General features: G+C 68.9%; 51 protein-coding genes and 4 pseudogenes (1 of these 55 cut by a window edge). 27 read left to right on the top strand and 28 right to left on the bottom strand.

Annotation, left to right across the window (positions count from 1 at the left end):
- Positions 1–195: pseudogene (locus tag ABT115_RS17740) on the top strand (IS110 family transposase) (its annotated part extends 153 nt beyond the left edge of the window); the annotation flags it as partial.
- A gap of 75 nt (positions 196–270) precedes the next feature.
- Here the strand turns inward: ABT115_RS17740 and ABT115_RS17735 are convergent.
- The 11 genes from ABT115_RS17735 to ABT115_RS17685 form a co-directional block, all read right to left on the bottom strand.
- Positions 271–1,491 carry an acyl-CoA dehydrogenase family protein gene (locus ABT115_RS17735; RefSeq protein ID WP_351790227.1) on the bottom strand — a complete coding sequence of 407 codons (1,221 nt, stop codon included), beginning with the start codon at positions 1,489–1,491 and terminating at the stop codon, positions 271–273.
- 71 nt (positions 1,492–1,562) lie between these two features.
- A complete protein-coding gene (locus ABT115_RS17730) occupies positions 1,563–2,765 on the bottom strand; it encodes an aminotransferase class I/II-fold pyridoxal phosphate-dependent enzyme (protein ID WP_351790225.1) in 1,203 nt (400 codons plus the stop codon).
- Positions 2,766–2,838: 73 nt separating this feature from the next.
- Complete coding sequence (locus ABT115_RS17725; protein ID WP_351790222.1) at positions 2,839–4,638, bottom strand: 2-oxo acid dehydrogenase subunit E2; 1,800 nt, start codon at positions 4,636–4,638, stop codon at positions 2,839–2,841.
- A 154-nt stretch (positions 4,639–4,792) separates the two neighbouring features.
- Positions 4,793–5,968, bottom strand: coding sequence for an FAD-dependent monooxygenase (locus ABT115_RS17720; RefSeq protein WP_351790219.1), 1,176 nt, complete (start codon positions 5,966–5,968; stop codon positions 4,793–4,795).
- The gene (locus tag ABT115_RS17715; RefSeq protein WP_351790216.1) at positions 5,965–13,206 is read right to left on the bottom strand and encodes a non-ribosomal peptide synthetase; all 7,242 of its coding nucleotides are present in this window, start codon (positions 13,204–13,206) and stop codon (positions 5,965–5,967) included. The genes ABT115_RS17720 and ABT115_RS17715 overlap by 4 nt, the downstream gene beginning before the upstream one ends.
- A 54-nt stretch (positions 13,207–13,260) precedes the next feature.
- Positions 13,261–14,361 (bottom strand): SIS domain-containing protein, encoded by a 1,101-nt coding sequence (locus tag ABT115_RS17710; RefSeq protein WP_351790213.1) that lies wholly within the window; start codon positions 14,359–14,361, stop codon positions 13,261–13,263.
- Positions 14,362–14,431: 70 nt separating this feature from the next.
- A complete protein-coding gene (locus ABT115_RS17705) occupies positions 14,432–15,178 on the bottom strand; it encodes an SDR family NAD(P)-dependent oxidoreductase (protein WP_351790210.1) in 747 nt (248 codons plus the stop codon).
- 243 nt (positions 15,179–15,421) lie between these two features.
- Positions 15,422–16,474, bottom strand: a complete 1,053-nt coding sequence (locus ABT115_RS17700; RefSeq protein ID WP_351790208.1) for a methyltransferase — start codon at positions 16,472–16,474, stop codon at positions 15,422–15,424.
- Positions 16,475–17,413: 939 nt separating this feature from the next.
- Complete coding sequence (locus ABT115_RS17695; protein ID WP_351790205.1) at positions 17,414–18,139, bottom strand: dienelactone hydrolase family protein; 726 nt, start codon at positions 18,137–18,139, stop codon at positions 17,414–17,416.
- A gap of 378 nt (positions 18,140–18,517) precedes the next feature.
- Positions 18,518–19,186 carry an ATP-dependent Clp protease proteolytic subunit gene (locus ABT115_RS17690; protein WP_502969112.1) on the bottom strand — a complete coding sequence of 223 codons (669 nt, stop codon included), beginning with the start codon at positions 19,184–19,186 and terminating at the stop codon, positions 18,518–18,520.
- Positions 19,187–19,238: 52 nt separating this feature from the next.
- Positions 19,239–19,832 (bottom strand): ATP-dependent Clp protease proteolytic subunit, encoded by a 594-nt coding sequence (locus ABT115_RS17685; protein WP_351790355.1) that lies wholly within the window; start codon positions 19,830–19,832, stop codon positions 19,239–19,241.
- Positions 19,833–20,340: 508 nt separating this feature from the next.
- On the opposite strand from ABT115_RS17685, the gene ABT115_RS17680 reads away from it, so the two are divergent.
- Entirely contained in the window at positions 20,341–21,609 is a 1,269-nt protein-coding gene (locus ABT115_RS17680) for a cytochrome P450 family protein (protein ID WP_351790203.1), read from the top strand.
- A gap of 666 nt (positions 21,610–22,275) precedes the next feature.
- Here the strand turns inward: ABT115_RS17680 and ABT115_RS30910 are convergent.
- A pseudogene (locus ABT115_RS30910) lies at positions 22,276–22,368 on the bottom strand (HipA family kinase); the annotation flags it as partial.
- 162 nt (positions 22,369–22,530) lie between these two features.
- Here ABT115_RS30910 and ABT115_RS17675 point away from each other — a divergent pair.
- Positions 22,531–22,974 carry a hypothetical protein gene (locus ABT115_RS17675; protein WP_351790200.1) on the top strand — a complete coding sequence of 148 codons (444 nt, stop codon included), beginning with the start codon at positions 22,531–22,533 and terminating at the stop codon, positions 22,972–22,974.
- Between the two features lie 473 nt (positions 22,975–23,447).
- Here the strand turns inward: ABT115_RS17675 and ABT115_RS17670 are convergent, their stop codons facing one another.
- Complete coding sequence (locus ABT115_RS17670) at positions 23,448–24,320, bottom strand: undecaprenyl-diphosphate phosphatase (protein WP_351790197.1); 873 nt, start codon at positions 24,318–24,320, stop codon at positions 23,448–23,450.
- Positions 24,321–24,532: 212 nt separating this feature from the next.
- The gene (locus ABT115_RS17665) at positions 24,533–25,246 is read right to left on the bottom strand and encodes a TVP38/TMEM64 family protein (protein ID WP_351790195.1); all 714 of its coding nucleotides are present in this window, start codon (positions 25,244–25,246) and stop codon (positions 24,533–24,535) included.
- Positions 25,247–25,439: 193 nt separating this feature from the next.
- Here ABT115_RS17665 and ABT115_RS17660 point away from each other — a divergent pair, with 193 nt between their 5' ends.
- The 4 genes from ABT115_RS17660 to ABT115_RS17645 all read left to right on the top strand — a co-directional run bounded on the left by ABT115_RS17660 (position 25,440) and on the right by ABT115_RS17645 (position 28,053).
- Positions 25,440–25,595 (top strand): hypothetical protein, encoded by a 156-nt coding sequence (locus tag ABT115_RS17660; protein ID WP_351790192.1) that lies wholly within the window; start codon positions 25,440–25,442, stop codon positions 25,593–25,595.
- A 92-nt stretch (positions 25,596–25,687) separates the two neighbouring features.
- Positions 25,688–26,857 (top strand): elongation factor Tu, encoded by a 1,170-nt coding sequence (gene tuf / locus ABT115_RS17655; protein WP_351790190.1) that lies wholly within the window; start codon positions 25,688–25,690, stop codon positions 26,855–26,857.
- A 121-nt stretch (positions 26,858–26,978) separates the two neighbouring features.
- A complete protein-coding gene (locus ABT115_RS17650; protein ID WP_351790187.1) occupies positions 26,979–27,185 on the top strand; it encodes a hypothetical protein in 207 nt (68 codons plus the stop codon).
- A gap of 22 nt (positions 27,186–27,207) precedes the next feature.
- Positions 27,208–28,053, top strand: coding sequence for a spermidine synthase (locus tag ABT115_RS17645; RefSeq protein ID WP_351790185.1), 846 nt, complete (start codon positions 27,208–27,210; stop codon positions 28,051–28,053).
- A gap of 41 nt (positions 28,054–28,094) precedes the next feature.
- Here the strand turns inward: ABT115_RS17645 and ABT115_RS30905 are convergent.
- Both ABT115_RS30905 and ABT115_RS17640 read right to left on the bottom strand, forming a co-directional pair.
- Positions 28,095–28,258 (bottom strand): annotated as a pseudogene (locus ABT115_RS30905) (MFS transporter); the annotation flags it as partial.
- A gap of 62 nt (positions 28,259–28,320) precedes the next feature.
- The gene (locus ABT115_RS17640) at positions 28,321–29,346 is read right to left on the bottom strand and encodes a DUF8017 domain-containing protein (protein ID WP_351790182.1); all 1,026 of its coding nucleotides are present in this window, start codon (positions 29,344–29,346) and stop codon (positions 28,321–28,323) included.
- Positions 29,347–29,498: 152 nt separating this feature from the next.
- Here ABT115_RS17640 and ABT115_RS17635 point away from each other — a divergent pair, with 152 nt between their 5' ends.
- Entirely contained in the window at positions 29,499–29,936 is a 438-nt protein-coding gene (locus ABT115_RS17635) for a DUF4442 domain-containing protein (protein WP_351790352.1), read from the top strand.
- 156 nt (positions 29,937–30,092) lie between these two features.
- Positions 30,093–30,752 (top strand): DedA family protein, encoded by a 660-nt coding sequence (locus tag ABT115_RS17630; RefSeq protein WP_351790179.1) that lies wholly within the window; start codon positions 30,093–30,095, stop codon positions 30,750–30,752.
- 124 nt (positions 30,753–30,876) lie between these two features.
- Here ABT115_RS17630 and ABT115_RS17625 read toward each other — a convergent pair whose 3' ends face one another.
- Positions 30,877–31,407: a gamma carbonic anhydrase family protein gene (locus ABT115_RS17625; protein WP_351790176.1), complete on the bottom strand. Its 531-nt coding sequence runs from the start codon at positions 31,405–31,407 to the stop codon at positions 30,877–30,879.
- A gap of 182 nt (positions 31,408–31,589) precedes the next feature.
- Here ABT115_RS17625 and ABT115_RS17620 point away from each other — a divergent pair, with 182 nt between their 5' ends.
- On the top strand, positions 31,590–32,345 hold the full coding sequence (locus ABT115_RS17620) for an acyltransferase (RefSeq protein ID WP_351790173.1): 756 nt from the start codon (positions 31,590–31,592) through the stop codon (positions 32,343–32,345).
- 131 nt (positions 32,346–32,476) lie between these two features.
- Here the strand turns inward: ABT115_RS17620 and ABT115_RS17615 are convergent, their stop codons facing one another.
- Positions 32,477–33,430, bottom strand: coding sequence for an AAC(3) family N-acetyltransferase (locus ABT115_RS17615; protein ID WP_351790170.1), 954 nt, complete (start codon positions 33,428–33,430; stop codon positions 32,477–32,479).
- 247 nt (positions 33,431–33,677) lie between these two features.
- On the opposite strand from ABT115_RS17615, the gene ABT115_RS17610 reads away from it, so the two are divergent.
- The 11 genes from ABT115_RS17610 (at position 33,678) to ABT115_RS17560 (ending at position 39,338) form a co-directional block, all read left to right on the top strand.
- Positions 33,678–34,304, top strand: a complete 627-nt coding sequence (locus tag ABT115_RS17610; protein ID WP_351790167.1) for a YigZ family protein — start codon at positions 33,678–33,680, stop codon at positions 34,302–34,304.
- A gap of 145 nt (positions 34,305–34,449) precedes the next feature.
- Positions 34,450–34,605 (top strand): DUF6131 family protein, encoded by a 156-nt coding sequence (locus tag ABT115_RS17605; RefSeq protein WP_351790165.1) that lies wholly within the window; start codon positions 34,450–34,452, stop codon positions 34,603–34,605.
- A 645-nt stretch (positions 34,606–35,250) separates the two neighbouring features.
- Positions 35,251–35,646 carry a gas vesicle protein GvpO gene (locus tag ABT115_RS17600; RefSeq protein WP_351790162.1) on the top strand — a complete coding sequence of 132 codons (396 nt, stop codon included), beginning with the start codon at positions 35,251–35,253 and terminating at the stop codon, positions 35,644–35,646.
- Positions 35,647–35,731: 85 nt separating this feature from the next.
- Entirely contained in the window at positions 35,732–36,166 is a 435-nt protein-coding gene (gene gvpJ / locus ABT115_RS17595; protein WP_351790159.1) for a gas vesicle protein GvpJ, read from the top strand.
- Between the two features lie 3 nt (positions 36,167–36,169).
- Positions 36,170–36,883, top strand: a complete 714-nt coding sequence (locus tag ABT115_RS17590) for a GvpL/GvpF family gas vesicle protein (RefSeq protein ID WP_351790156.1) — start codon at positions 36,170–36,172, stop codon at positions 36,881–36,883.
- Between the two features lie 9 nt (positions 36,884–36,892).
- On the top strand, positions 36,893–37,144 hold the full coding sequence (locus ABT115_RS17585; protein ID WP_351790154.1) for a gas vesicle protein GvpG: 252 nt from the start codon (positions 36,893–36,895) through the stop codon (positions 37,142–37,144).
- A gap of 104 nt (positions 37,145–37,248) precedes the next feature.
- Complete coding sequence (locus ABT115_RS17580; RefSeq protein ID WP_351790349.1) at positions 37,249–37,662, top strand: gas vesicle protein; 414 nt, start codon at positions 37,249–37,251, stop codon at positions 37,660–37,662.
- Positions 37,659–38,474: a GvpL/GvpF family gas vesicle protein gene (locus tag ABT115_RS17575; RefSeq protein WP_351790152.1), complete on the top strand. Its 816-nt coding sequence runs from the start codon at positions 37,659–37,661 to the stop codon at positions 38,472–38,474. Before ABT115_RS17580 ends, ABT115_RS17575 begins: the two co-directional genes overlap by 4 nt.
- The gene (locus tag ABT115_RS17570) at positions 38,471–38,716 is read left to right on the top strand and encodes a gas vesicle protein (RefSeq protein WP_351790149.1); all 246 of its coding nucleotides are present in this window, start codon (positions 38,471–38,473) and stop codon (positions 38,714–38,716) included. Before ABT115_RS17575 ends, ABT115_RS17570 begins: the two co-directional genes overlap by 4 nt.
- Positions 38,706–39,116 carry a gas vesicle protein K gene (locus tag ABT115_RS17565; protein ID WP_351790146.1) on the top strand — a complete coding sequence of 137 codons (411 nt, stop codon included), beginning with the start codon at positions 38,706–38,708 and terminating at the stop codon, positions 39,114–39,116. The genes ABT115_RS17570 and ABT115_RS17565 overlap by 11 nt, the downstream gene beginning before the upstream one ends.
- A 48-nt stretch (positions 39,117–39,164) precedes the next feature.
- Complete coding sequence (locus tag ABT115_RS17560) at positions 39,165–39,338, top strand: CsbD family protein (protein WP_351790143.1); 174 nt, start codon at positions 39,165–39,167, stop codon at positions 39,336–39,338.
- 90 nt (positions 39,339–39,428) lie between these two features.
- Here the strand turns inward: ABT115_RS17560 and ABT115_RS17555 are convergent, their stop codons facing one another.
- From ABT115_RS17555 to ABT115_RS17540, 4 genes are all read right to left on the bottom strand, one after another.
- Positions 39,429–40,367 carry an SRPBCC family protein gene (locus ABT115_RS17555; protein ID WP_351790140.1) on the bottom strand — a complete coding sequence of 313 codons (939 nt, stop codon included), beginning with the start codon at positions 40,365–40,367 and terminating at the stop codon, positions 39,429–39,431.
- 30 nt (positions 40,368–40,397) lie between these two features.
- The gene (locus ABT115_RS17550; protein ID WP_351790138.1) at positions 40,398–41,288 is read right to left on the bottom strand and encodes a histone protein; all 891 of its coding nucleotides are present in this window, start codon (positions 41,286–41,288) and stop codon (positions 40,398–40,400) included.
- Positions 41,289–41,390: 102 nt separating this feature from the next.
- Entirely contained in the window at positions 41,391–41,687 is a 297-nt protein-coding gene (locus ABT115_RS17545; RefSeq protein WP_351790135.1) for a DUF5133 domain-containing protein, read from the bottom strand.
- A gap of 309 nt (positions 41,688–41,996) precedes the next feature.
- On the bottom strand, positions 41,997–42,170 hold the full coding sequence (locus ABT115_RS17540; protein WP_351790132.1) for a CsbD family protein: 174 nt from the start codon (positions 42,168–42,170) through the stop codon (positions 41,997–41,999).
- Between the two features lie 266 nt (positions 42,171–42,436).
- Between ABT115_RS17540 and ABT115_RS17535 the strand changes: the two genes are divergently transcribed.
- Both ABT115_RS17535 and ABT115_RS17530 read left to right on the top strand, forming a co-directional pair.
- Positions 42,437–43,603 carry an exonuclease SbcCD subunit D gene (locus tag ABT115_RS17535; protein WP_351790130.1) on the top strand — a complete coding sequence of 389 codons (1,167 nt, stop codon included), beginning with the start codon at positions 42,437–42,439 and terminating at the stop codon, positions 43,601–43,603.
- Positions 43,600–46,812, top strand: coding sequence for an AAA family ATPase (locus ABT115_RS17530; RefSeq protein ID WP_351790127.1), 3,213 nt, complete (start codon positions 43,600–43,602; stop codon positions 46,810–46,812). The genes ABT115_RS17535 and ABT115_RS17530 overlap by 4 nt, the downstream gene beginning before the upstream one ends.
- 99 nt (positions 46,813–46,911) lie before the next feature.
- Here the strand turns inward: ABT115_RS17530 and ABT115_RS17525 are convergent, their stop codons facing one another.
- Both ABT115_RS17525 and ABT115_RS17520 read right to left on the bottom strand, forming a co-directional pair.
- On the bottom strand, positions 46,912–48,597 hold the full coding sequence (locus ABT115_RS17525; RefSeq protein ID WP_351790124.1) for a DUF885 domain-containing protein: 1,686 nt from the start codon (positions 48,595–48,597) through the stop codon (positions 46,912–46,914).
- 48 nt (positions 48,598–48,645) lie between these two features.
- Positions 48,646–49,143, bottom strand: a complete 498-nt coding sequence (locus ABT115_RS17520) for an Lrp/AsnC family transcriptional regulator (RefSeq protein ID WP_351790122.1) — start codon at positions 49,141–49,143, stop codon at positions 48,646–48,648.
- Positions 49,144–49,202: 59 nt separating this feature from the next.
- Between ABT115_RS17520 and ABT115_RS17515 the strand changes: the two genes are divergently transcribed.
- A complete protein-coding gene (locus ABT115_RS17515) occupies positions 49,203–50,519 on the top strand; it encodes a trans-sulfuration enzyme family protein (RefSeq protein ID WP_351790119.1) in 1,317 nt (438 codons plus the stop codon).
- Here ABT115_RS17515 and ABT115_RS17510 read toward each other — a convergent pair.
- On the bottom strand, positions 50,455–51,873 hold the full coding sequence (locus ABT115_RS17510; RefSeq protein ID WP_351790116.1) for a GNAT family N-acetyltransferase: 1,419 nt from the start codon (positions 51,871–51,873) through the stop codon (positions 50,455–50,457). The genes ABT115_RS17515 and ABT115_RS17510 overlap by 65 nt on opposite strands.
- 381 nt (positions 51,874–52,254) lie before the next feature.
- On the opposite strand from ABT115_RS17510, the gene ABT115_RS17505 reads away from it, so the two are divergent.
- Positions 52,255–53,022 carry a GntR family transcriptional regulator gene (locus tag ABT115_RS17505; protein WP_351790114.1) on the top strand — a complete coding sequence of 256 codons (768 nt, stop codon included), beginning with the start codon at positions 52,255–52,257 and terminating at the stop codon, positions 53,020–53,022.
- Between the two features lie 48 nt (positions 53,023–53,070).
- On the opposite strand, the gene ABT115_RS17500 is transcribed toward ABT115_RS17505, so the two are convergent.
- Together ABT115_RS17500 and ABT115_RS17495 are read right to left on the bottom strand one after the other, a co-directional pair.
- Entirely contained in the window at positions 53,071–54,228 is a 1,158-nt protein-coding gene (locus ABT115_RS17500; protein ID WP_351790111.1) for an ROK family transcriptional regulator, read from the bottom strand.
- 27 nt (positions 54,229–54,255) lie between these two features.
- Positions 54,256–54,741, bottom strand: a complete 486-nt coding sequence (locus ABT115_RS17495) for a GNAT family N-acetyltransferase (protein WP_351790346.1) — start codon at positions 54,739–54,741, stop codon at positions 54,256–54,258.
- A 90-nt stretch (positions 54,742–54,831) separates the two neighbouring features.
- Here ABT115_RS17495 and ABT115_RS17490 point away from each other — a divergent pair, with 90 nt between their 5' ends.
- Both ABT115_RS17490 and ABT115_RS17485 read left to right on the top strand, forming a co-directional pair.
- On the top strand, positions 54,832–56,103 hold the full coding sequence (locus ABT115_RS17490) for an MFS transporter (protein ID WP_351790108.1): 1,272 nt from the start codon (positions 54,832–54,834) through the stop codon (positions 56,101–56,103).
- A gap of 20 nt (positions 56,104–56,123) precedes the next feature.
- Positions 56,124–56,334 (top strand): annotated as a pseudogene (locus ABT115_RS17485) (hypothetical protein); the annotation flags it as partial.
- 94 nt (positions 56,335–56,428) lie between these two features.
- On the opposite strand, the gene ABT115_RS17480 reads toward ABT115_RS17485, so the two are convergent.
- Positions 56,429–56,623: zinc ribbon domain-containing protein (locus tag ABT115_RS17480; protein ID WP_351790105.1), on the bottom strand; the 195-nt coding region annotated here is incomplete at its 5' end.

Raw genomic sequence — 56,623 nt, 5'->3', positions numbered from 1 at the left:
GGAGAGCCTGTGACCTGGGCGATCGACCTCAACGCCGGCGGGGCCGCGCTGATGATCGCCCTTTTGACCGACAACGGGCAGCAGGTCCTCTACATCCCCGGCCGCACCGTCCACCACGCCTCCGGCTCCTACCGAGGTGACGGGAAGAGCGACGCGAAGGACGCATTCATCATCGCGGACCAGGCCCGCTTCGCGCTGCCAGCCTTGGCTGAGGTGGCTACAACCAGTCACGAGTCAGGCGTTGACAACCACATTGGGAATCAGCAACCGCTACGGAAGCCTTCCTCGGGCGCCGGTACGAGCCACCGCGCGGCCGTCAGTAGGCGCGGGCGAGAACTCAGGCGGGAGGCCGAGCTCGCGGGCGATCAGCATCCGCTGGACCTCGCTGGTGCCCTCGCCGATCTCCAGGATCTTCGAGTCGCGCCACATGCGGGCCACCGGGTACTCGTTCATGAAGCCGTAGCCGCCGTGGATCTGGGTCGCCTCGCGGGCGTTGTCCACCGCCACCGTGGAGGAGTACAGCTTCGCGATCGCCGCCTCCTTCTTGAACGACTCGCCGAGGACCAGACGGGAAGCCGCGTCCCGCCACCCGATCCGGGCCATGTGCGCCTTCATCTCCATGTCGGCGATCTTGAACTGGACGGCCTGGTACGTGCTGATCGGCGAGCCGAAGGCGTGACGTTCCTTCGCGTACTTCACCGACTCGTCCACACAGCCCTGCGCGAGGCCCGTCGCGAGCGCCGCGATCGCGACCCGGCCCTCGTCCAGGATCCGCAGGAACTGCGCGTACCCCCGGCCCTCCTCGCCGAGCAGGTTCCCCACCGGGACGCGGACGTCGTCGAAGGAGAGCTCACGGGTGTCCGAGGCGTTCCAGCCGACCTTCGAGTACGGGGCGGCGACCGTGAAGCCCGGGGTGCCGGCCGGCACGATGATCGAGGAGATCAGCGGACGCCCGTCCGGCTTGCGGCCGGTGACCGCCGTGACCGTCACCAGACCCGTGATGTCCGTACCGGAGTTGGTGATGAAGCACTTCGAACCGTTGATGACCCAGTGGTCGCCGTCGCGGACGGCCGTGGTCCGGGTGCCGCCGGCGTCGCTGCCCGCGCCCGGCTCGGTCAGACCGAAGGCGCCGAGCATCTCGCCCGCGCACAGCTTCGGCAGCCACGCGCGCTTCTGCTCCTCCGTACCGAAGCGGTAGACCGGCATGGCGCCCAGCGAGACGCCCGCCTCCAGGGTGATCGCCACGGAGGAGTCGACCCGGGCCAGCTCCTCGAGGGCGATCCCGAGCGCCAGGTAGTCGCCGCCCATGCCGCCGTACTCCTCGGGGAACGGCAGCCCGAACAGGCCCATGCGGCCCATCTCGCGGACGATCTCGTACGGGAACTCGTGCCGCTCGTAGAAGTCGCCGATCTTCGGCGCGACCACGTCGTGCGCGAACGCCTCGACAGTACGGCGGAGATCCTCGTGCTCGGGGGTGAGGCGATGGTCCATGGTCTTCGGCGGTCCTTAAGTGAGAGGGTCCGTACACAAGGAGAGCCGGCGGGGTCAGTCCGCCCGGCGGGTCAGTCCTGCCACGTCCCGGTCAGTCGCGAGGTGGCTTCGCGCATCACGTCCGCGGGCTTGCAGAAGGAGAACCGCACGAGGCGGTCGGTGTGCGGGTTCCGCGGGTTGTGGCGGAAGGCGGAACAGGGAATGGCTGTCACCCCCGCGCGCGCGGGAAGGTCCCGGCAGAACCGCGTCCCGTCCGGATAGCCGGCTCCTCGTACGTCCGCCTGGAGGAAGTACCCGCCTTCGCCGCGATACGTGCGCAGCCCGGCCCGTTCGAGACCGGTGCGCAGCAGGTCCCTGTGGCGTTGCAGCGTGCCGCGCAGCTCCGCCGTCCACGCCTCCTCGTCGCCGAGCATGCGCGCCACGGCGCGCTGGAACGGCGTGCCGGAGGCGAAGGTGAGGAACTGCTTGACGGAGAGGACGGCTTCCACCAGCCTGTCCGGCCCGCAGGCCCAGCCGACCTTCCAGCCGGTGATGTTGAACGTCTTGCCTGCGGACGAGACCACCAGGGTGCGCTCCCGCATGCCGGGGACCGAGGCGAGCGAGTGGTGCCCTGCCCCGTCGTACACGAGGTGCTCGTAGACCTCGTCCGTGACGGCGGTCAGCTCGTGGTCCAGGCACACCCGGGCCAGGGCGGCCAGTTCCGCGGCGGTGAAGACCTTGCCCGTGGGGTTGTGGGGTGAGTTGAGCAGCAGCAGCCGGGTGCGCGGGGTGACCGCCGCCCGCAGTGCGGCCTCGTCCAGGCAGAACCGGTCGCCCTCCGTCGTCAGCGGGACGGCGACGAGCCGGGCGCCCGCCAGCGAGGCGGCGGCTTCGTAGGCGTCGTAGCAGGGGTCGAGGGTGAGGACCTCGTCCCCGGGGTTGCACAGTGCCAGCAGGGCCGCTGTGACGGCCTCGGTCGCTCCGGCGGTGACGACGACCTCGTGGTCGGCGTCGTAGCGGATTCCGGAGCGGCGCGACCGGCTGTCCGCGATCGCCCGCCGCAACTCGGGCAGGCCCGCCGCGGGCGGGTACTGGTTGTGCCCTTCGGCGATGGCCGCCATGGCGTCGTCCAGGAGCGCGCGGGGGGCGGTCAGTCCGGGTGCCCCCTGGCCCAGGTCGATCGCGCCGTACCGCTCGGCGAGCTCGCGGGTCTCGGTGAAGACGGACGGGCGGAAGTTCTGGATGCGATCGGCCCTGCGCTGGCGCGTGGGCGGCGAGGGCGTTGCCGAGGGCACTGTGGTGGTGTCCTTTCCTCGGTGCGGGGAGTCAGGAGTCGTGGACGGGGAGGGTGAGTGCGGGGGTGCCCGCTCACAGCCGCAGCAGGAGGGTGTCGGGGTCCTCCACGAGTGCGCCCAGTGCGGTGAGGAAGGCCGCGGCCTCTGCGCCGTCACACACCCGGTGGTCGAACACGCAGGTGAGCTTCGCGGTGGGCCGTACGACGAGCCGGTCGCCGTCCACGACGTGGGGGCGGGGACGGATGGACCCGACGCCGAGGATCGCCGCCTCGGGGTGGTTGACGACCGGCACGCCCTCGTCCAAGCCGAGTGCGCCGAAGTTGGAGACCGTGAAGGTGGAGCCGGTCAGCTCGCGGGGGGTGAGTGTGCCCGCGCGCGCCCCGTCCGCCAGCCGCGCCGCCTCCTGGGCGAGCCGCACGGTCGACAGGTCCTGGGCGTCGCGCACCATGGGCACGACCAGGCCGCGCGGGGTGGCCGCGCCGATGCCCAGGTGCACTGCGTCGTACGTACGGACCTCGGGGCCGTCCTGGACGTACGTGGCGTTGAGCCGGGGGTGTTCGCGCAGAGTGAGCGTCAGGAGCCGCAGCAGGAGGGCGAAGGGGGTGGCGGCGTGGTCGGCGTCCTGCGCGCGCAGCCTGTCGCGCAGGACGAGCAGGCGGGAGAAGTCGACGACGAGGGAGCAGTGGGCGTCCGGGATCTCCCGGCGCGCACGCTCCATGTGTGCCGCGGTGCGTGCGCGGATGCCGCGCACGGGGATCGAGCGTGTCCCGGAGTCGCTCCCGCCGTCCCTGGCGGTCCCCGTGGTGTGGGAAGCCGCCGCCGCGTGGACGTCCGCGCGGGTGATGGTGCCCTCCGGACCCGAGCCGGCGCCCAGCGCGGCCAGGTCAACCCCGAGCCTGCGGGCGAGATGCCGTACGGGCGGTTTGGCGCGGGGGCGCCCGGTGTCGGTCGGCGCGCGGCGGGGAGCGGGGCGTCTGCGGACCGCGCGCCGTCCGGTGTCCGTCCCTGCCCGTGTGCCGTATCCGACGAGCACGGGTCCCGAATCACCGCCGGTACGGTCGGTGGTGTCAGCGTGTGGGTCCGCGGCGACTCCAGGGCCCCTGCCGGTGCCCGCGGTCGCCCCGCTGTCGATGAGGGTCGGTCCGCCGCCCGCCCTGGCCCGGGCGGCGGCCTGTTCGGTCACCGCCCGGCAGGCGAGGACGTCGTTCCCGTCGACCCGTACCCCGGGCATGCCGTACCCGATGGCCTTGTGCGCGAGGGAAGGGGCCCGTGTCTGCTCTGAGAGGGGCACGGAGATCGCCCACTGGTTGTTCTGGATGTAGAAGACACACGGTGCCGCCGTCACGGCGGCGAAGTTCAGCGCCTCGTGCACGTCTCCCTCACTCGTCGCGCCGTCCCCGATGAAGGCGACGGTCAGGGAGTCCTCCCCGAGCCTGGGCGCCGCCATGGCCGCGCCGACGGCGTGCAGGGCGTGCGTACCAATGGGAATGGACATCGCCGCGCAGGCGTGCTCGGGAAAGCCCCAGCCGCCGTGCCAGGTACCGCGCCACACCGCGCCGACCGCCGAGGCGGGAATCCCGCGCATCAGGAACAGGCCGAGCTCGCGGTACTGCGGGAAGAGCCAGTCGTCGCGGCGCAGGGCGGCGGCGCAGCCGACCTGCGCCGCTTCCTGTCCCCTGCACGAGGGGTACAGGGCCAGCTGTCCCTGCCGCTGGAGGTTGACGAACTCCCCGTCCACGGCGCGGGTGACGACCATCCACTCGTACAGTTCGGTCAGTTCCTCCGAGGGCAGCGTGACGTCGAACTGCGGGTGGTCGACCGGCATGCCCTCGGGGGTGATGAGAGCGACCGGCCGCGGATCGAGGTCAGCCACCGGCCACAACCTTCTGGCACGACAGGACGAGGGCGGGCAGGGTACGGGACAGGTCCATGGGGTGCTCCTGTGAGGATGACGGAAGCGGGCGCACCCGCGGGTGTGCACGTGCGTGCCCACCCGCGAGTCGGCCGTCAGCGGTCCTGGGGTGTGGTCAGCCCCGCGGGGGCCAGGTGAGGACCTCTTCGTTCTGAGCGGTGAGCTTCGACAGCGGCACGAACCGGAAGTAGAGGTCGCGCGCCAGGGCGGGAAAGAAGCCCTCCAGTTGCTCGGTCTCGCTCAACGCACGGGCCGCGGCGACCAGTCCCTCCGTCCGCGGCCGGCGCTCGTCCTCGTAGCCGCGCAGCGCCGCGACCGGGTCCGCCGTCGCGCGCAGGTGCTGGGCGAGGACGACGGCGTCCTCGATGGCCAGCGCCGCCCCCTGGCCCAGACTCACGAGCATCGGGTGGGCGGCGTCGCCGAGCAGGGTCATGCGCCCGGTGCCCCACCGCTGGAGGAACGGGCGGTCCTGGGCGGTGATGCGGACGATCGATTCCTCGGGGGTGGTACGGATCGCCTCCCGCACCTCGTCGGCCCAGCCCGCGAAGAGGCCCTCGAGCCCTGCCTTGCCGCGCCGCAGGTGTCCGGAGGCACCCGGGGGCACGTTCTTCGTCGCCCACCAGTAGGCGCGGCCGCGGCCGATGTCGGCGAGGCCGAAACGCTGTCCACGCCCCCAGTAGTGCGCTGCGTAGCCCTTGCTCATCCGCGGGTGCGTGAAAGGCACCGTGGCCAGCCAGCACGCGTAGTTGCCGGGCCGCGGTTCGTCGGCGTCCGCCACCTGCCGGCGGATCGCCGAGTTGAAGCCGTCCGCCCCGATCAGGAAGTCGCCCGAGGCGGTCCTGCCGTCCTCGAAGGTGACCTCGACCCCGTCCTCACCGTTGACGAACCCGGCCGCCGTGGCACCGAACTCGATGACGCCCTCGTCCCCGAGCGCGTCCAGCAGCGTCTGCTGGAGGTCGGCCCGGTGCACGGCGTAGTTCGAGGCCCCCAGCCGGTCCGAGACCTCACTGAACGGAAGAGCCCTGATCGGACGGCCGCGCCGGGTGAGGAACTTGAGCTCGTCGAAGACCTCGCCGCGCTTGTCGAGCCCCGGGGCGATGTCGATGTCGAGGGTGCGCAGCGCCAGGACAGCGTTGCACATCAACGACACCGCCGTGGTGCTCGGTCGCAGCTCGGGGGCCCGCTCGAACACCTGCACCTCGACGCCTGCGCGGCGCAGTGTCGCGGCCGCTGCGAGGCCGCCGATGCCCGCTCCGATGACCAGAGCCTTGCGCGGGGGGTTCTGCGTCATTTCCTACTCCTCTTCGACGGCCGCCTCCGGGCCGGTTGGACGGTCGTCATCACCTGAGCCACCTTCTCGGCGACGACGTTCACGTGCGGTTCCTCCAGGAGCACCAGGTGGTCACCGGGGACGTCGACCACCTGGAGCCCTCCCGTGGTCAAGTCGCCCCAGCCGTTGGTGGGGTCCGTGTGCAGGCTCTGCGCGGCCCCGTGCATCGGCTGGAGGATCTCCGGCAGTTCCGAGGTCGCGCGGAGCAGGACCACGTTCCCGTCGACCGGTTCGGGCCGGTAGGTGAGGATCGCCTGCCAGTGCGCCCTGAACATCTCGAACAGGCGGCGCACGGTGGTGCGTGAGCTGCCCGCCGGCAGGACACCCGCCTGTGTGGCGTGTCCGACGATGAAGTCGAACTTCGCCTCCTCCTCCAGGCCGTCCGGCAGCGAGACCACCGGTGCGGTGCCGCCGCGCTCCATCCACAGCAGCTCCCAGAAGAACCACTCCAGCAGCGAGTGGTCGGCGATGTCGGGCCGCTCCCCCTGCTTGACGGCGATCGGGTCGATCAGCACGGTACCGTGCAGGGCGTCCGGGTTGCTGTGCCGCAGCTGTCGTGCCATCTCGAAGGCGATGAAGCCGCCGAAGGACCATCCTCCGATCACGTAGGGCCCTTCGGGGCGCACGCGCCGCACGGCTTCCAGGTAGCCCGCCGCCATCTCGGGGATCGAGCTGAGGGGCTCGGTGCCCGGCACGGTGCCCGAGGCCTGGAGCGCGTAGACGGGCTGGTCCTGCGGCAGGTGACGGGCGAGGCGTACGTAGCACAGCACATGGCCGCCCAGCGGGTGGACCAGGAACAGCGGCGGCTTGTCGCCCTCGGTGCGGATCGGTACGACGGGGTCGAACCGGGCCGCGGAGCCGCTGCCCTTCAGGTGCTGTGCCAGACCGGCGACGGTCGGGGCGGCGACGAAAGCGGAGAGCGGGACGTTGACGCCATAGCGCTTCTCGATCGTCATCACCAGCCGCATCGCGGTCAGTGAGGTGCCTCCGATGTCGAAGAAGTTGTCCCGCACGCCCACCGTGGGCAGTTCCAGCAGTTCCGCCAGGATGCCCACCAGTGCCCTTTCGTGCTCGTCGGCGGGCGGGGTGGCGTCCGACGACGGCACGGCCAGCGGCATGCGGCGCAGCAGCGCGTCGTCCCGCTTGCCGCTGGGTGTCAGGGGCAGGCTCGGCAGCCACTCCAGGTGCGCGGGCATCATGTAGTCCGGCAGCACCGCGCGCAGCCGGCCGCGCACCTCGTCCAGGTCCACGGCGTCGGGGTCGCCGACGAGGAACGCCGCGAGGAACGCGTCTCCGCTCTCCCGGCGCCGGGACACCACCGCCACCTCGCGGATGCCGGACGCGGCCTGCTCCTCGGCGAGCTTGGCGAGCGCGAGTTCCGCCTCGGCCAGCTCGACCCGGAAGCCGCGCACCTTCACCTGGGAGTCGACGCGGCCGAGCCAGACGAGGTTGCCGTCGGGCATGACCCTGGCGAGGTCACCCGTGCGGTACAGACGGGCGCCCGGCTCACCGGACGGGTCCGGTACGAACCGCTGCTCGGTCAGGTCGGGGCGGTTGCGGTAGCCGTGGGCCAGGCACACCCCTCCGACGTAGATCTCGCCCTTCGCGCCTGGCGGCACCGGCCGCATCAGGCCGTCGAGCAGGTGCAGCTCGATGCCGTCCACGGGTACGCCGACGGGCGGCAGGTCGGGGAAGAGGGCCGGGTCACCGGTCATCGTGTGATGGGTGAGCAGGTGGGTCTCGGTGGGTCCGTACTGGTTCTCCAGGACCGTGTCCGGCCGCGCCGCACAGAACTGGCGGATCTCGTCGGTGATCCTCAGCTGCTCTCCGGAGGAGATGATCACCCTCAGGGCGGCGGGGCGGATGCCCAGCGCCTGGGACGTCTCGGCGAGCTGCTGGAGTGCGACGTAGGGCATGAAGACCCGCTCCACCTCCTCGCGGTCCAGGAGCCGCAGCAGGGCCGGCATGTCCTTGCGCTCGTCCTCGGCGAGCAGCTGCAGGGTGCCGCCGCCGCACAGCGTGGAGTAGATCTCCTGGAACGCCACGTCGAAGCTGAGCGGTGCGAACTGGAGGGTCTTGCCTCCGGCCGCTCCGCTGGCCGAGGGGATCTGCCACTCCTGGTAGTTGGCGAGCACGCGGTGCGGGAGTTCGACTCCCTTCGGCTCGCCGCTGGATCCGGAGGTGAAGAGCAGGTAGGCGACGGTCTCGCCCGTGATCTCCGGCAGTTCCGGCGCGCCCCCGGGCGCCGGCTCCGCGGCGAGCAGGTCGGCGACGTACAACAGCCGCGAGGAATCCTCGAAGAGGTGCGCGTGCGCCTCGTGCGTGAGGATCCGTACGGGATCGGCCTGCGCGACCATCGCTGCGAGCCTGGCCGGCGGATAGCTCACGTCGAGCGGGACACAGGTGGCGCCCGCCTTACCGACGCCCAGGACGGTGGCCAGTGTCTCGGGAGAGCGGTCCATGGCGATGCCGACGGTCGATCCGGGCCGTGCTCCGGCGCCGATCAGGCCTTGGGCGATGCGATTCGCCGCCTCGTATAGCCGGGCGTACGTCCACTGCCGTGTTCCGCAGGAGACCGCGATCGCGTCCGGGGTGGCCGCGACGTGCTCGTCGATGCGCTGTACGACGTTCTTAGGAGGCTCCCCGGGGGTGCGGGCCCCAGCGCCGGTCCGCAGTACCGCCTCGGTCGGCGGAACGCGCAGGAAGGCGAAATCGGCCGGCTCCTCGGGGTGGTCGGTCATCTGCCGGAGGATGGCCAGGTACGTCCGGCCGATGCTCTCCACCTGCGACGCGGAGAAGGTGCGCCCGTCACAGTCCATGCGCAGCCAGAGGCGTTCGTCCACCGGGTCGGTGATCGCGTTGACCAGGATCTTGAAGTTCGTCTCCTCCCACGTCCTGAAGTCGGTCAGCTCCATGTCGGTGCCCTCGAAGAGCGAGCTGAGGACGTGCGGGTTCACGTAGTTGAAGGCCGTCTCGAAGATGACGTCGCCACCGCGGTCCTCCTGGATGGCGCTGAGCGGATAGTGACGGTGGGGGTGGCTGTCCTGCTCCTGCTGGTAGACCTCACGTGCCGAGTCGATCCAGCTGCGCGGCCGGGTGTCGAGGCGCAGCGGCAGCGTCTCGAGGAAGAGCCCGGTGATCCTCTCGGCGTCGGCCTCCTCCGGCCGCCCGCCGGTGACGAGACCGGTGGTGATGTCCTGTGTGTCGGAGAACAGCCGCAGGGTCAGGCAGTGGGCGGCGAGCAGCAGGGACTTGACGGGCAGGCCGTGGGTGCGCGCCAGGTGGCGCAGCTCTGTGCCGAGGCCGTCCGGCAGTTCCACCTGGTGGTGGATAACGCCCTCGCCGCCGGCGGGCTCGTGGGGCCTCAGTCCGTCGATCTGGGCCAGTTCGACGCCGGTGAGCAGCCGTTGCCAGTACCGCCTGGTCTCGTCGGAGGCGAGGGCCCGCCGTTCCTCGCGTACGTAGAGGGCGGGGGACGGCAGGGGTCCGGACAGGACGGCTTCGACCGGACGGCCGGCGTGGTGGAGGTAGTCCTGCAGCAGTTCGCGCACGAGGGTGGCGACGCTCCAGCCGTCCAGTATCGCGTGGTGGAAGCTGAACACCAGCTCCAGGGTGTCGTCGTTCAGGACGTGCGCGCGGAAGAGGTAGAGCGGCGGCCTGTCCAGCCGGTACGCGTGGTACCTCCGCTCCTCGATGTGCCGGGCGATCTCGGCCTGTGCCTCCTGGTCACCGAAGCTGCGCAGATCCGCGATCTCCAGCCCGCCGACGGCCTCCCGGTGCACGAGTTGCAGGGGCTCGGAGAATCCGCCGAGGTCGAACGCGGAGCGCATCACGGGGTGGCGTCGCACCAGGTCGTCGAAGGCGCTGCGTAGCGCCTTCTCGTTCCAGGCCGTCCTGAGGGAGTAGCGGAAGACGTCGTGGTAGACGGCCGTCCTCTCGTGCTCCCGGCTGTGGTAGAGCAGGCCGAGGTGCAGCCGGGTCGCCGGGTAGGCGTCCGCCAGGTCCGCCATGCGGGCGCGGTCGACGCCGGACACCAGCGCGAACGGCTCCAGCGGTGCGTCCCGCACGTCCGGTGACGACGTGGTCGCGCGGGCTGTGAGCGCCGCCACGGTGGGGTTGTGGACCATGTCGGCGAGTGTGAAGTGGACGCCTGCGCGGCGTGCCTCGGCCTGGATGCGGAGCATCATGATCGAGTCGCCGCCCAGGGAGTAGTAGTCCTGGTCGACGCCGATCTCCTCGGTGCCCAGCACCGCCGCCCAGGCCGCCGCGATCTTCGCCTCGATTTCGTTGGCGGGTGCCGCGGCTCCGGCATCCGCCTCGACGGTGGGGGTGGGCAGCCTGCCGCGGTCGGCCTTCCCGTTCGCCGTGAGGGGTATCGAGTCGATCCTCACGAAGAACGCGGGAACCATGAACTCCGGCAGGGTCTCCAGCAGTCGGGGCCGGAGATCAGTGAGCTGCACTCCCTCGTCCGCCACGTAGTAGCCCACCAGGTGGGTGCCTCGGGAGGGTGTGGTCCGGTCCACCACGATCGCGTCCCGGACCCCGGCCAGGGCCGTCAGGTGGTTGCGGACCTCTCCGAGCTCCACCCGGTTTCCGCGAATCTTGACCTGGTCGTCGAGCCTGCCCAGGTACTCGAGGGTGCCGTCCGCGAGCCATCGCGCGCGGTCCCCGGTGCGGTACATCCGCTCGCCCGGAGTGAACGGGTCGTCGACGAACGCCGCGGCGTCCAGATCGGGCCGACCCAGGTAGCCGCGTGCCACGCCGACGCCCGAGATACACAACTCACCGGGCACGCCCGTGGGCTGGAGGTCGCCGTGAGCACCGACCACGTAGAGCCGGATGTTGTCGATGGGCCGTCCGATCGGTACGCGTCGCGGTTCGTCGGCCGGGTCCGCCGGACAGTCGTAGTACGTGACGTCGACGGTCCCCTCGGTCGGACCATAGAGATTGACGAGCTGTGGCGCCGCGGTTCCGGCCGCCGCGAAGACCTGGTTAAACCGGTGCACGTGTGCGGGTGTCAGCGCCTCACCGCTGCAGAAGACCAGCCGCAGGGAGGTGATCCCGTCGAGCAGCGCCGGGGCCTCTTCGAGCAGATCGAGGAAGGGACCAAGCATCGAGGGCACGAAGTGGGCCACGCTCACCCGGTGCTCCCGCATCGTCGTGAGGATGGCGTGGGGATCGCGTTCGCCCCGGGGCGGGAGGAGTGCGAGTCCGGCACCGGTGATCGACCACCAGAACAGCTCCCACACCGAGACGTCGAAGGTCGCCGGTGTCTTCTGCAGCAGGACGTCGCCGGAGCCGACCGGATAGCCGCGCTGCATCCACTCCAGCCGGTTCACCACGGACCGATGCTCGACCTGCACACCCTTGGGCTGCCCCGTGGACCCCGAGGTGTAGATGACGTACGCGAGATTCTGCGGGCCGCCGGCGGGCACGAGCGGCTCGGGCGCGGCACTCGGGGCCGCTTCCAGGCGGCGTACGGGTACGGTGTCGCCCACCACGGTCTCGGACACGGTGGTGCCCAGCAGTATGGACTTGGCCCCGCTGTCGGTCAGCAGGAACCTGACCCGTTCCGCGGGATGGCTCGGGTCGACCGGTACGTACGCGGCGCCCGCCTTGAGTGCCCCCAGCACCGCGACGACGAGTTGCGGGCCGCGCTTGACCATCACGGCCACCCGGTCGCCGGTGGCCACGCCGTCGCCCCGCAGCTGGTGTGCGACGTGGTTCGCCCAGGCGTCCAGCTGGGCGAAGGTGAGCGAATCGGCAGGATCCTCCGCCATGACGGCCACCGCGTGCGGCGTCCTGGCCGCCTGCTGCTCGAAGAGAGCGTGGACCGTGGAGTCCCGCGTGTAGTCGGTCACCGGACCGCTGCCCACTGCGACCAGGGCGGCGCGCTCCGCGGCGCCGACCATGGATATCTCCGCCAGGGGACGGTCCGGCCGGTCGAGCGCGCCCTTGAGGATCGCCTCCAGGTGGGCGGCCACCGACTCGATGGGAAGGTCCGCGTCGAAGACGTCGACGGCGTAGTCCATGTCGACGAGGACGTCACTGACATCGTCTAGCTCGTTCACGACGACCGCCAGCACGTCGTCGTCATGGGCCCGGGCCTGCACGACGGTCTCGTACGTCACGCCCTGTACGACGGCCGGGCTCGGCCAGCGCAGGTAGGCGATGGTCGTGTCGAACAGCCGCTTGCGGCCGCCGTCCTGGAGCGGAACCGCGCGCAACAGATCGCCCAGGGAGAACCGCTCGTGGGGCTTGAGCGCCCGGGTGGCGGACTGCACCTCCGCGACCAGTTCGCTCATCGAGAGGTCCTGGCGCGGGTTCACCCGCAGGGGCAGCGTGTTGGCGAAGTGCCCGACGGTCCGCTTCTGCCCGTCAGTGGGCCGGTTCAGCAGCGGTACGCCCAGAACGACCTCGTCGCTGCCGTGGATGCGGGAGAGATAGACGGAGAAGGCGCTCGCGACGAACGCGAAGACCGAATGGCCGCGTTCACGTATGCGCTCGATGAGAGAGCGCTCGATCTGGAAGCTGTGGCGGGCGCTCCCGCGGGACCCGGCCGGTGCGGTGCGGCGGAAGAAGGCCGGTGCGACGCCCTTCAACCGCTCCTGGAAGAACGCGCGGTCCTCCTCGTGGCCGACTGAGTCCCGGTAGTGGCGCTCGTCCTCGGCGAAGTCCAGGTAGGACGGCACGGGCCGGTCGTCGAACCTCCCGGTCCGCCGCACCTGGTCGTACTCGGCGCGTACCTGGGACATGAACAGATTCAGCCCCCAGGCGTCCGCGACGATGTGATGCACCTTGACGTAGGCGTGGACGGTGTCCTCGCCCTCTTTGAGCACGGCGATCGCGAACAGCCGACGACGTTCCACCTCGAACGCGACGTCGAACGCGTCCTTGATCCACGCCCCACAGGCCTCATGCGGCGCGTCGGTTCCGGACAGGTCGATCGTCGGAATGTCGAACGCCTCGTGCTCGACCCACTGGCTCGGAGTCCCGTCCTCGGGGTCGATCCGGAGCTGGAACGCGTCATTGCGGTCCACCGCTCGGCGTAAGCACTCCTTGAGCAGATCGACGTCGACCTCGCCGGTGAATCGGTCCACGATGAAACAGTTGAACTGCGGGAGGTCGGGGAAGAGAGAATTCGCCGCCCAGATGTCCTGCTGATAGGCCGTGAGAGTGCTACGCCCCCGGAAAACCACGATCGCTCCATTGTCCTCGACTGTTGCTTTCGATCCCTGGGCTGTGCGTATACGTCAGCCGGCGTTCTCCGCCTCAATCGTGGTGCCGTGGTACCAGGGGTTCCCCGCCGCCTCCGAGATGAGGTTCCGGGATGCCGTCTCCCGCGCCTTTCCGAGGTCCAGGGTCAGGTACTGGACGAATTCCAGAGCGGTGAAGTACTGGCGCATGAACGTCGGCTGGTCCAGCTCGACCTCGGTCACCGTGACGTTCGCGTTCTGAGGGATCGGCGCGGTCAGCAACGACACCAGGTTCTCGCGCTTGGCGCGGGTGTAGTCGTCCTCCTCCGGGTCGGAGAAGATGAGGATGCTGTGACGACGCACGGGATCCGACAGCGTGGCCACCTCGCTGTGGCAGAACTCGTGGAAGTAGTTCCGCGTCGCGGGCACCATGGCGATCTCGTTGAAATGCATCTTGGCGAGCTTCAACAGGCTCTCGTGCCACTTGGGCGAGCCGAGCATGATGATGTTGGAGTCCTCGCTCCGGACAGCGGCGTCGGCCGCCAACTCCCGCAGAGCAGGCGTGAAGTCGGTCTCCAGGTCCTGGGCCAGGGCGCGGACCTCCGGACCGTGGTCCTTGTCCAGGAGCCCGAGCTTCAGAAACATGTCGACAAGGATCGAGAAGTACTGGCCGACGTGGAACAGCGGGTACTCACGGTCCGGCTTGCTCAGGGTCCAGCGCGCGATGGACACACCGTGCTCCTCCCCCAACTCGCCGAGTCGGCCACCCGAGGTGAGCAGCAGAACCCGGTCGTGCATCGGGCTCAGCGCGTGAAAGGCCCGGACGGGCTCGTTGGAGTGGCCGCTGTACGAACTCAGGATGAAGAGCGTCCGGTCGTCCTCGATCACCGAGCGCGGTATCAGGTACTCGAAGTCGTAGTCGTTGAAGACATGTACCTCGAGGTCGCTCTTGATCGAGTTGAAGAAGACCTTGATCACGTCCGACACGATGGCCGAGCAGCCCATGCCACTGAAGACGATGCGGGTGAAATGACCGCCCCACATCTTCTTCGCGAGCTCCTCCGATATCCCGGAGATGTCGTACTCGTCCGACTTCGTGAAACCGGAGCGGTACTCCTGCTCCAGGAACTCCTGATAGCGTTCAAGGCGCGGTCGCATGAGCTTCTCCTTCTCTGTGGTTTATTGCGTCAGCGATTGATTCACGAACTTCGGGCGGCGGCCGAGGCCTTTACCACATGAACTGGCCACCGTCGACAATGAGCTTCTGGCCCGTCACATAGGTGGCTCCCGCGCCCACGAGGAATTCCAGGGCGTCTGCCATCTCTTCCGTGGAGCCGATCCTCCGCTGCGGGATCTCATCCAGGAGCGCGTTCATGTACTCCGGCTCGGCGACGCGGTATCGAGTCCGCATCTCCTCGGTGTCGATCATTCCCGGAATGAGGCAGTTCACCCGGATGGTGGGGGCCAGCTCCATGGCCAGGCACTTCGTCAGATGGAGCAGCCCCGCCTTGCTCGAACAGTAGTTGGCACCGTTCAGCCGGGGGCGGATCGCTGTGGTCGCACCGATGTTGACAATGGAACCACCGCCGACCTCCAACATGTGCGGCGCAAATGCCCGGGTCATGTAGAAGGGTCCCGAAAGATTGGTGTCCAGCACCTGGCGCCAGTCGGTGTCGGATATCTCGAGCACCGGCCGGTCTATGTTCAGTCCGGCGTTGTTGACCAGCACGTGGGGCGTTCCGTGGCCGGTACGCACCTGGTCGGCCAGCCGCGCCACGTCATCGGGATCCGACACATCGGACCGGATGACCGAGAGATCCTTCTTCATCTCCTGCGCAGCCTGGTTCGCCGATTCCTCGTCACTGCGGAAAGTTGCGACAACCCGATATCCCATCCGAGTGAGCCTGCGACTGAATTCGAGCCCGATCCCCTTGGTTCCACCGGTGACTACAGCCAGTTTGTCAGGCGATTTCATTCAAGCTCCGCATAGTGGGTTGTTCGTTCTTTCCCTTGCCGTGGCGACATCGCTGCGGCCGGGGAGGCGCACCCCGGCGCCGCACGACCGCCGGCCGCCAGAACGCTGCCGCGGCTCGCGCCGGTGGGGTTGTGGCAGGGCGCACGGATGGCGCCGGACAGAGGCCTGCGACGAATCGGCCGCACGGCCTGGCGGCACGCCCCCACCGAACACGGCGACACATGCCCTGAGCTGTGGGACGACTCAGCCGACGTCGGGCTTACGGGCGCGCAGGATGACATCGAACCGCCCGGGGTACTGCCGGTCCATCGGCTCGAACCCCGCCTCGGTGTACCACTGCTCGAAGTCCCGCGGCGTGTAGATGCGGCCCTCGGGCGACGCGATCGTGTGCACGTACGCCGACATGAAAGCGGCGTGCTCGGGACCGGTCTCGTCGTCGTCCTGGGCACACGCGACGATCACCAGGTGTCCTCCCGGCTTCAGCGCCCGGTAGGTCTTCGCGAAAAGGTCGCGGACCTGCTCCGGCGACCAGATCTCAAGGAATCGAGAGAATACGACGCAGTCGTGGGAAGTGGGGAACTCCTCCTGCCAGATGTCGGCTCCGACAGCGTGCACGCGGTCGGCGAGACCCGCCTCGGCGATCTGCTCTTCCGCCATCTTCGCCACGTTGGGAAGTTCGAGGATGCTCGCCTGGAGGTTCGGCCACCGCCGCGCGAAGGCGATGGCGTTCGTTCCGGTGCCGCCGCCGACGTCCAGTACGTGCTGGTAAGAGGAGAAGTCCACGGAATTGACGAAGTCTTCGACCACCGAGCGGCTCTGATGCTCCATCATGGCGGTGAAGACCTTTTCGAGGTTCTTGTCCTCGCCGAGCAGCTCGTAGAGCGTGGTCGCCGACGAGCCGGCGAGCAGCTCACGGTCCAGCCCCAGGTTGCTGTTCTCCACCAGCGACTCGTAGAGCCAGGCCATCGGGCGGTACAGCATCTCGTGGGTGTAGCGGATGATGACCGGCATGAATTCGTCCGGATCGCCCGCGAGGATGTCGGTCGCGGCGGTGTTGTGGTATCCGCCGTCCTCCTTGCGCACGAGCTCGAAGGTGCTGCACCCCAGGAGCAGCACGTGACCCGCACGTTGCTCCAATTCCAGTGCCTGGGTTATCTCTTCGCGCGTGATGCCTGGCCGCTCCTTGAGCAGAGCGAACAACTTCAGCCGCAGCGCGGCGTGCAGGAAGGGGAACCGAAAGCTGGTGTAAACCAGCTTCCACAGTTCGTCCAGGGCGGTCGCTGACGGTTGGGTCATGATGATCTCCTTCACGGTGCTACGAGCCTCGGGCGGGCAGCCCTCGGCTGTGTCGTGTCGTGGCGAAATCAAGCAACGTCCGGTGGTACCGATGGGCAGCATTGAGACAGACAGTGGAAGCGAGATCCCCGCGGCGTGCCGCACCCCGCCCCGGGGGCGTGGCACCAAGTAGGCAGGGCTAGATCGTCACCTTCACCTGCATCGTCGAAAAGTTCCTCCCCGTTGACGCGTCCTGTCCGAATGGCGAATCCGTTCAGGCCGCGATGCACTACGAGGCAACACCAAACCCGAGAGCCACACAAGACCGTTCACGTCCCTGACCCGCCCGTTGCTGGCGTGAATCGATCGTTTCAGCTTCTACATGCCTTCATTTTTGGCCGAAGGAGCCCCAATCCTGGCCTCAGCCTCAGCGATCAAGGGACTGAAAATCGCCCCTTGGAGAGAGCGACAGGGAGCTGGCCCATCTTTCCCAAGCCGGACAGATCGCCGGAATCGCGGGGCCCCATTCGTCGATTACCTTCGAGGAGCCGCTCGGAATACGCGCGCGAGACGCACGAAGGTTGAAGAAGACTAAAAAGTATATGGCCGAAGAGGGGATGTCCTGTATTTCTTGATGCCGCCCGCCGCCGCATCCAGGCGCGGGAGCCGACAACAGGTGTGCCGACGAGCCGGCGGAAGAGGTCCTCTCCGCTGGGCGCCCCGACTGGCGTCCGGAGGCCGGCGAGTGGCCTCCGCGGCCGCTGACCACCCCGGGGGAGCAGGCCCCGGCAGAGTACGGCACATGGGCGTGGTGCGCCTGGTCGCGGCAGCTCGTCCACGTCCTACCGTCGGCCGCGCACCGCGAGCTCCGTCAGGGCCCGACAGCGTCGCCCTCGTCGACCCGGCCGCGGAACAGGACGCCGGCTGGTTCGCAGCCCCCGACCGGCACTCCTGGAAGGATCACTTCATTACGGGCAGACACTCGTCGAGCAGACCGACGACATCACTCCAGGCACGTCGCGCGTGCACAGGGTGGTGGCCCACTCCGGGGCGCACGCGCTGGTTCACCGGGGGGTGGTGGAAGGCGTGCAAGGCACCGCCGTAGACCACGAGACGCCAGTCGACTCCCGCGGCCAGTATTTCGGCGGCGAAAGCGTCCCGCTGCGCGGGCGGCATGATCGGATCCTCCGATCCGACCCCTGCCCACACAGGACAGCGGATGCGCGCTGCCTCACCCGGTCGGCCCGTGGTCAGGCCGTTGACGGTCCCGATCGCACGCAGGTCGACACCGTCGCGCCCGAGCTCCAGCCCGATGGCGCCCCCGGTGCCGTAGCCGATGACGGCGATCCGGTCGGGATCGGCCCGCGGTTCGGCACGCAACACGTCGAGCGCCGCGTGACCGATCTCCCGCATCCGGTCGGGATCTGCGAGCAGGGGCATGACTCGGGCCATCATCTCCTCGGGGTCGGTGAACCACCGTCCGCCGTGGATGTCGAAGGCGAACGCCACGTACCCCATTTCGGCGAGGGCGTCGGCCCTGCTGCGCTGGAAGTCGTTCAGTCCGGTCCCCTCGGGCCCGATCAGGACTGCGGGCCGCCGGTCCGTGCCGGCCGGGAGCGCCAGGTGCCCGACCATCGTCAGACTGTCGGCCGGGTAGGCGACCGAGCGTGTGGTAACCGTGGTCATGGGATCGCACTGTAGCGACCTCCGGGCCAGGACGATCGGAACGACAGAGCCGACCGGACCACCCGTTACCTCGCTGACGTGCGACGATGGCCGACGGGTCGCCGATCTTGGTTCCGGCAGATCACCAGCATGGCCTAAGGGCGGCTGTCGGCCTCGGCAACGGTCGACATCACGACGTGCCGCGTCCTCCGCCGACAGCCTCGACGACTGCGGGACATCGGAGAGGCGCGTCCAGCACGATGGCCGTCGTCGGCAAGATCGTGACGATCACCGACGACGGCCATCCAGGGACGGGCCCGGCATGCGCCGCTTCACTCGTACACAGAGGAAGCGAGGAGGAGGGGAAAGAACTCGCTCAGGCCGCCGCGACCTGCTGCGTCAACGCACACCCGCGATGGAGCGAGGAGTGACCACCTGGTCGACAAGTCCGAACTCCAGCGCCTGATCGGCGGTGAGGACTTGGGCCCGGTCGACGTCCTTGTTGATCTGTGCGACGTCACGGCCGGTGTGCTTGGCGAGGAGTTGTTCGATCAGCTCCCGCTGGCGCTGGACCTCACGGCCCTGGATCTCCAGGTCGGACACCTGGCCCTGGGTGCCGTCGCTGTGCGGCTGCTGGAGGAGGATCCGAGCGCTCGGCAGAGCCAGACGCTTCCCCGGGGTACCCGCCGCCAGGATCACGGCCGCCACCGAACTGGCCTGCCCGAGACATACCGTCTGGATATCGGGCCGCACGAATTGCATGGTGTCGTAGACGGCAGTGAGTGGAGTGAGGTCACCGCCGGGCGAATTGATGTAGAGGGAGATGTCCCGTTCGGGGTCCTGCGACTCGAGGCACAGGAGCTGGGCCATGATGTCGTTCGCCACGACGTCGTCGACCGCGGTGCCGAGGAAGATGACGCGCTCCTCGAAGAGTTTCGCGTAGGGATCGTATTCCCTGGTGCCCTGCGACGTACGTTCCACGAAACGCGGTACGACGTAACGGCTTTCCGGACGTAAGTGACCGGACCCGAACGGCGGCGAGGCTGATGTGGGCGGAGAAATGCTCACTGGGTGTGGTCCTCCCGAGGTGGATGGATGTGCTGGTCCGTAGGGCGGAGGACTAGCCGACAGCGCCGAGGCCCGGGTGATCCACCGTCATGACCTCGTCAATCAGGCCGTATTCCTTGGCCTCCTGGGCGGTGAACCAGCGGTCCCGGTCGGAGTCACGGGTGATCGTCTCGGCGTCCTGGCCGGAGTGCTGCGCGATGAGCTCAGCCATTTCCCGCTTGGTGCGGACCAGCTGGTCCACGTAGATCTTGATGTCCGAGGCCGAGCCGGCGAAACCGGCCGAGGGCTGGTGCATGAGGATCTTGGTGTGCGGCAGTGCGAACCGCTTTCCCTTCGCGCCGGCGGTGAGAAGGAACTGGCCCATGGAAGCACAGAATCCCATCGCGATGGTCACGACGTCGTTCTTGATGTACTGCATGGTGTCGTAGACCGCCATGCCGGCGGTGACCGAGCCGCCCGGTGAGTGGATGTACAAGTAGATGTCACGGATCGGATCCGTGGCGAGCATCAGCATCTGCGCGGTGATGCGGTTGGCGATGTCGTCGTCGACTTCCTTGCCGAGGAAGATGATGCGGTCCTCGAGAAGACGGTTGTACACCGCATCCACGCTGACCCCATCACCGGCACCGCCGCGGGCATAGGGCATCATCTGGCCTGCTTCGAGAGGAAACTGCCGAGAGCTCATGCGATTCCACTCCTCTGTCGTTGCGTGTCCGCTAAAGGGCCTGGGCTGAGTCCACTCGGCTGCTGTCCGCCCAATGGGAGACGGAAGCAGCAACCCGCTCGCCCCCTCGCGCTTATCGAAGCTAACACGCACTCCGCCGCCATCCAGGGGGAGTTGAGAGGCGTTCGCTCAGAGCGGAGGGTGTGACTGATTTCAACTGGCCTGAAATCAGCCAGAGTTCATCACCTCGGGCTCCCCGACGGCGATGGAACCGAGATGGTGGCCACTGAAAAGGGTGCATGGGGAAACAATCGACGCTTGAATCCGGCCAGGCGCAAAACGGTTGCTTGTCCCCCTGCGGACAGCGCGGACGACCGGCCAGGAGAGTGGCCGGTTGTGCGGGTGTTGGGCCGGGATTAGAGTGACCGGCCGTGCTCGGAGTGGTCGGCGGGGGCCGGTTAACCCGGGCCTGAGGGAAAGGAATTCCGTCGTGACCAAGACCGAGAAATCCGCCGCCGATCCCGCGATATCCGACAGAACCGGCTGTCCCGTCAGCCCCGAAGGCATCGAGGTACTCGCCTCGCTCAGCCCCGACTTCGTCGCCGACCCGTACACCGCCTTCCGTCGGCTGCGCGAGCGCGGTCCGGTGCACCAGGTCCTGGGGCCCGACCGGGGGGTGGTGTGGCTCGTGGTCGGGTACGAGGCCGCGCGCGAGGCCTTCGTCTCCCCGCAACTCAGCCGGGACTGGCATCGCGAGTACCGGCAGCCCGGCTGGACCCCGCCGTACGCCCTGAACATGCTCGGCAATGCCAACATGCTGATGAGCGACCCGCCTCACCACACCCGGCTGCGGAAGCTGGTGGCGCAGGAGTTCACGGCCCGGCGGGTCGAGGGGATGCGGAAGCGCGTCCAGGAGATCACCGACGAGCTGCTGGACGGGATGACGGCGGACGGAGCGCGCAGCGCCGACCTCATCGAGGCGTTCGCCTCCCCGCTCCCCATGATCGTCATCTCCGAACTGCTCGGCGTCCCCGGCCTGGACCGCGCCGCCTTCCACGCCTGGTCCAACGAGACCCTCGCGCCCACCAGCCCCGAGGCGGAGAAGGAGGCGTACGAGCAGATCATGCCGTACCTCGCCGGGCTCATCGCCGACAAGCGCGAGAACCCCGGGGAGGACCTCCTCAGCGCCCTCGTCCACACGGTCGACGAGGGCGGCGACCGGCTCACCGAGGACGAGCTGGTCTCGCTGGCCTTCCTGCTGCTTGTCGCCGGGCACGAGACGACGGTCAACCTGCTCGGCAACGCGGTGCGCGCGCTCTTCGCGCACCCCGAGCAGCTGGCGGCCGTACGGGCCGATCCGGCGGGGCTGGCGGCGGGTCTGGTGGAGGAGACGCTGCGCTACGACGGGCCGGTCGCGACCACCACGCCGCGCATTGCCCTTGAGGAGACCGAGATCGGCGGCGTACGGGTGCCGCGCGGTGCCATCGTGCTGATCGCCATGGCCGCCGCGGACCACGACCCGGAGCACTTCCCCGACCCGGAACACTTCGACGTGCGGCGCAGCGACGCCCGGAGCAATGTCTCCTTCGGACACGGCATCCACTTCTGCCTGGGCGCCCCGCTCGCCCGCCTCGAGGGCGAGGTGGCGCTGCGCACACTGCTGGAGCGCTGCCCGGACCTGGCGGAAAACGGAGAGCCGGGCGAGTGGCTCCCGGGGATGCTGATCCGCGGGAGGCGGGAACTGCCTGTGCGCTGGTGACACGCCGACCGGGGCCGGCCTGACGGCAACTTGGCTGATCTGGGGTGCGTCGGACGAATTCGAGGTCGACGAAGCGCTTGCGGTGGCCCGCCGTCGACCCAGGTCGATGGCGGGCTGCTCCAGGAGGGGCGCGCCCGCCAGCGGCGACCACCACCGCCGGCGCGCCCCCACCCTGGTCACGCCCCGACGACTCACCTGACGACCAGTCAATACTGTTGTCAGGCGAGCGTCGCCGTTCCCGTCAGAAGAAGCCCGACGTCACGCGTCCTTCTTCACCGGCTCCAGAATCGCCACGCACTCCACATGGTGCGTCATCGGAAAGACGTCGGCTTCCGGCGGCGGGTTCGAACTTGAGCCTGCTCATGCAGAGTCAGACTCACGCCTTGCGCTCATCCACTCAGAGCCATGCTTCTCCCCTGCCTCGCAGGCAGTTACTCAACGTGTCCTTGGCAGCACCTCCGGTGGCATGACCTCCTGTGCCACCCAGGCCCGCCGCAACGTCACTTCCTGGGGAGAATCTGGGGAGTATCGACGGGCCTGGGGAGCGCGTGGGGAGAATCGGCCGCGTAACGCAGCACGATCCCGAAAGACGCTGAAAGACTTATCCGCGCAGGTCAGGGGCGGGCACAGCCGCATCAATGCAGGTCAGCGCCACCAGGTAGGCAACTTCATGACATACGTGCCGAGATCGTCGGCCTCGACGATCCCGGGGAGCGAGCCGCCCTTGCGTAGGGGCGTGACGTAGCGGGTCGCTGTCACCTCTGTAAGTACTTTCCCAGGTCACTCATCTCTACAGCCTTGCAATCCACGGCCGACTGAGGAGGAGGAGCGTCGGCGTCGATCGCCCGTCAACGGCCCTGGGGAGAATCTGGGGAGTTTCGAACGGCCTCCGGTTCTCCCCGCTTCCCGAGCAGTCCGTCGATGGCGGTGCGCCCCTTGCTTCCGGCCTCCGGCATGAAGAGCACGCTGGGCCTCCGCCTGCGCGACGCCGTACGGGCCACGGGGCGTTCGGCGGAGTGGTTCCCCAACAAGAACCTCGCCCCGGTCCGCGACACCCTCGACGCGATCGCCCACGAGCGGGGACACGCGGACCGGTTCGCGATGATCGGCCGGGACGAGGCGCAGTTCCTCGCCTCGGTGCTCAAGTGGCGGGACATGCTCGACGTCGCGGACGTCCTCGACAGGCCCGGTCACGTCGTGATCCTCGACCGCTACTACTACACGCACCTGGCCCTGGCGGCGGTGTCGGGCACCGCGAACCTGCCGCGCCTGCGCCGCCTGTACGCGATGCTGCCCGAGCGCGACCTCGTCCTCCTGCTGGACCTGCCTCCCGCGACAGTGCTGGAACGGGTGGTCGAACGGTAGTTGCCGCTACCACCGGCTGTGGCAAAGCTTGATGCGATCACCGTGCCCTGCACGGGATGACCTGGGGGAAGTCTACCGGGGACAGCAGAAGGCCCACCTCCAGCACGTGTTCACAGCCATAGCCGCGAACATCGAGCACCTCAGCCGACGGCCGCCGACCGGAGAAGCACCTTCGTCCCGGCCGCCGACCGCCTTCCAGAACTTCCTGGACCAGCACGGGATCCCCCGGCCGAGGTCTTGGCGGTCCGCCAGAGACTGAGCAGACGGCACCAAGATCCCCGACAGAGTCAGCGTTGCCAAGCCGTGCGGGCCCTTCCGTGTCATCCCTTGCTTTGCGGACACACACGCCCTAAGAGGGCGTATCCCGCCTCCCCGGTGGGAGATGAGTGGGAGACAAGTGGGAGATGATCATGGCGTGGTGATGCAGTCAGGCGCTAGGAAATGCTAGATAGCGCTACATGTGTGGCCCGGGTTCAGCCGCCGGATTCGCCCGCGTGCGGGCTCAGCACACCGGCTCCGACCAGCACGAACAGCAGGATGCCGAGGATGATCCGGTAGACCACGAACGGCATGAAGCTCTTGGTGGTGATGAACCTCATGAACCAGGCGATAACGGCATAGCCCACGCCGAAGGCGATGAACGTTGCGAAGATCGTCGGACCCCACGACACATGTCCCTCACCCGCGTCCTTCAGTTCGAAGACACCCGAGGCAAGCACCGCCGGGATCGCGAGCAGGAAGGAGTATCGGGCCGCCGCCTCGCGCGTGTATCCCATCAGCAGACCGCCGCTGATGGTGGCGCCGGAGCGGGAGACACCCGGGATCAGGGCCATCGCCTGGCAGAAGCCGAAGATCAGGCCGTCCTTGACGCCGAGTTCCTTGAGCGTCTTGCGCTCCTTGGCGGCCCTGTGCCTGCCGCCTGCCTCGTCGCGGGCGGCGAGACGGTCGGCGATGCCGAGGATGATGCCCATGACGATCAGGGTGGTTGCGATCAGCCGCAGATCGCGGAAGGGTCCCTCGATCTGGTCCTTGAACGTCACGCCGAGCACGCCGATGGGGATGGAGCCGACGATGACCAGCCAGCCCATCTGGGCGTCGTGGTCGCTGCGCATCGAGCGGTTGGTCAGCGAGCGGAACCAGGCCGAGACGATCCGGACGATGTCCTTGCGGAAGTAGATGAGGACTGCCGCCTCCGTGCCGATCTGGGTGATGGCGGTGAACGCCGCACCCGGGTCCTGCCAGCCGGCGAACGCTGCGGTGAGCCGCAGATGTGCGCTGGAGGAGATCGGCAGGAACTCGGTCAGTCCCTGAACGAGGCCCAGGACGAACGATTCGAACCAGCTCATGGGGCTTTGGCCATCCCGGATGTGATCGTGCATCGACCGACGGCAGCGAGGGCTGTCGGCAACGTGCGCATTTGCGGTCAGATAAGGGCAGGGCCGTGCCGGGCCCGGAGATCTTCGGTCGGTCGCGGGCAGGGTACCGCCCTCAGATGAACAGCATTACGCGTATCCCGCGCCCGCCCGCCGCCCCGGTGTCTGCTCCCACGTGTACCGGATCACTCGGCGGTGAGGCGGTGGCGCCTGCGCCAGGCAACGACGGCCGCGCCGAGCCCCGTCAGCACGATGAAGCCCATCGCGGCCAGGAACGCGGGCGACGTCGGTGAAGAGGCCTCGCTGCCCGCGACGACATACGCGGCGGTGTTCGGGACCGAGCCGAGCCCGGTGGCCACCAGGAACGGCGGATACCCCATGCGCGAGACGGCCGCGCAGTAGTTGGCCGCCGCGAACGGCACACCGGGGAACAGCCGCAGCGCCAGCATCGAGCGGAAGCCGTGCCGGCTCAGCTGACTGTCCGCCGCCTTGAGCCAGCGCCCGCGCAGCAGCGTACGGAGTGCGTCCTGCCCGAGCATCCTGCCCAGCCCGAACGAGATGCCTGCGCCTAGCACCGTACCCGCCAGCGCAGCGGCCAGCCCCGCTTGCGAACCGAACAGCGCACCGGCGGCGAGATTGAGCAGTGGCCGCGGCACGAAGGCCACAGTGCACACGCCGTACGCGACACCGAACAGCACGACCGCGGCGGCGCCACCGCTCAGCCGGGTGGGCCAGCCGGTGGCGAGCAACCGTTGGGGTTCGAGTAACAGCGTCGCCGACGAAGCGGCCAGCAGCACCGCCACGAGCAACGAGAACCGGGACCAGGGCGAGAGCAACGCCCTCGTGCAGCGCATGGCGAGGCCGCCGGCCGTACGGGCGGCGGGGGCGGGGTCGAGCATGCGGGGAGACTAACCGACGCCCGTGCGCGATGGCCGTCATGCGCACGGCACGAGCCAGGCGGCCGAAAACGCTCCCGCGCGCTCCCGACGTCCGGCAGAGCCAGCATCTCGGACGGCGGGGCAGAACCCGAATCCCCGTGTCGGCCTGCTGTGTCCGCAGGAAAACCATTCGACGTGGCCACACCCGTCGGCCATGATCGGACCCATGTTCCGGTACGCCTTCCTCGCAGTGCGGTCCGCAGTCGCGGACGTGCCGAAGGCTGCCGTGAACCCCGTCACCGCAGCGGCACTTGTCGCTGCGGCAGCGGTCACCGCTGCCGCAGCGCCCATCGGCGGCGCCCGAAGCTGACCCTCCCCCGACAGTCCGGCGGACCCCGTAAGGGGAGGGTCGGCGGCACCCTGGGGTCTTCTCTCTCAGCTTCGAATTCCAAGGAATGAGCCATGCCCAAGACGGCATATGTGCGCACCAAGCCGCACCTCAACATCGGCACGATGGGCCACGTCGACCACGGCAAGACCACCCTGACGACCGCCATCACCAAGGTCCTCAGCGACCGCGGAACCGGCACGTACGTCCCGTTCGACCGGATCGACCGGGCGCCGGAGGAGACGCAGCGCGGCATCACCATCAACATCGCGCACGTCGAGTACGAGACCGACACCCGTCACTACGCGCATGTCGACATGCCAGGACACGCCGACTACATCAAGAACATGGTCACCGGCGCGGCCCAGCTCGACGGGGCGATCCTCGTCGTCTCCGCGCTCGACGGGATCATGCCGCAGACCGCCGAGCACGTCCTGCTCGCCCGCCAGGTGGGTGTCGACCACATCGTCGTCGCCCTCAACAAGGCGGACGCGGGCGACCCCGAGCTGACCGACCTGGTCGAGCTGGAGGTCCGCGAGCTGCTCTCCGCGCACGGCTACGGCGGTGACTCCGTCCCCGTCGTACGGGTGTCGGGCCTGAAGGCCCTCGAGGGCGACCCGCGGTGGACCGCGGCCGTCGAGGCGCTGCTGGATGCAGTCGACACGTATGTGCCGATGCCGGTCCGCTACACCGACGCGCCGTTCCTGCTGTCGGTGGAGAACGTCCTGACCATCACCGGCCGGGGCACCGTCGTCACCGGAGCCGTCGAGCGCGGCACTGTGCGCGTCGGTGACCGGGTGTCGGTGCTGGGCCCCGACATCGAGACGGTCGTCACCGGTCTGGAGACCTTCGGGAAGCCGATGGAGTCCGCGGAGGCCGGCGACAATGTGGCCCTGCTGCTGCGCGGGGTGGAGCGCGACCGGGTCCGCCGGGGCCATGTGGTCGCGGCGCCCGGCAGCGTGACGCCGAGCCGCCGTTTCACCGCGCAGGTGTATGTCCTGTCGGCGCGGGAGGGCGGCCGGACCACCCCGGTGGTCACCGGCTACCGGCCGCAGTTCTACATCCGCACCGCGGACGTCGTGGGCGACATCGACCTCGGGACGGTGGCGGTGGCGCGCCCCGGAGACACGGTCGACCTGACCGTTGAACTGGGCCGTGACGTCCCGCTGGAGACCGGACTCGGCTTCGCGATCCGTGAGGGCGGCCGCACCGTCGGCGCGGGCACCGTCACCGGACTGCTCTGAGAGCTTGTCGGGTGACCTTCGATCAGAGGTCGCCCGACAGGCGCTGAGCCGTGCCGCACCAGGGGCCCGCTTCCCGTACCCCATGGGAGGCGGGCCCGGTGCCATGAGCAGGACTGACGGTATGACAGGCACAGCACTCGTGCTCACGCAAGTAGCCGAACTCGCTGCGAAGGGAGCCCGCGTGGAGGTCATCACCCCGGACGCGGCGCCGATGAAGTCGTTCGGCCGCAACTCCCTCGACCCCAGCCGCCGGGCCGCGGCGGCCCGTGCCGGGCTCCCTCAGTCGGCGGCGCACACCGAAGCCGTCGCCGCGGTCGTGAGCAGCTGATCCGGCACCCCACAATGGGGGAGTGAACGAGTCAATACCTGTCATCCGGGACGTGGACCAGGGCACCGCCAGACTCCTCCCCGACGTGGACCGGGACAGGGCCTGGCTCCTCACCGTTGACGGCGCTCCCCAGTCGTACGTCGACCTCGACGCGCCGGACCATCTCGAATTCGAGTACGCGCGACGGCTGGCCCACGTCGTGGACTGCGCCGCGGCACCAGGCGCACCGCTGGACATACTCCATCTCGGTGGCGGTGCGCTCACCCTGCCCCGCTATGTCGCCGCGACCAGGCCGGGCTCCCGCCAGGACGTCGCCGAGGTCGACCTCGGGCTCGTCGCTATGGTCGCCGAGCATTTGCCGGTCCCCGACAGCAGCGGGATCACCGTGCACGGCGCGGACGCACGCAGCCGGCTGGAACGGACCCCGCCCGGCTCCGTCGACGTCCTGATCGCGGATGTCTTCGGCGGCTCACGGGTGCCCGCCCACCTCACCACCGTCGAATACGCACAGGCTGCCCGCCGGGCGCTGGGCGACAGCGGAATCTACGCCGCCAACCTCGCGGACGGCGCACCTTTCGGCTTCCTCCGCTCCCAACTGGCCACCTTCGCGGCCGTCTTCGAGGAGCTCGCACTGATCGCCGAACCGGCGGTGCTGCGCGGGCGGCGCTTCGGCAACCTCGTCCTCGTCGCGTCCCGAAGCACCATCGACACGGCGACGCTGACCCGCCGCTGCGCCGCCGACGCCTTCCCCGCCAGGGTCGAGCACGGGCCCGCGCTGGACCGGCTCGTCAAAGCCGCCCGGCCCGTCAGGGACGGCGAGGCGGTCGCTTCACCCGAGCCGCCCGACGGAGCCTTCAGCATCGGCTGAGGTTGGCCCCTGCGCCTTGGCCGTCACCACCTCGGTGGTGCCAGACCGACGTCGCCGCCGTCACCGCCCGACTCCAGAACCGCGAACGCCGCCGCGATCAGCGCGCCATGGGTGCCAAGGCCCGTGATGATCGCTGCGGCGGTCAGCAGACGGCAATTGCGGCCGGGGCGGTCATGCGGCGTGTGGGGGCAGAAGCGTCAGTCACCAAGGGACTGTCGCCGCCGCGACCCACCCTGCCAAGTCCTTTCCCGACAGCGGTGAAGACGGTCAGGAGGACGGAGCGGTGTCCACCAGTCGCACGGTGCTGAGGATCCTCTGGATCGTCGCGTCCGGGAGTTCGTCCTTGACGGAATCGGCTCCGTACAGGACCCAGGACGCGAAGTCGCCCTTCTTGTTCTTGAAGGTGAAGGCGATCGCCTTGCCGTCGCTGTCACACTTCTTCCGCTTTGTGACATTGGGAGCGGTGGCCGTGACGACCTGGCCGGTCAGACCCGACTTGGTGGTGTACTGCTTGGGTTCGCTGATCTTGATGGTGCTCTGCGGCATGTGCTGCGCATAGGCGGCCCACGCCCACGTGCCGGCCTCGCTCCTGGCGTTCTTGCCGGCATCGGTGGCGCCCTGGGCGCCCCTGGTGCCGGCAGAGGCCAGGCTCTTCTCCTTGGTGCCGTCCTTGTCGGAATCGTCCACGCACCACTTGCTCTGGTAGTGAGACGGTGCGGAGAAAAGGATGAGGGGTGAGCCGTCACCCTTCTTCTCGTCCTCGATGTACGAGTACGAGCCGGGAGGGCCGACTGCCCAGTCGCCGGGCACGTCGAACTGCGTGCCCCATCTGGGGTTGGTGACGACCTTCCAGCCCGGGATCAGGGGCTTGGCGTCCCCGTCGGTGCCGCGCGGGTTCGCCTCGGGCGAGGACGTGGAATCGGACGGCTCGGCGGGCGCCGACGAGTTCTTGTCGTCGGCGACGTCCTTGCCGTTGCTGCCGTCCTTGTTCAGTACGACGACACCGGTGACCGCGGCAGCCACGACGACGGCGGTGGCCGCGACGATCGCGACGGCGGCGGTCTTCTTCTTCCCGCCGTCGGGCTGAGGGCTGCCGGGCGGACCGGGGACCGCCTGCGGCATGGTCGGCTGCTGGTACGGGTTCGGCTGCGGGTAGCCGGGCTGCTGGCCCTGCTGCTGATATCCCGGCTGCTGATAGGGATTCGGCTGCTGGTACCCCGGTTGCTGATACGGGTTCTGATTCTGGTCCTGCGGGTTTTGCTCGCCCCCAGGCGGCTGCTGTCCTGGCCACATGGCGAGTAACGATAGAGGGGTGGCGGCCGGATTCTTACGCCCGCCCCCGTGGGCGGAGGGCGAAGGATGCGCTCGTGGACGGGGTACGGCGGCTCCGGGGATGGCCAAATAGTACTACTCGCGAGTAACATCCGGTCATGAGCGCTGAACAGATGACCGTCGGCGAGATGCTCGCCGCGACGGTCCCGATGGCCCGCACCCTCAATCTCGAGTTTCTGGAAACGACCACCGAGCGTGCGGTGGTCCGTCTGCCGGACCATGCCGACTACCACAACCACATCGGCGGACCCCACGCCGGTGCGATGTTCACGCTCGCGGAATCAGCGAGCGGTGCGATCGTCATAGCGGCCTTCGGTGACCAGTTGTCGCGTGCCGTGCCGCTCGCGGTGAAGGCGGAGATCGGATACAAGAAGCTGGCCATGGGTGTCGTCACCGCGACGGCGACCCTCGGCCGCCCGGTGGCCGATGTCGTCGCCGAACTCGACGAGGGCAAGCGGCCCGAGTTCCCCGTGGTCATCGAGATCCAGCGCGCAGACGGTGCGGTGACCGGTGAGATGACGGTCGTCTGGACACTGCGTCCTAACGCCTGATCCGGGACGGCTCCCTGAAGGCCGCCGCGCACCTCGATGAGGGGGCGCGGCGGCTTTTCGGGCTGTTCGGGCAGATGGCGGGACAGGTAGCATTTCCGCCGTGCGCCGAGGAGTTGACTGGCGGGCAACGGGACATCAGTACGGGAGGAACCGGCGTTGCACATCCAGGAATGGCTGGAGACCGTCCCCGCGGTCAGCGTTTACGTCCTGGTGGGCGTTGTGATCGGGGTGGAGAGCATCGGAATTCCGCTGCCGGGAGAGATCGTCCTGGTCAGCGCGGCGCTACTGGCGGTCGGGCACGACGGAATCAACCCCTGGATCCTCGGAGCCTGCGCCTCGGCCGGCGCGGTCATCGGAGACTCGATCGGATACGCCATCGGCCGCAAGGGCGGACGGCCGCTGCTCGCCTGGCTCGGCGGTAAGTTTCCCAAACACTTCGGCGTGAGCCAGATCGCGATGGCGGAGCGGTCGTTCCACAAGTGGGGCATGTGGGCGGTCTTCTTCGGCCGTTTCATCGCGTTGCTCCGGATTTTTGCGGGGCCGCTGGCCGGCGTGCTTCACATGCCTTACTGGAAATTCCTGATCGCCAACCTGCTCGGCGGCATCGTCTGGGCCGGTGGCACCACGGCCGTCGTCTACTCGATGGGGGTCGTCGCCGAGGCCTGGCTCAAGCGGTTCTCCTACCTCGGCCTGGTGGTTGCGGTGTTGATCGGCGTGACCTCGATGCTGGTGCTGAAGAAGCGGGCCAAGAGGGCGGTGGCGCAGGGGCCGGTCGTCTCCACGCCCGAAGCGGGGACCGTACCGGTGGCGGACTGAACGGCCGTACCGCCGCGACCGACCGGCCGGGGACCGGCTGGGCCGGGGGGCGGTGCCGGCCCGCGGAGACGTCGAACGCTTCCTTCGTCCGTCCGCCCTGCCCCTTGGTTCCGTTGCGTTCCGCTCAACTCTCGTGTGCCTGGCGGTGGGCTTTGGCCAGTTCCACATAACCCACCGCGTTGAACTTGATCCCTTCCAGCTCCTCCTCGGTCAACTGCCGCTTGACCTTGGCGGGTACGCCCGCGACGAGCGAACCCGGGGGCACCTGCATGCCCTGCGGGACCAGCGCCTGTGCCGCGATCAGTGAACCGGCGCCGATGCGAGCGCCGTTGAGGACGGTGGACCCCATGCCGACCAGCACGTCGTCCTCGATGGTGCAGCCGTGGAGTACGGCGTTGTGCCCGACCGAGACGCGCTCGCCGACCGTGACGGGGAACCCGGGATCGACATGAACGCTGCAGTTGTCCTGAATATTGCTGTCGCTGCCTATGACGATGGGACCGCAGTCGGCACGCAGAACGGCGTGGTACCAGACGCTGGAACCCGCGGCCATCGAAATCTCACCGATCACGACCGATGTCGGTGCGGTGAAGGCCTCCGCATCGATGTCCGGCTCCTTGCCGCCCATGCCCGTGATCAACGCCTGCTCTGCCATCGCCCGTTCCTCCGTGCCCAGGTGTTGTGCGGTCGCGGTCGTCCGGTCGCAGCAGCTCGGTCGCCGCTGTTCGATCGCGTCAGAGGAACGCTATGCGACGCGCGGTGGAGCGCCGCCGAGTGGGGTGAACATCACAGGTCTCCGCAGTGATCACGCCGGGCGCCGCCGACTACCGTGTGCGAGTGCCCAAGAACAGGAACGCGTTCTCTTCCCTCGCTGCCTGGCGGCGACGCGCCCTGTCCCGGGCCGTCCACCGCGGCTGGCGCTGGGTGCAGGAGTCGGGTGCGGTCACCGCGGAGCACCCCGGCCGACTGCGGTTCGGCCGGATCGGCGAAGGCACCCGGCTGGCCTTTCCGCAGGGCACGGTCTTCGGCGAGCCATGGATCGAGCTGGGCGCCCACTGTGTGATCGGTGAACAGGTCACGCTGACCGCCGGACTCATGCCCGATCTGGACCTCGGCCCCGAGCCGATCCTGACGCTGGGGGACGGAGTGGTGCTCGGCCGCGGCAGCCATGTCGTTGCCGATACCAAGGTCACCATCGGCTCGGACACGTACTGCGGACCGTATGTCTACATCACGTCCACGAACCACAGTTACGACGATCCGCACGAGCCGGTCGGCAGACAGTGGCCCCGAATGGAGCCGGTCGCCATCGGTCCGGGGTGCTGGATCGGCACCGGAGCGGTGATCCTGCCCGGGGCCACGCTCGGGCGGAACGTGGTGGTCGCCGCGGGCGCGGTGGTACGGGGGGAGGTGCCCGACCATGCGGTGGTGGCCGGCGCTCCCGCCCGTGTCGTACGCAGTTGGGATCCGGAGAAGGGCTGGCAGCCGCCGCTGCGTACCCCTGCTCCGGTGCCGATCCCGTCGGGTGTCACGCCCGAGCAACTGCTGGCCCTGGCGGAACCGGGCGAGACCCCGAGCCCGTCCGGCGACTGAGGGGCGGGGGCGCGTCGGATCCTCAGCCGCTCGCGATGCCCACCACGGCGACGCCGACCCCTGCGAACTGCAGCAGCCCAGGCCGCTCCGCCGGTGACGCTCCCGCCGCTCACCGGCACGGCGACACCCGGTTACCCGAGTGGAGAGATGCGCCCATCGGACCGAGTGTCGCTGACGGTGAGGGCTGGTGTACGCGGCGTGAGCAGCTCGCCGCCGAAGTCGGTCGGCCCCGCAGCTGCGCACCCATCGAGTTGGGCCTGAACAGGCACTCCGCCCCGATGCAGCGGCAGTCGGCGGGACGCGAAGTCGACAGCGTCGGTGAAGCGGAAGAGCCGACTTGTCGATGACCCCACCGGGCCGATGCGCACAGTCGCGCCGTTGCCCGAGCGGGCGAAGTCCGCTCCCAGGGCCGCGAAGTCGCTGTCGTCCAGCGCGACGTCCTCGTACTCCCACCATCGGCGCCGGCCCCCGGCCGTCACCACGCAGCGATAGGTGCGGCGGGGCGGGGCCGGTACCCGGTACTCGCCGAGATGGAACGCGGTGCAGGTGTCGAACCCGGTGCCCAGCATGAGCACGTGGGCCCGCAGATCGTAGAGGCGGGCCAGCGGGGAGTCCTCGCCGAGATGGCAGTCGGGGCGGTGGTGCGCCATCAGCTTCCGGGCCGAGGGGCCGAGCGCGGCGAAGGACGTCTGGGGGTGGTCGCTGCGCACCGCCCCCTCGGTGAGCCGCACGGCCTCCGCGAGGCGGCCCATCGACGGTGCGGCTGATGTCGCCGGGTCGAAGGGCGGCATGCTCGCACGTACGGCCTCCCGGGCCCGGTCGCTGAGACCGCGCACCCGGTCGAGGTAGTGCCGGGAGGTGTCGGAGTTCTCCGGGGTGAAGGCCGGGACGACGAGTGTGCCGTGCCCGCCGAGAGCGTCCCGTAACGCGGCGACCACCGTCCGGACACCGCCGCTCACCGACCCCACCGCACGCATCGACGCATGCACCAGGAGGACGCCGCTCCGCTCCACGCCCAGCTCGGACAGTTGCCCGGCCAGCCCGGATCGGCTGTGGCGGACGGTCGGTGCAGTCGTAGTACTCACAGCGGGCCATTCTCCCAGCCGGACGCCGAGTGTGACACCACGCACATTCGGACGGGAGACAGGGGTGCTGCGGCTACCGGCTCAGTGCGGGAACGCGATGGCCGGGCAGCGGTCCATGACCATGCCGAGCCCGGACGCCCGCGCGCGTCCATAGAGAATCCTGCGGACCGTCTCTGCGTCTGCGTACATGATCCGGACGACGGACAGTGGCCCCGGACCATTGCCGGCCGGGGCATAGGGTGGCCGGATGCAGGAGCAGTACCGGACAGTCGCCCGAGCGGGCGTGCACGAGACCGAGATCAACAGGTCGCGCTTCATCTGCGCGCTCGCCCCCGCCGCCACCGAGCAGGAGGCGCAGGACTTCGTCGCACGCATCCGCAGGGAACACCCGACCGCCACCCACAACTGCTTCGCCTATGTGATCGGCGCCGACGCCTCCGTACAGAAGGCGAGCGACGACGGAGAGCCCGGTGGCACCGCGGGCGTACCCATGCTGCAGATGCTGACGCGCCGTGAGATGCGGTACGTCGTCGCCGTCGTCACCCGCTACTACGGAGGTGTGAAGCTCGGTGCGGGCGGACTGATCCGGGCGTACGGGGGAGTGGTCGGGGAGGCCCTCGACGAGCTCGGCACCATCACCCGGCAGCGGTTCCGCCTGGCCACGATCACCGTCGGCCACCAGCGCGCGGGCAAGCTGGAGAACGACCTGCGAGCGACCGGGCGGAGTGTCCGCGAGGTCCGCTACGCGGAGGCCGTCGTCATCGAGATCGGGCTGCCGGACGCCGATGTCGACGGATTCCGTGGCTGGCTGGCCGACGCAACAGCGGGCGAGGCCGAGCTGGAGCTGGGCGGCGAGGCGTACGGGGACGTCTGACCGGATCACGCGCGCGTGCGTCATGTCGTCGCAGGGATCCGGCTCGCGTTCCACGGGCGTACCCACTGAATGCTCGGCCGTCGGCAGTTGCCGCGGCGGTCAATGAAGCACACAGTGGAATACACATACGAGATCGGAGCACGTCGTGATCGTTCTCGGAGTCATCTTGCTTGTCGTCGGTTTCGTGACGGGTATCTCTATCCTCTGGACGATCGGGATCATTCTCGCCGTGGTGGGTCTGATTCTGTGGGTCCTAGGAGCGATGGGGCACGCGGTCGCCGGTCGAAGGCACTACTGGTAGAGCGGCAGCGGCACTTGTCCGTCAGCTCCCAGCAGTTACTCGGCCTCACACGCGGTCCCTGCTGGGGGATGGGTGCGCCGTGCGTCGGTGGCTGCTCGTCGGCATCGACGATGTCGTACTGGCCCGGCGTGGTCGGCCCAAGCCGCCGCGCGGGAGACTTCAACCGCTACAACGACGTCCGCACCTCGAGCGGGCCGAATCAGTTATGCGGGCCGAGGAGTTGATCCGTGAGACCACCCCCGGCGCGCCCTCTCCGTCGATTTCGGAACCGCCGAGGAGGTCCGCGACCAGTGCGCGGTCCCCCTCGCCGAGGCGTGCGCCCGCCACCCCCAACGCTTCGGCGGCTGCCCCGACCACCTGGGATACCCCAGACGGGGATCAACGACCCGGCCAAGCGCAGGGAATCCGCACCATAAACCTCATAGCGTCACGACCGTGTCACCGCACTTGAACGAACTGTCGTCGTGACATCGCGACCGCTCAGGCTTGCCGGCGAGGCCGCGGCGCGTGGCTGGGTTGTGCCCAGTTTCGGCGGAAACCGTGCTGGGCAGCCCGATTTGCGTTCAGCCCAGGTCGTATATCATGAAGTGGCGCCTTGTGAATATGGCGCGGGCAGCATGTCGTCTCCGATTCCGGAGAAGGAACATGGCCGCAGGCGAAGAGGACGAGACAGAGCGCATTCGGCGTCCGTCCAGCACGAAGCCCGCCAAGAAGAACGCCAGGAAAACCAGCACAGGACGGGCTGGCAGCCGAACGAGCGAAACGAAGCGCGCGGCCCGCCGGGTTTCGGCGCCGCGGGCCATGCGGTACGCGGCTGAGCAGCTCCAGGAGCTTTTGGGGCGAGCGCCTGAGTCCGTCTCGGCAGTGAAGCCGACGGAGGACGGCTGGCAGGCGGACGTGGAAGTCTTGGAGGTGGAACGTGTCCCCGCAACCACCAGCGTGATGGCGAGCTATCGGGTGACGCTGGACAAGGCGGGCGAACTGGTGGCGTATGAACGCACCCGTCGCTACGCCCGAGGGCAGATCGACCGGCGTAGCTAGGGCCCGAATGTCACCGCAGGGCCGTTCGCCGGACGAATGAGCGGCCACGCCCGGAGCCAGGCGTGAGCCGTTGAAGGGAGGCACCGTGACTGTGGTGCCGCAAGGCGGAGGAACCGTTGCCCGGGGCGGCGGAGGGGCCGCGAACCTCTACGACATCATTGATCTGATTCTGGACCGAGGCCTGGTCATTGATGTCTTTGTGCGTGTGTCGTTGGTGGGCATCGAGATCCTGAGGATCGACGCCCGCATCGTCGTGGCGAGCGTGGACACTTACCTGCGCTTCGCTGAGGCCTGTGGCCGCCTCAACCTGGAGGAGGGGCGCAATGCGCCCTCCAAGCTGACCGACCTGGTCGGCGAGGTGACCGAGGGCGGATCGCATGGCAAGACCAAGGGAGCCCTCAGCGGGGCCGCAGAGGTGTTGACCGACGCCCTCAAGGGAGGGCGCGAGGAAGACGAGGAGCCCGAGGAGAGGCGGGAGCGGCCGAGGCGTCGGCCTGCCGCCCGGCGCAGACAGGAGTGAGCCATGGCCGTATACGTCTACTCCATTGTCGCGGCCACCCATCCGCAGCGCCTGGACCGCCTCGACGGGGTGGGGGACCCGCCCGCGACCCTCCGCACGGTGCGCACCAAAGAGCTGTCCGCAGTCATCAGTGACGCCCCCGAGGAGCTACGGCCCAAACGCCGGGACCTTGGCGCACACCAGGCCGTCCAGGAGCGGCTTATGGCCGACGGCACGGTTCTGCCTCTGCAGTTCGGCTTCATCACCACGAACGACGAAGCCGTACGAGCGGTGCTGGAAGAGCGTACGGATGAGTTCACCGAACGGTTGCAGGCGCTGGAAGGTTGCGCCGAATACCACCTCAAGGCCGCTCAGGACGAGGATGCGCTGCTGCGCCAGATCCTGGAGGAGTCCGAGGAGACGCGAAGGCTCAACGAGGAGATCAGGAGCGGCCGCAGCAGCCCGGAATTGCCGCTCGCCCTCGGAGAGCTGGTCGCCCAGGAAGTGAGCATACGTCAGGATCAGCTGGCCGCTGGAGTCGTCGAGGCACTGCGCAAGTTCGCCCGAGAGCAACGCTCGTCGCCGGTGACAGGGGACGACTTCCTGAGCGTGTCCTTCCTGGTGGACCGGGACAGCGAGAAGCGCTTCGTCTCCGCTGAGCAGGGCCTCGCCGAGGCGTTGGGCCCGGACTTCGACCTGCGGCTGCGCGGCCCGCTGCCCGCATACAGCTTCGTCTAAGGAGTCCTCATGGGCCTGTTGACTCAACTCGCCACCTTGCCGCTAACGCCGGTGCGCGGCGTGGTCTGGGTCCTCGAGCGCGTCGTCGAGACCGCGGAGAACGAGTACTACGACCCCGCACCCGTCGAGCGGGAACTCGCCAGGCTTGAGCAGGCGTTGCTGGCGGGAGACATCGACGAGGAAACCTTCGACCGGCGCGAGGACGAACTGCTGGACCGGCTGGACGAGATCAGGGCCCATGCCCAGGGCATTGATACCTGATCGTGGCAGCTGCCGCGGACGGAGCGCCACCACGCGCACCCGTCGCAACGCCGGGACACCGGGATAAGAGGTGCAGCGCTGTGAACGAACCCGTCGCCAGGAGGATGGGCGACTTCCCGTCCAGGGCCGGCCCCTACGGCGGCCAGGGCTCCTCGGCCAATCTCGCCGACATCCTGGAGCGGGTCCTGGACAAGGGCATCGTCATCGCGGGCGATATCCAGATCAACCTGCTGGATATCGAACTGCTCACCATCAAGCTGCGCCTGTTGGTCGCTTCGGTGGACAAGGCGAAGGAGATGGGCATCGACTGGTGGGAGCATGATCCTGCGCTGTCCTCACGCGCCGGCGACGGCTACCGCTCGCTCGCTGAGGAGAACAGGCGGCTGCGTGCCGAGATCGAGGCCATGCACGAGAGCGGTGAGCTGCCGTCGGCTGAGGGTGAGGCGAGCCGTCCTGCCGGCCGCCGCCGCAGCGCACGCACCGAACGGGCCGGGCCGCAGAAGGGGGATGAGCCATGACCGAGGTCATCACCTACGCCTACGCGGTGGCGCGGGACGCCGACGGAGCACTGGAGAATGAGCTGTCAGGGCTCGTCGGAGTGGCGGATGCGCCGGTGCATCTGGTGCGCACAGGACACCGCCGTGACGTAGTGGTCGCGGTCAGCCCGGTGCCCGCGCAGGACTTCGAGGAGGCAGCGCTGCGTGCGCACCTCGAGGACCTGGACTGGCTGGAATCGGTCGCCCGCGCCCATCACCGGGTGATCGAGGCGCTGGCCGCGAGCACCACCGTCCTGCCGCTCCGGCTGGCCACCGTGTACCTGGACGACGAGCGGGTGGGGCGGATGCTCGATGCCCGCCTGGAGGCGTTTGCCGAGCGACTGTCCGACCTGGTCGCGCAGGTGGAATGGGGTGTCAAGATCTACGTCGAAGCCCCCTCGGCCACTGAAAGCCCGGCGGAGCCGTCCGCGGATCCGGATCTGAGCCCGGGGCGGGCCTACCTCAGCCACCGCAGAGAGCAGCGCCACGCGCGCGAAGACGCCTACCGCAACGCCCAAAGGGCGGCTGGGCGTATCGAGGACGCGGCCCGAGACGCGGCGGTCGACCGGGTCCAGCACCGGGCGCAGCAAGGCGAACTCGCCCACGGGCCGGGAGAGAACGTCGTCAACGACGCCTACCTCGTGCCGCTGGCGCACACCGAACAATTCCGCGCCGACGTCCTGCGGGCCGCGGAGGGACTTCCAGGGGTACGCGTCGAGGTCACCGGACCCTGGGCGCCCTACTCATTCGCCATGCCCGCCGAAGCCGAACCGTTGAAGAGAGCCGGGCCGTGAGGGCGTACGGCGGGCCGCCGGTCGCGGCAGAAGAGCCGCTGCCGGACCGGCAGATCGCACTGATCGACCTGCTGGACCGGCTGCTGAGCGGCGGTGTGGTCCTCACTGGTGACGTCGTGCTCTCCATCGCCGACATCGACCTCGTACGCATTTCACTGCGCGCACTGATCGTCTCCATCAGCGAACAGAACCCCTCCCCGTGGCCCACCACCGCACCTCTGCGAGGCGGCCATGACCGATGAAACCCGCCGGCCCGGCAAGAACCGCTTCGACGAAGTCGCCGACGCGGCGGCCCGCGCCTTCCGTCTGCTGCCCGCCGCACCCCAGGACATCCTGCCGCCGAGCGGATCGAAAGCGAACAGAAAGACACGCCGGGTGACCACCGACCCCGACACGGTGGAAAGGGACCTGATCAAGCTCGTTCTCACCATCGTCGAGCTGCTGCGACAGCTCATGGAACGCCAGGCATTGCAGCGGGTCGATGCCGGAGATCTCACCGAGGAACAGGAGGAGCGGCTGGGTGCCACGCTCATGATTCTGCACGAGCGCATGGTGGAGCTCTGCGCCCGATACGACCTTTCCATGCAAGACCTCAATCTGGATCTCGGACCTCTCGGGACATTGCTGCCACCGTCCGAATAAAATTCGGCCGAACCCCGATTGCTCGGCCGAAGGCCATAGGAGCACGACATGGGCATCAGGAAGAAGGCCAAGAACATCGGCGAGATAGCCGAAGGGAAAGCCAAGGAAACGATCGCGAAGGCCGTCGGCAACGAAAGTCTGGAGAGAAAGGGAAAGGTCGAAAAGACCAAGGGAAAAGTAAAGCAGGCTGTGGAGAAGGGAAAGGATAGGTTCCGGCACTGAACAACACGTTCAGGAATTCACCGTCGCAGGCCCCGCCGCGCTCCGAGGATGTCTTCATGCCTGCGGGGCCTGCCGGAATCTCAACTCAACTCACTCTTCTTCTTCTTCGCCTCCTTGCTCTTCTTCGTCTTCTTCCCAGTCGACCTCCTCCTCGTCGCCCTCCGCGTCGCCTTCGTACTCACCGTCCTCCTCGCCCTCGGCGTCATGGGCCTCGGCCTCTTCGTCCTCGAGAGCCTCTTCGTGGGTCCGCACTACCTCGCCCTCGCGGATTTCGCCGCGCCAGCCGTCCGGCTCTTCTTCGGTGAGCGTGACGTGGCGCTGGAAGTGTTTGAGGTCCAGCCGCAGCCGCCGCCCCTGAGCGCGCCACAGATTTCCGGTCTTCTCGAAGAACCCCGAGGCGTAGTACTCGACGACCAGAACGATGCGGGTCAGTCCGGGTGCCAGTTCATGAAAACTGACCGCGCCTCGGGTCGATCCCTTGGCGCCCTCGGACGTCCAGACGATGCGTTCATCCGGTACCTGCTCCTGAACGGTCGCTTTCCAACTCCGGGTCGACGGACCGACCTTGGCCTTCCAGTCGCTGGTCGTCTCATCGGCCAGCGAGACGTTCCGTACGCCCTTGGTGAAGCTGTTGAACTTCTCGTACTGCGTCCAGTGGTCGTAGGCCGTACGCACAGGCACGCCGACATCGATGACCTCGATGATGTTGGTGACCTTCTGGTCTCCTGACTTGCGTCCTTGCCCACCGCCGAGAGCTTCCTTGGCCTTCTCCAGGACGTTGTTCTTGACGTTCTTCGCAGTCCCGGAGAGCACGGCTTTGAGGGGGGATTCGCCTCCGAGGAGGGCGCCTCCGATCTTGGAGAGTGATCCGCCGTTCTCGGCGACGTCGGTGAGCTGGCCCGTCACATCGAACAGCTTGTCGCCGGCCCGTTCGGCCAGATCCCCCACCCACGCCATCAGATAGTCCGCGAGTTCCTCACGCAGTCGATCCAGTCCCGAGTCCGCGTAGTCCTGTCCCGTTTTTGCCATGACCGGTTACCTCCGGCGCTCGACGCGCGATTATGTCTTCTTGGCGCTCTTCTTCGCAGCGGGAGCCGCTTTCTTCCGTGCGGCGGTCTTCTTCGCAGGCGCCTTCTTGGCGGCTGTCTTTTTTGCTGGCCGTTTGGCAGTGGTCTTCTTCGTCGCGGCTTTCTTTGCTGCCGTCTTCCGCGCGGCGGTCTTCTTCGCAGGGGCTGTCTTTTCAGCTGTGGGCTGCTTGGCGGGAGCCGCCTTCTTCGCAGCCGTCCTGCGCGGGACAGCCTTCTTCCCGGTGGCCTTCTCGGCTGGCGGCTTCTGCCCACCCCTCTTCGCGGGGGCTCCCCGCTGTGCCGCTTCACGCCGGCCAGCGGCAGGCTTTTGCGACGTACGCTTCCTCGGCGGCGGTTTCGTAGCAGCTCGGGGAGTGCGCCGGCGCGGCCGTTCTTCGGGCTCTTCCTCCGGCTCCTCTTCCTCCGGCTCCTCTTCCTCGGCTTCTTCCTCCTCGCCCTCCTCGTACTCACCCTCCTCGTATTCCTCTTCCGGCTCTTCTCCCTCGTACCGCGCGTACTCCTCCTCGCCCTCTTCCTCTTCTTCCTCCCCCTCTTCCGGTTCTTCCCCGCCGCTTTCGAGTTGGAGGGTGCGTTCCCGGAGCGAATCGGCGAGCGTCGTCAGCCGACGGTTGGCAGCGGCGGTCACAGCCTCCCGGCCGGCGTCCATGAACTCCCCGCGCAGCTGCTCACCCAACTCCGCAACCTGGGGGATTTCCCCGAGCTTGCGGATCCCTTGAGCGACGAGCTGTCGGGGCTCAAGGGCGAATTGACGCCCGGCAATATAGGACGCCGCCGTGAGAGCGAACCGTGCCTTCTTCGTACGGCCCAGCACATAGCCGCCGGCCAGGGCAGCGGCGAGCAAGAGCTTGTTTACGTCATTCATGGGTGCGTCACCCTTTCATGGGCAGGCAGCATCGGCGTCTACGCAGGGGGCCGCCGCTGAGCGGCATCGCTCCGCCACCCGTGGTTCAGCAGGAACTGGTGATCATCCGTGCTGACCGGATTCAGTGAACAGATACATCGAGCCACGAGACTGGCCTCCGCCGTCCCGCGACATCACATCGGCAGCCGACATCACCGACCGGGGCCACCCGAGGTAGGACTCGGCTTCGGCAATCGCATCGCGGGTGGTGCGCTGCCCCATGAGCACACACAACGTGTACGCGACATCCTCGAGGTGTCGGCGGCCGGCCAGATCGTGCGGCTCTGCCTGAACGACGACCTCCCACGCGCGATAGCGCCGCAGCAGCGAATCGACCAGGGACTTGTCCGGGAGCAACATCCTGGCTCCTTACGCTGGGTGCGGCCCACGCCCGTGGGGTTGACGACACCACGCGGCTCAAGCAAGTAGCCCCGAGGCGATACGGCGGTGCTTTCCTCAAATGGGAGGCATGCCAAAAACCGGGTGGGGCAATCAGCATCGGCGACCCGGCGTTGCAATCGCCTGGGACGCGCACTCACCGAACGTCAGCGACGTTTCACCGCGAAGAATCCTGACGCCTGGTGCCGGCCGCGCAGCCGACACCAGGCCGCGTCCTGCGGCCGCGAAGCCCGGATGCGATCGCCCCGGATGCGCGGCCCCATGCAGGTCCTACTGTCCGGACTTCTTCAGCCGCTCAGCGGCCTTGGCCGCAGTCTCCTGGGCCTTGCCCGTCATTTGCTTGCCGCGGCCCTCTGCCTGCAGGTCCTTGTCGTCCACGGCTTTGCCGACGGTTTCCTTCAACTTGCCCTTGACCTGCTTGGCCTTCGCCTTTGCCTTACCCATGACGATTCTGCCCTTCACTGTCGGGGGCTGACGTATCCACCTTGCGTCGATCACTCCGAGGCCGCAATCGGTGAGGTGTCGCGGAGCGATCCGTCTGCACGGTTGCTCCCCGTTCTCACTCCGGACGCCGGTGGAAAACCGAGGTCCGTGACGGATCAGGCACTGACCGGCGCTAGCGTAGTTGGTGATGGTGGTGGGGGCCGGTGCTGGTTCGGTGCCGGTTCTGGGAGCGGAGTCAGGGGAAACGTGCAGGTCGGAGCGTCACATTGAGGATTCTGCACACATCGGACTGGCACCTGGGGCGGTCGTTCCACCGGGTCTCCCTGCTCGAAGCCCAGGCCGCGTACCTCGACCACTTGGTGGCGACGGTGCGCGAGCACAAGGTCGACGTGGTCCTTGTCGCGGGTGATGTGTACGACAGGGCCGTCCCGCCGCTGTCCGCGGTCGAACTCTTCGACGATGCACTGCACCGGCTCGCCGCTGTCGGTGTGCCCACCGTGATGATCTCCGGGAACCATGACTCCGCTCGCAGGCTGGGCGTCGGTGCGGGCCTGATCGGGCGGGCCGGAATCCATCTGCGCACCGACCCCGCCCACTGCGCCACCCCCGTCGTGCTGCCTGACGTACACGGTGACGTGGCGTTCTACGGACTGCCCTATCTGGAACCGGCCCTGGTGAAGGACGTCTTCGAGGCGGAGCGCGCCGGGCACGAGGCGGTGTTGACCGCAGCCATGGACCGGGTGCGCGCAGACCTTGCGAGCCGCCCGGACACCACCAGGTCCGTGGTGCTTGCCCACGCCTTCGTCGCGGGTGGTGAGCCCAGCGACAGCGAGCGCGACATCACCGTCGGAGGGGTGGCCGCCGTACCGGCCGGAGTCTTCGACGGCGTCGACTACGTGGCCCTCGGGCATCTGCACGGCTGCCAGACCGTCACCGACCGGGTCCGCTACTCGGGCTCGCCGCTCGCGTACTCCTTCTCCGAGGCCGCCCACCGCAAGACGATGTGGCTGATCGACCTCGACGCCTCAGGAACGATCGCCGCCGAGCGCATCGACTGCCCGGTGCCCCGTCCGCTCGCCAGACTCCGCGGCTGCCTCGACACCCTGATCGACGACCCCGCGCTGGAGCAGCACCGGGAATCCTGGATGGAGGCCACCCTCACCGATCCGGTGCGCCCGGTCGAGCCCATGGCCCGCCTCGTCGAGCGGTTCCCGCACACACTCAGTCTCGTATACGAACCCGACCGGGCCCCCGACGACCCGCTCGCCTCGTACGCACAGCGCCTCAAGGGGCGCGACGACCAGCAGATCGCGGAGGACTTCGTGGCACATGTGCGGGGTGGGTCCGCAGCGGACGAGCAGGAGCGAACGCTGCTGCGCGGCGCCTTCGACCACGTACGGGTGGACGACAGCGTGCTCGAGGTGAACCCTTGAGACTTCACCGGCTCGTCCTCACCGCCTTCGGGCCGTTCGGCGCCACCCAGGACATCGACTTCGACGCACTCTCCTCGGCCGGGCTGTTTCTGCTGCACGGGCCGACCGGCGCCGGGAAGACCTCGGTCCTCGATGCCGTCTGCTACGGCCTGTACGGCGCGGTGCCAGGCGCCCGCCAGAGCCCCGGCACCTCGCTGCGCAGCGACCACGCCCCGGCAGACCTGCCGACGGAGGTCCAGCTGGAACTGACCGTCGGCGGGCGGCGCCTCGAAGTCACCCGGCGCCCCGCACAGCCCCGCCCCAAGAAGAAGGGCAACGGCTTCACGACAGAGAAGGCCCAGAGCCGGCTGCGGGAGTACCGTCCTGACGACGGCTGGCAGCCGCTGAGCCGCTCGCACCAGGAGATCGGCGAGGAACTCACCCAGCTCATCGGGATGAGCCGGGACCAGTTCTGCCAGGTGGTGCTCCTGCCGCAGGGCGACTTCGCGCGCTTCCTGCGCGCCGATGCCGAAGCGCGCGGCAAACTGCTCGGCAGACTCTTCGACACCCGCCGGTTCGCCGCCGTCGAAGAACGCCTGGCCGAGCTGCGCCGTACGGCCGAAACCCAGGTCAGGGCCGGGGACGAACGCATCCTCGCGGTCGCCCAGCGGATCGCCCAGGCCGCCGGACCGGCCGCGGACGAATCCCCGCTGCCCGGCATCCAGCCCGGCGAACCGGGGCTCACCGACGGCGTGCTGGAGTGGGCCGCGACAGCCCGCAGCAGTGCCCGGGAACGGCTCGGCATCGCCGAGTCCGCACTGGCCATCGCCGAAGGCCGGCAGACGGCCGCACGCCTGGCCCTTGACAGCGAGCGCGAACTCGCCGGACTCCAGCAGCGTGACGAGGAGACGCAGCGCCGCGCCGCCGCGCTCGAAGCCGGCCGCCCCGACCACGACCGACACCATGAACGGCTCGCGCGGGCCCGCAAGGCGGACCTCGTAGCCCCCGCGCTGGAACTGCGCGACGATGCCGAGCGCGCGTACCGCACGGCCCGCGAGGCCCGAGACCGCGCCCGTGCACTGCTGCCCGGCACCCTGGCCGACGCCAGTGCCGAACAGCTCGCGGAGCTGGAACGAAGGCTCCGCCAGGAGCTCGGCGGGCTCGACGCCGCCCGGCGCGTCGAGCGGCGCAGCGCGGCGATCGACGCCGAGCGGGCCGCACTGGAACGCCAGGCCCGGGCCGACGACGAACTCATCCACGAGGCGAAGAGCTGGCTGGCCGGCTGGGAATCGACGCGCAACGGCCTGCAGGCACGCATCGAGGAGGCTCAGGAGGCCGCCACGCACGCCGAACAACTCGCCGGCCGACTGGAGCCGGCCCGCGCCCGGCTGGAGGCGGCCCGCAGCCGCGACGCGCTGGCCGTCCGGGCGACCGCAGCCGCCGAACGGCTGGCCGAGGCACGTGAGCAGGCGTCCGGCGCCCACGAGACGTGGCTGGAGCTGCGCGAACGGCGACTGCGCGACATCGCCGCGGAGCTGGCTGCGGAACTGGTGGACGGCGAGGACTGCAAGGTATGCGGTTCGGCCGACCATCCCAGGCCCGCAAGCACAGCCGACGGGCATGTCGACCGGGCCACCGAGGAGAGGGCTCTCGACGCGTATCGGCGGGCCGAGGAGGCGCGCACAGAGGCGGATCGGGAGCTCGGGGTCGTACGCGAGAAGCACATGGCGGCACGTGCCGCCGCGCTGTCGGTCGTGCCGCAGCCGAGGGACGGCGCCGACGCCGCCGGGCGGACGGCAGGGGCCGTCGCCGCCGGGTCGGCCGTGTCCGGGACTGTCGCCGCCCCGGCGGCCGTGCCCCAGCCGACGGCCCGGGCCGAGGCGGCGGACGCCGACACGGACGGCTCCAGGCGTCACTCCCGCCGCGCTCCGGCCGCCGAGCCGGTCGCCGATCCCACCGTCGCCGAACTCGGTGCGCTCGTCGACCGGTTGATGCTCATGCACGCCGAGGCGCACCGGATCGCGGCCGGTATGCACGCGGCGCGCGAGGCCCTCGCAACCGCCGAGCGGGAACAGGCCGAGCGCCAGGAGAGCCGACAGCTGGCCGAGCGGCGGGCCGCCGCCCGTACCTCGCAGCGAGAAGGCCTGGACCGTGAACAGGCCGTGCTGGAAGCGGAGTTGGCGAAAGCCCGCAGCGAGTCCGGCAGCGTTGCCGAGCACGCCGAGTTGCTGGAGCGCCGGGTCGGTCTGCTCGCCACGGCAGCCGAGGCGGTACGCGAGGAGGAGACGGCCGCACAGCGCCGCAAGGAGGCCGACGGCCGGCTCGCCGACGCCGCGTTCCGGGCCGGGTTCGACACCCCGCAGGCCGCGGCCGCGACCCTCCTCACCGATGCCGAACAGCGCGGACTCCAGCGTCTCGTCGATGCCTGGCAGTCCGAGGCGGCCGCCGTCGCCGACCGGCTCGCCGAGACCGCCACCCGGGCGGCCGCCGATGCCCCGCGAGCCGAGGTGGACGTCGCACAGGCCGCGCACGACACGGCCGAACGCCGGCTGCGGGACGCCTCAGCGGCACTGGCCGCCGCACGCGAGCGCTGCGCCGAGCTGGACCGGCTGTCGCGCAGCGCCGCGGACGAGGTGCGCAGGCTGGGTCCGCTGCGTGAGGAGTACGACCGGGTGGCGCGGCTGGCCGGGCTGACCGCCGGTACCTCCGCGGACAACGAGCGCAAGATGCGGCTGGAGTCGTACGTGCTCGCCGCCCGGCTCGAACAGGTCGCCGCAGCCGCCACCGCACGGCTGCAGCGCATGTCGTCCGGCCGCTACACGCTGGTCCACTCCGACGCCCGCACCGGAGGCCGCAGGTCGGGCCTCGGCCTTCATGTCGTCGATGCCTGGACCGGCCGCGAGCGAGACACGGCGACGCTCTCGGGCGGCGAGACGTTCTTCGCCTCGCTCGCTCTCGCGCTCGGCCTCGCCGATGTCGTCACCGACGAGGCGGGCGGCGTACGGCTGGACACCCTCTTCATCGACGAGGGTTTCGGCAGTCTGGACGACCAGACCCTCGACGAGGTGCTCGACGTACTCGACTCGCTGCGCGAGCGGGACCGCAGCGTCGGCATCGTCAGCCATGTCGCCGATCTGCGCCGCCGTGTCCCTGTACAGCTCGAGGTGGTGAAGGAACGGTACGGATCGGCGGTACGGCACCTGACCGGCGGCGAGGTCAGCGGTTGCTGACCGGCCGGGACGGACGAGTGCCCCCTCCCGGCCGCTCCCGCCGGGGCGTTCTACCGGTGGTGCCGTAAGCAGAGGGGGAGGGAAGGGGCGAGGAACGGCTCAGAGCTTGGACAGCTCGTCGACGAGGTCGTCGAGTCCGAGCGACCCCTGCGACAGGGCGGCCATGTGCCAGGCCTTGGCGTCGAACGCGTCACCGTGCGCCTTGCGGGCGTTCTCCCGCCCGAGCAGCCAGGCACGTTCGCCCAGTTTGTAGCCGATGGCCTGCCCCGGCATCGAGAGGTAGCGGGTGAGTTCGCTCTCCACGAAGTCGGCCGGGCGACCGCTGTGGTTGCCGAAGAACTCCTGGGCCAGTTCCGGAGTCCACCGCTCGCCGGGGTGGAATGGGGAGTCCGCGGGGATCTCCATCTCCGCGTGCATGCCGATGTCCACGATGACCCGGCAGGCCCGCATCATCTGCGCGTCCAGATAGCCGAGACGGCGCTCGGCGTCGGGCAGGAAGCCCAACTCGTCCATGAGCCGCTCCGCGTAGAGGGCCCAGCCCTCGGCGTTGGCGCTGACCATGCCTATTGACGCCTGGTAGCGGGAGAGGCTGTCGGCGACATGCGTCCACTGCGCGATCTGCAGGTGGTGGCCCGGCACCCCCTCGTGGTACCAGGTGGAGACCAGGTCGTACACCGGGAAGCGGGTCTCGCCCATGGTGGGCAGCCACGTGCGGCCGGGACGCGAGAAGTCCTCGGACGGGCCCGTGTAGTACGGAGCCGCGGCGCCGCCGGGCGGAGCGATGCGGGATTCCACCTTCCGTACGCGTTCGGCGAGTTCGAAGTGCGTACCGTCGAGCGCCTCGATCGCCTCGTCCATGAGGCCCTGCAGCCAGGCCTGGACTTCGTCGACCCCCTCGATGTGCTTGCCGTGCACATCGAGATGGGCGAGTGCCTCCCAGGGGCCGGCACCGGGCAGGACCTTCTCGGCCTCGGTCTTCATCTCGGCGAGCAGCCGGTGGTACTCGGACCAGCCGTACGCGTATGCCTCGTCGAGATCCAGGTCGGTGCCGTTGAAGTAGCGCGACCAGCGCGCGTAGCGCTCACGGCCGACGGTGTCCGGCGCGCCTTCGACCGCGGGGGCGTACACATCGCGCATCCAGTCGCGCAGCGCCACGACCGACTCCGTGGCACGGCGCGCGCCCTCGTCCAGATCGGCGCGCAGCGACGCGGGGCCGGCGGCGGTGAAGTCCTGGAAGAATCCCGTCCCGTCGGCGCCGGCCCACTCGTCGAGCTGGCCGATGAAGGTGGCGGTGGCGCGCGGGCCGCCGTACAGCTTGCGCTCCAGGCCGAGCGCGAGCGACTCCCGGTAGCCCTCCAGAGCCGCGGGTACCGCGCGCAGCCTGTCCGCGACCGCCGCCCAGTCCTCGTCGGTCTCGGTCGGTGTCACCGTGAACACCTCACGGATGCCGTGTGCCGGGGAGGAGAGGTTGGAGACCGTACGCAGCCCCTCGTCGGCCTCGTGGACGGCGATTTCCGCCGTGAGGCGCTCGCGCAGCAGCCGGCCGCAGCGGCGCTCGACATCGCTGTCCGCGCCGGGCAGTCGCTCGGCGACATCGAGCTTCGTCAGCGTGGCGCGGGCGAGTTCGGCAAGGGCTTCCTGGCCCGCGGGGGAGAAGTCGGGAAGCCGGTGCGAGCTCTCCGTGACACCGAGGTAGGTGCCGGTGATCGGGTCGAGTTCGATGAATGCGTCGACGTAGGCGTCGGCGACCTGACGGGGCAGCATGCTGCTGGGATTGTCTGACATGCGGACATCCTCGTACGGCAGAGGCCTTGGCGTCATCATTATTCGGTCTCAGAGGCCTGTACCGCACGATCCTTCGGGAGGAGGCAGCAGCGGTCCGCACTCCCACTGCTGGAAGATCAGCCGGGTCTCGACCCTGGCCACTTCGCGGCGCGAGGTGAATTCGTCCAGCACCAGGCGCTGCAGATCCGCGGTGCCGGTGACCGCGACATGGACCAGATAGTCGTCGGGCCCGGTCAGATGGAAGAGCGCGCGGGACTCGGGCAGCGTCCTGATGCGTTCGACGAACGGGCCGATGAGGTCTCTGCGGTGCGGACGGACCTGCACGGAGAGCAGCGCCTCCAGACCGCGTCCGAGCTTCGCCGGGTCCAGACGCAACTGGTGGCCGAGAATGACGCCGGAGCGGCGCAGCCTGGTCACCCGGTCCAGACAGGTCGACGGCGCGACTCCGACGTCGGCGGCCAGTTCGCGGTAGGTGGTTCGGGCATCGTTCTGCAGCAGTCGCAGAATATGCAGGTCCACCGGGTCAAGAACGACTGAATCGGCCATCTGCCGAACGTAGCACGGGACTTCCGGACAAAGGCCCGGCGTTTGTTCAGAGTTGTGTCATGGATACCGAATCATCGATGGCGCCCTCGACGACACCCCGCTCCAGGGCGCTGGCCACCGAAGCCGTGCACGCGGGCCGCGACGATCTCGCGGCACAGGGCCTGCACGCCCCGCCGATCGACCTGTCCACCACCTACCCCTCGTACGACTCCATGGGCGAGGCCGAACGGATCGACGCCTTCGCCGCCACCGGCGCCAGGCTCGAAGGTCCTCCCGTCTACGCACGACTGGACAACCCGACGACCGCCCGCTTCGAGACCGCGCTCGCCCGGCTCGAGGGCACGGAGAGCGCCGTCTCGTTCGCCAGCGGAATGGCCGCGCTCACCGCCGTTCTGCTGGTCCGGGCGAGCATGGGACTGCGTCATGTGGTCGCCGTCCGTCCGCTCTACGGCTGCAGCGATCACCTTCTCGGCGCCGGTCTGCTGGGCACCGAAGTAACCTGGACCGACCCGGCGGGCATCGCGGAGGCGATCCGTCCGGACACCGGTCTGGTGATGGTCGAGACGCCCGCCAACCCGACGCTAGCCGAGGTCGACATCCGCGCGATCGCGCACTCCTGCGGTTCCGTGCCGCTGCTCGTCGACAACACCTTTGCCACGCCCGTACTCCAACGACCTGTCGAGCACGGCGCACGCATCGTGCTGCACAGCGCCACCAAGTACCTCGGCGGGCACGGCGATGTGATGGGCGGGGTCGTCGCCTGCGACGAGGACTTCGCTGCCCGCCTGCGGCAGGTGCGCTTCGCCACCGGCGGGGTGCTGCATCCCATGGCGGGGTATCTGCTGCTCCGCGGCCTTGCCACGCTCCCGGTCCGGATGCGCGCCGCTTCCGCGAGCGCCGCCGAACTCTCCCGGAGACTCACGGCCGATCCGCGCATCGCCCGGGTGCACTACCCGAAGCTGGGTGGGGCGATGGTCTCGTTCGAGGTGTACGGGGACCCGCACCGGGTGATTTCGGCCGTGCGGCTCATCACCCCCGCGGTGAGCCTCGGCAGTGTGGACACCCTCATCCAGCATCCGGCCTCCATCAGCCACCGCATTGTGCACGAGGGAGACCGGCGGGCGTCCGGCGTCGGGGACCGGCTGCTGAGGATGTCGGTCGGTCTGGAGGATGTCGAAGACCTGTGGGCCGATCTGTGCCAGGCGCTGAGCTCACAGGAGGCCGGCCGGCAGGACGCCCTCCAGCGTGAGCCACTTCGTCCCGAGGCCTCCCAGAATGAGCCAGTCCGTCCGGAAGTTCTCCGTCAGGAGGTCAGCGACCGGCCTGCTCGTGCGGCGGCAGCGAACGAACGGGAGTCGCGTTCAGTCGTGCGGTGATGACCAGCGTGCCCTCCTCGATCTGGTAGTCCAGCGGCAGGGACAGCGCACGCATGGCCGCGACCATGCCGGTGTTGGACGCCTGAGTGACGGCGTAGACACTCTCGCAGCCCGCTTCGATGGCGAGCGTCGCCAGGCGGCCGAGAAGCTCGGCGCCGATCCCGCGCCGCTGCCACTCGTCCTCGACGAGGAGGGCGACCTCGGACTCGTCGCCGTCCCAGAGAAGGTGACCGAGGGCGACCAGCCTGCCCGATGCCGTCTGCACGGCCAGGGTGCGGCCGAAGCGAGGGCTCAGCAGGTGGTCCAGGTAGCGGTCGGCGTCACGGACCGGGCCGTGGTACCGCAGCCGCAGCGTCTGCTCCGAGCAGCGGTCGTGCATGGCGCGGGCCGCTGCGAGGTCGCCGCGGTCCGCGCGGCGCACGGTGATCTCGTCGCCCTCGGGAAGGGCGAGTGCCTGCTTGCTGCGCGACAAACGGGGGCCGAGCCGGGCAGCGAGCTCTATCAGGGCACGGGTCCGGGCGAACTCGGTCGGAGTGAACGGAAGGTAGGGCCGTTCGATGGTGATGGCGCCTCCGGACGGGTCGCGCAGCCGCATCACCGTCTCCTCCACCACGTTCTCGACGGGCGCGGTCTCCCCGCGTGCGCGGTCGTTGAACGAGACGGTGGGCAGCGAGTTGATGGTGCAGCGGCCGAGCAGCTGACGCAGAGCGAGGGGGAGTTCGGCGGCGTCCAGGGCAGTGCGTGTGGCGTGGCCCAGGATGCGTGTCGGGGCGTCCACCAGGTCATGCGCGTCGGCCCGCTCGATCCAGGTGGAGCCGCCCCCCGCAGCGGAGATTGCCCGGCTCAGCTGCGGGGCCTGGAGCCGGACGGGGGCGCGCAGCAGGAACTCGTCGACCGTGCCCTGCGCCAGCGGGTGCGTCTGCAGGGTGAGGATGTCGACCCGATGCCGGGCGAGCGCGATGCACAGCGCAGCCAGACTGCCCGGGATGTCCCGAACGGTGGTGCGCATCCGCCACAGCACCGTGTCCTCGGGGGACAGGGCCGGGTCCGCGTCGGTGGGAGCGGTCGCGGCGGCGTGGGACGAGGGCATGCTGTCGCGGCCGGAGCCGGGCTCGGCTCCGGCCGACGGCAGGGCGTGGCTGTGACGACGTGCCCACCAGGTGTGGGACGCAGCTGTCACGGTCAGGGCCACGGCCGAGGCGATCAGTAGGTGCGGTCCGTCCGGCTGGTGTCCGATCAGGTTGGCGATCGCATCGGCCAACGCGACCGCGGTGAACAGTGCGGCCAGCGCGGTCACGTCCCGCCGCCAGTGGTGGGAGCGGCGGGAGGTCTTGGCGGACGTCACATCAGTCATGGCCTCACTGTGGCCGAGCGGTGTTGCCTGATCGCGAACGCGCTGTGACTGACGGGTTAAGTGTGGATCTGGTCCCTTATCATCCGTTTTGGCGGGCAGGGGGCGGCTTGTGCCCGTCGGCAGCGCGCACACCAACCCCAGATGAACACCCCCGAAGCCGCACGGTCCGTCCGGCCGCGGGGGTTGTGGTTGTGCTGCGGGTGGCTCACGGCACCACGAACGTCCTGTGAACGCTCTGCGGCAGAGGAGCGTTTCGCTGCGTGACCGACAGAGGATTGGTCTTGACCAAGGGTGCGTCCCGTCCTATGGTCTCAAGGTTAAGACAGGAACCTTTAATAAATAGCGTCGCGGAAAAGCCGCTGGGCGATTGCGGAGGACAGGGTGGGGACCACGCAGCTGGAAACGGCGCAGGAGCCGAAGTACTGGCACCTCAAGACCGTGCTCAGTGAGGCACTCGACTCGGACTTTGCGGTGGGCGAGATCCTGCCCAACGAGCGTGAGCTCGCTGCCCGGTTCGGAGTCGCCCGAGCCACGCTCCGGCAGGCTCTGGAACAGCTCGAACTCGAAGGCAGGCTGCAGCGCCGCCGCGGCGTCGGAACCACCGTCGCACCGCCGCGCGTCGGGGTCGCCGTCTCCACGGCTCAGCGGGACTGGTCCGACGGCGGTGCCGGCGAGGCATGGCAGCCCGTGGACTGCACGACGGCGGTCGCACCGGCATCTGTGGTAGCCATGCTCGACGTGGACGGCGACGAGCCGATGCACATCGTCCGCCGGATCCGGGTCACTCACGGACAGGCCGTCGCGGCGGAACTGCTGTACGTCCCGTCGTCTTCCGTGCCCGAACTCTCCGCGATCGACGCTTCGTCCGGGCCCGTCCGGGCCAGCAGTGTCTTGCGGGAACTGCACCGCCTCGGCCTCGACGGCCAGGACCGATCGGTGGAGCTCGGTTCGGCGCGTGTGGACGACGCCAAGGAGTTCGACCGGCTTCCCGGTGCCCCTGTTCTCGTCGTCACCACCCGCTATCTCGTGGCGGGCGGCACCGCGGCGCTCTCCGTCGCCACCTACCGGGCCGACACCTGCCGACTCACCTTCGGTGACTCGGGCGACCTGGAGATCGGTCATCATGGCCAGGAGCGCCAGGCCTCCTGAGTACGACCGGCTCCGCCGGCCCTGACATGTCTGCGTACGGCCCGTCACTCAGCGGCGGGCCGTCGCCGTTTTCTCCACCGCGAAGAACTGCTCCTCGACATGGTCGAGAGCCAGCCGCAGAGCCCCTGTGGCCACCGCCGCCTCGCCGAGCAGCGACAGCGTGACCCGCGGCGGCCGAAGACAGTAGCGGGTCAGCTCACGGCGGAGCGGATCCAGGACACCGTCCAGCCCCGCAGCCCAGCCGCCGATCACCACAAGCTCGGGGTCCAACGCCAGCACCAGCGCCGCGACATCGTGCACCAGGCGCTGAATGAACCGCTCGACCGCCGCCTGCGCCCGGACATCGCCATGCCGTGCCGCCGCGAAGACGGCGGCGACCGCAGGCTCGTCCAACGGGTCCAATGGCGTGTCCGTCGTCGACAGAAGCTTCTCCGGCGTCGCCTCGCGGCCGAGGAGATGCAGCGCGCCGATCTCACCGGCTGCACCGCCGAAACCGCGGTGCAGCCGCCCGCCGATCAGCGAACCGGCGCCCAGGCTCAGTCCTGCCAGGACGAACACGATGTCGTCGGACTCGGTGGCTGCACCCTTCCAGTGCTCCGCGACTGCCGCGGCATTGGCGTCGTTCTCCACGAGGACGGGGCAGCGGAACGAGCGCCTCAGCCGTCCACCCAGCGCCAGACCCGTCCAGTCCGGCAGCGCGGTGCCCAGCCGCACGGTCCCGTCGGCCTCCACGATGCCCGGGCTGCCGACCCCGACCGCACGCAGACTGCTTCGGGCCACGCCCGTCCGCCGCAGCACATCGGCGACCACGGCTCTGACCTTGTCGAGCCTGTCGTCGGCGCAGGCCGTCTTTGACACCTCGCGCGAGCCCGCCCCGATGATCCGGCCGTCCAGCTCCGACAGCAGTGCGGAGATTCGCTGAGGTCCGATCTCGATGCCGAGCAGATGCCCGGCCTCGGCACGGAACCGGAACCGGCGGGCCGGCCGCCCCTGACGGCGGGCCTCAGCTCCATCGGGCACCGACTCGATGACCAGTCCGGCCTCGAACAGCTCCTCCATGATGCCCTCGACCGTCGGCCGGGACAGACCTGTGATCCGGGTCAGGTCCGTGAGGGTGGGGGAGCCGGCACCCCGGAGGGCGTGCAGTACCACCGCGGAATTGATCCGTCGCAGCAGTGACGGATCCCCACCGGTCAACTGGCCCACGGTGTGTCCTCCCAGCTCGTGCACATGTCAGGCGGATGCTACTCGCTGCCCGGGTGCAGGGCGACTGCGGTCCGGAACGGGGATCCGGGGCCAGCGGCCTTCAGTTCGGAGCGACGAACCCGGAGCGCTGGTGGCGAGGTTCTCGAACCACAATGCTGACGCATTCTTGCGTTCCAGCAGCGTGACCGTGACGCCGGGCGCGACCTGGCGCTCGCCGACAGGTATGAATCCGCGCCGACGATAGAGCGCGACCGCAGGCAGGTTGGCGGTTCCGGTGGAGACGACGGTCAGTTCCGCGGGCTCGATCGAGTCCAGAGCGTCCAGCAGGGCCGTTGCGACGCCGCGGCGATGCGCGACGGGATGGACCACGAGGCGGCAGATGTCGAGAGCACCGTTCGGCAAGCGAGTCCAGGCAACCGCTCCGACAAGTCTCAACTCGTCGCGAACCCCGAGGAAGGACTCCTTCGTCCTGCTCCTCAATGCCGTCGTGCGGTGAGGGGCGGCACACTGCACGGCCACTTGTTGCAAATGACTTGTAATTGCAAGTAACAAGCGGAAAGCTATTTCAGTCCTTACTGTCGACCCTGGATGCGGAGCCGCCCCATGCCCCTGATGCCGGAATCCGGACCGCAGCGCGTCATCGCCGCCTCGAACTTCGTCTACACCATCGGCAGCGGCCTCTATCTGACTGCTGGAGTCCTGTACTTCACTGAGGCCGTCCGCCTACCGGCAACCCAGGTGGGTCTGGGACTCGGCATCGCCGGTGTCGTCTCGCTGGCCGTGGGCATCGCTGTCGGTCATCTCGCGGACCGGCACGGAGCACGTGGTGTCTATGCGACTACCCTCGTCGTCCAGGCGCTGGCCACTGTCGGCTTCTTACTGGCAGACAGCTTCTGGCTGTTCGTCCTAGCGGTAGGCACGGCCATGGGCGCCAAAGCGGCCGGACTGGCCGCACGCAGTCCGCTCATCAGGCACTACGGAGGGGACCGACCGCAGGCATTCCGCGCCTATCTCCGCGCCGTGACCAACGTGGGCATTTCCCTCGGCGCCCTGCTGGCGGGCTGGGCCGTCCAGGTGGGCACCCTCCCCGCCTACCAACTCCTGGTCATCGGCAACGCGGTCGCCTTCGCGGCTTCCGCAGCGATCCTGATCTACCTGCCGCCGGTCAATCCTGTCCCCACTACCGGCGGCCCTCGCTGGATCGCCCTGCGGGACCGCCCCTACCTCTTGCTCACCGCCCTCGACGGCATCATGGCCGTCCAGTTCAAGGTGCTCACGGTGGCCGTCCCACTCTGGCTGGTCACGGCCACCACCGCCCCGCGCTGGCTCATCTCGGGCACCATGCTCATCAACACCGTCATCGTCATCGCGTTCCAGATACGAGCCAGCCGCAGCATCGATTCCCCAGCGGCCGGCGGATCCGCTTACCGCCGAGCAGGCGTGGCCTTTCTCGTCTCCTGCTCGCTGGTCTCCCTGTCTGCGGGGATCCCGGCGTGGGCTGCCACCACGCTGCTCATGACCGCGATGGTGATCCACACGATCGGCGAGTTGTGGCACTCCGCCGCAGGCTTCGAAGTGTCCTTTGCCCTCGCCCCACAGCACGCCACCGGCCAGTACCTCGGTGTGTTCAGCCTCGGCGCCGGACTGGCCGAAGCCCTCGGCCCGGCCCTGCTCATCTCACTCTGCCTCACCTGGGGCCGACCCGGATGGTACGTCGTAGGAGCGCTGTTCACCCTGACGGGCCTGGCAGCACCACTCGCCGTCCGCTGGGCGCAACGCCACCAGCACGCTCGGCAGGTACGCCCACAGGTCGCGTGGAAGGTCCCCCTGAAGGCTCCGGAGGACGTTCAACATCCCCGACTGCCGCAGGGCTGATGCCGGCCGGTCGGCGTTCCGGAGATGTCGCAAGCGGCGCGGCTCAATATCTGCCGGACCGGGCGGGACAGTTGGTGCTTCACCAGAATCCGGCAGGGAACCTCGGGCCCTGGGGTGGTATCGCAGTGGCAGCGGCGTGGGCGGCGCCCGCTGCTGGCAGGCTGGTGGGCGATCCGACGCAGGGACGTATTGCCCGCTGTTACGCCTTCGGAGAAGGAGCGAGACGTCTGAAATGCTCTCAAAGCCCGCCACGCGGAGCGGCTTGTCAGTGCTGGGCGGTTTACTAGCGGCTTGACTTCCTCCCCCTCGTGAGCGAGGGGGGTTCCTACGGCTTGCGCCGTGGGGGTTTCTGCTTCGTCGCCGATTGCCCGCCCGGAGAACTCCGTTGAGGTCTTACACCAGCTCCACAGACTGTCACCGCCAGTCCGGCGGCCAGAAGGTTCTTCGCTGCGTTCACGTCCCGGTCGTGGGTCGTTCCGCAGCCGCACGTCCAGGTACGGACGTTCAGCGGCATCTTCTC

The sequence above is a fragment of the Streptomyces sp. NPDC001832 genome (assembly GCF_040297265.1).
Lineage (GTDB): Bacteria > Actinomycetota > Actinomycetes > Streptomycetales > Streptomycetaceae > Streptomyces.
This window is presented reverse-complemented; position numbering and strand designations above follow the sequence as displayed.

Excerpts from the sequence above, each read along its gene's own strand:
- ABT115_RS17515 (WP_351790119.1), top strand. The coding sequence starts at position 49,203 with ATGGATACCGAATCATCGATGGCGCCCTCGACGACACCCCGCTCCAGG.
- ABT115_RS17560 (WP_351790143.1), top strand. The coding sequence starts at position 39,165 with ATGGGCATCAGGAAGAAGGCCAAGAACATCGGCGAGATAGCCGAAGGG.
- ABT115_RS17720 (WP_351790219.1), bottom strand. The coding sequence starts at position 5,968 with ATGACGCAGAACCCCCCGCGCAAGGCTCTGGTCATCGGAGCGGGCATC.
- ABT115_RS17685 (WP_351790355.1), bottom strand. The coding sequence starts at position 19,832 with ATGCCCTATGCCCGCGGCGGTGCCGGTGATGGGGTCAGCGTGGATGCG.
- ABT115_RS17540 (WP_351790132.1), bottom strand. The coding sequence starts at position 42,170 with ATGGGTAAGGCAAAGGCGAAGGCCAAGCAGGTCAAGGGCAAGTTGAAG.
- ABT115_RS17675 (WP_351790200.1), top strand. The coding sequence starts at position 22,531 with ATGGCGGTGCGCCCCTTGCTTCCGGCCTCCGGCATGAAGAGCACGCTG.
- ABT115_RS17590 (WP_351790156.1), top strand. The coding sequence starts at position 36,170 with ATGGCCGTATACGTCTACTCCATTGTCGCGGCCACCCATCCGCAGCGC.
- ABT115_RS17665 (WP_351790195.1), bottom strand. The coding sequence starts at position 25,246 with ATGCTCGACCCCGCCCCCGCCGCCCGTACGGCCGGCGGCCTCGCCATG.
- ABT115_RS17660 (WP_351790192.1), top strand. The coding sequence starts at position 25,440 with ATGATCGGACCCATGTTCCGGTACGCCTTCCTCGCAGTGCGGTCCGCA.
- ABT115_RS17705 (WP_351790210.1), bottom strand. The coding sequence starts at position 15,178 with ATGAAATCGCCTGACAAACTGGCTGTAGTCACCGGTGGAACCAAGGGG.
- ABT115_RS17490 (WP_351790108.1), top strand. The coding sequence starts at position 54,832 with ATGCCCCTGATGCCGGAATCCGGACCGCAGCGCGTCATCGCCGCCTCG.
- ABT115_RS17545 (WP_351790135.1), bottom strand. The coding sequence starts at position 41,687 with ATGTTGCTCCCGGACAAGTCCCTGGTCGATTCGCTGCTGCGGCGCTAT.
- ABT115_RS17600 (WP_351790162.1), top strand. The coding sequence starts at position 35,251 with ATGGCCGCAGGCGAAGAGGACGAGACAGAGCGCATTCGGCGTCCGTCC.
- ABT115_RS17695 (WP_351790205.1), bottom strand. The coding sequence starts at position 18,139 with ATGACCACGGTTACCACACGCTCGGTCGCCTACCCGGCCGACAGTCTG.
- ABT115_RS17610 (WP_351790167.1), top strand. The coding sequence starts at position 33,678 with ATGCAGGAGCAGTACCGGACAGTCGCCCGAGCGGGCGTGCACGAGACC.
- ABT115_RS17670 (WP_351790197.1), bottom strand. The coding sequence starts at position 24,320 with ATGAGCTGGTTCGAATCGTTCGTCCTGGGCCTCGTTCAGGGACTGACC.
- ABT115_RS17525 (WP_351790124.1), bottom strand. The coding sequence starts at position 48,597 with ATGTCAGACAATCCCAGCAGCATGCTGCCCCGTCAGGTCGCCGACGCC.
- ABT115_RS17585 (WP_351790154.1), top strand. The coding sequence starts at position 36,893 with ATGGGCCTGTTGACTCAACTCGCCACCTTGCCGCTAACGCCGGTGCGC.
- ABT115_RS17580 (WP_351790349.1), top strand. The coding sequence starts at position 37,249 with ATGGGCGACTTCCCGTCCAGGGCCGGCCCCTACGGCGGCCAGGGCTCC.
- ABT115_RS17710 (WP_351790213.1), bottom strand. The coding sequence starts at position 14,361 with ATGCGACCGCGCCTTGAACGCTATCAGGAGTTCCTGGAGCAGGAGTAC.
- tuf (WP_351790190.1), top strand. The coding sequence starts at position 25,688 with ATGCCCAAGACGGCATATGTGCGCACCAAGCCGCACCTCAACATCGGC.
- ABT115_RS17735 (WP_351790227.1), bottom strand. The coding sequence starts at position 1,491 with ATGGACCATCGCCTCACCCCCGAGCACGAGGATCTCCGCCGTACTGTC.
- ABT115_RS17510 (WP_351790116.1), bottom strand. The coding sequence starts at position 51,873 with ATGACTGATGTGACGTCCGCCAAGACCTCCCGCCGCTCCCACCACTGG.
- ABT115_RS17550 (WP_351790138.1), bottom strand. The coding sequence starts at position 41,288 with ATGAATGACGTAAACAAGCTCTTGCTCGCCGCTGCCCTGGCCGGCGGC.
- ABT115_RS17565 (WP_351790146.1), top strand. The coding sequence starts at position 38,706 with ATGACCGATGAAACCCGCCGGCCCGGCAAGAACCGCTTCGACGAAGTC.
- ABT115_RS17700 (WP_351790208.1), bottom strand. The coding sequence starts at position 16,474 with ATGACCCAACCGTCAGCGACCGCCCTGGACGAACTGTGGAAGCTGGTT.
- ABT115_RS17520 (WP_351790122.1), bottom strand. The coding sequence starts at position 49,143 with ATGGCCGATTCAGTCGTTCTTGACCCGGTGGACCTGCATATTCTGCGA.
- ABT115_RS17640 (WP_351790182.1), bottom strand. The coding sequence starts at position 29,346 with ATGTGGCCAGGACAGCAGCCGCCTGGGGGCGAGCAAAACCCGCAGGAC.
- ABT115_RS17625 (WP_351790176.1), bottom strand. The coding sequence starts at position 31,407 with ATGGCAGAGCAGGCGTTGATCACGGGCATGGGCGGCAAGGAGCCGGAC.
- ABT115_RS17575 (WP_351790152.1), top strand. The coding sequence starts at position 37,659 with ATGACCGAGGTCATCACCTACGCCTACGCGGTGGCGCGGGACGCCGAC.
- ABT115_RS17650 (WP_351790187.1), top strand. The coding sequence starts at position 26,979 with ATGACAGGCACAGCACTCGTGCTCACGCAAGTAGCCGAACTCGCTGCG.
- ABT115_RS17555 (WP_351790140.1), bottom strand. The coding sequence starts at position 40,367 with ATGGCAAAAACGGGACAGGACTACGCGGACTCGGGACTGGATCGACTG.
- ABT115_RS17635 (WP_351790352.1), top strand. The coding sequence starts at position 29,499 with ATGACCGTCGGCGAGATGCTCGCCGCGACGGTCCCGATGGCCCGCACC.